Below are 55,696 nucleotides of genomic sequence, written 5' to 3'. Positions count from 1 at the left end.
CATGAGACGCGCGAGTTCAGCGATCAGATCATCAGGGGATGTGGACTGTGCACCCATTGGCTGCGGTTTCGCTGTCGTTATTGGAGCAGCGCCCTCTAGGTTCCTGCAATAGCCGAAGCCCGGCTATTGGCGGCGAGACAACATAGTATTACGCCCGAATTATGAAAGCTCCTCGGGCGCAGACACGCCCAGGATCGCCAAGCCGTTGCCAAGCACCTGACGAACGGCATCAACAAGCGCGAGCCGCGCCAATGACAGCATTGGATCGTCAGCGTTAACAAAGCGTAAGCGCTGGTCTTCATTGCCCTTGGCCCAAAAGCCGTGGAAGGCCGCTGCCAGCTCATGCAGATAGAAAGCAACGCGGTGCGGCTCGTGAGCGACTGCGGCTGCGGCAACAGAGCGCGGCCAGGCCGCAAGGGCGCGGATCAGTTCGAGATCGGCCGCAGAATCGAGGCGATCAAGCTGGGCAGTCGCGAGCGCTGCCGGTGACACATCCATTTCTGGCAGGTCGCGCGCAGCGGTGCGGAACACCGAGAAGGTGCGCGCATGGGCGTATTGGACATAGAACACCGGATTGTCGCGGGTCTGTTCCTTGACCAGAGCGAAGTCGAAATCCATGGCCGCATCGTTGCGGCGGAACAGGAGCATGAAGCGCACGGCATCGGCGCCCACTTCCTCGACCACATCGGCAAGGGTCACGAGATCGCCCGAGCGCTTGCTCATCTTGAACGGCTCGCCGTTCTTCATCAGCCGCACGAGCTGGCAGATCTTGACGTCCATATCGGCGGCGCCACCGGACACGGCCTTCACGGCTGCCTGGAGGCGCTTGACATAGCCGGAGTGATCGGCGCCCAGCACATTGACCATGTGCTTAAAGCCGCGGAGATATTTGTTGCGGTGATAAGCGATGTCGGCGGCGAAATAGGTGTAGCTGCCGTCCGATTTGACCAGCGCACGATCGACGTCGTCGCCCCAGTCGGTGGCGCGGAACAGGGTTTGCTCGCGGTCTTCCCAATCCTCGGGGGTCTTGCCCTTGGGCGCTTCGAGCCGGCCCTGATAGACCATGCCCTGCTCGCGCAGCCATTCGAGGGTGTTGTCGATGTCCCCGCCCTGCCCGTGCAGCGTTTTTTCGGAAAAGAATACGTCGTGGTGGATGTTGAGCTTGGCCAGATCGCCCTGGATCAGTTCGAGCATGGCGACAAGAACGCGATCCTTGACCAGTGCGAGGGCTTCGGCTTCAGGCATGTGGAGCAGCTTGGGGCCGAACTCGGCGGCCAAGGCCTGCCCTACGGGGACCAGATAATCGCCGGGGTAAAAGCCCGAGGGGATCTCGATGGTTTCGCCCAGGGCCTCTCGGTAGCGCAGGAGGGTGGAGCTGGCGAGCGTGTTGATCTGGCTGCCGGCGTCATTGATGTAATATTCGCGCGTCACCTCGAAGCCCGAATAGGCCATGAGCGAGGCCAAGGTGTCGCCAAAGACCGCGCCCCGGGTGTGGCCCACATGCATGGGGCCGGTGGGGTTGGCCGAGACATATTCGATGTTGACCTTTTCGCCCTTGCCCAGGGTCGAGCGGCCGAAATCGGGGCCGAGCTCGGCGACCGAGCGCAGCACCTGGAACCAGATGGCGGGGGCGAGGCGGAAATTGATGAAGCCGGGGCCGGCCACTTCAACCGAGTTGACGTCAGGATGGGCGCGGAAATGCTCGACGATGGCATTGGCCACTTCGCGCGGATTCTTGCCCAGGGGCTTGGCCACGATCATGGCGGCATTGGTGGAGAGATCGCCATGGGCGGGATCGCGCGGCGGCTCCACGACGATGCGCGCCAGCAGCTCGGGGGCAAGATCGGGATAGAGCGATGCCAAAGCATCGGCCACTCGTGCGGCAAAGAGCGCGAAAACGTCCATGATTCAACCTGACAGGGAATATAGGGCCGGGTTAACGGAATTCCGGGCGAGCGTCAAACAGCCGGGCATATTCATCGAGGGCATAGGGGTCGGTCATCCCGGCGATGAAGTCGGCCGTGACGCGGGCGAGATCGTCCTGAGTCGGCGCGGCGGCGGCGAGAGTGCCCCAGCGCTCGGGAAGATCCCGGGTCGCAAGATAATGATCAAAGAGGGCCGCGACCACGTCCTGGCTTTGGCGCACTGGCGCCATGACGCTAGGGTGACGATAAACCTGCTCGAAGAGGAACTGCTTGAGGCCCTGCACCTGCGTCGCCATGGCTCGGGAGAAGTGGACAAGGGTCGTGCCGGCATGGCGCACATCCTCGGCGGTCTCGATCCCCGCGGTGGCGATATTGGCGGAGGATGCGGCGATAACATCCTCGATGCTGGAGGTGATGAGGCGGCGCTGCACTTCATGGGCCTGGCGCTTGGGGCTTACCTCGGGATAGCGGGCGCGCACTTCGGCGACCATGGGGCCGACCAGGGGAACGGGCGCGAGGGCATCGAGGGTTAAGAGGCCGGCGCGCAGGGCATCGTCGATGTCGTGGGCGTTGTAGGCGATGTCGTCAGCGACGGCTGCCGCCTGGGCTTCGAGCGAGGCGAAGGTGGACAGGCGCAGATCGGCGCTGGCGGGCAGATCATCGAGGCCAGCGGGCAGGCCTTCAAGCGCATATTTGCCAAAGGGGGTGCCATCGGCATTGATGAGGGGGCCGTTGTGCTTGAGGATGCCCTCAAGGGTTTCCCAGGTGAGGTTGAGCCCGTCATGCTCCGCGTAGCGGTTTTCGAGCCGGGTGACGACGCGCAGGGCCTGGATGTTGTGGTCGAACCCGCCCCAAGGGGCCATTTTGCCCTGCAGCACCCGCTCGCCGGCATGGCCGAAGGGCGTATGGCCCAGATCATGGGACAGGGCGACAGCTTCGGCGAGGTCTTCGTCGAGCCTCAGGGCCCGGGCGATAGAGCGGGCCATCTGGCTGACCTCGAGCGTGTGGGTCAGCCGGTTGCGGAAGTGACGGCCTTCGTGGTGCAGGAAGACCTGCGTCTTGTGCTGCAGGCGGCGAAAGGCGGTGGAATGGATGATGCGGTCACGGTCGCGCTGAAATTCCGAACGGGTTGGACTGGGCCCGGTGCCGTAAAGACGGCCCAGGGATTGTTCGGGTTTGGAGGCATAGGGCGCGGTGTCGCTCATCGGTGATCGCAGGGCTCTTTCCAATTGGCCCAAAGGTTCCTATTTTAGCCTGACCGTTATGTCCCCCTAAAACGGCATGGAATCGCAAATGTCAGCTATCGCCCTCGCTCCGGAAGTTGTGCTCACCGATCGGGCCGCCAAGCGCGTGTCGCGCATCCTTAGCAAGGAGCCGGACGGCACGGTGCTGCGTATCTCGGTCGCCGGCGGGGGCTGCTCGGGCTTCCAGTACGAGTATAACCTCGTGCAAGAACAGCCCGCGGCCGACGACGTCGTGCTGCAAAAAGGCGATGCGGTGGTACTGATCGATGCCATGAGCCTTGAATTCATGGGCGGCGCCGAGATCGACTTTGTGGACGATTTGATCGGGCAAGCGTTCCAGATCCGCAATCCCAATGCCGTGGCGTCCTGCGGCTGTGGCACGAGCTTTGCCGTTTAAGCACTTGCGATTGAGCTGATTTCGCGGTGATCGTTTCTTCCTCAGGGGGAGAATCGATGTGCCAATAGCCGAACGCCTCGACGCCACGATCAAGCGCGCCATCAGCGACAATCGCATTGTCGGGGCTGTGGTGATCGCCAAGGAGCGTGGACAAACCATCTACGAGAACGCGCTGGGGCTGGCCGACCGGGAGGCCGAGCGCCCCATGGCGCTCGACACCGTGTTCCGGTTGTCCTCGCTGACCAAGCCTATCGTTGCCACAACGGCGCTGGCGCTGGTGGATGCCGGGCTGCTCGAGCTTGAGGCGCCGGTGAGCCGGTATCTCCCCTATTTCCGACCAAAGCTCGCGAGCGGCGAAGGCGCCGAGATCACGATCCGGCAGCTGTTGACCCACACATCGGGGCTCGGGCGCGAATATGTGCTGTCGGAGACTGATCTGGCGGAGTCGGCCGTGCAGGCGGTGGGAGGCAATCGCTGGCACTTGTCCCTGGACGAGAACATGGAATTGCTTGCCGGCGTGCCGCTGCCCTTTGCGCCGGGAACGGGCTGGGCTTATGGGCAATCCACCGATCTGTTAGGTGCGGCGGTGGCGCGGGTCACGGGCACGACGCTGGGCGAAGCGGTGGCGCGCTATGTGACCGGGCCGCTGGGCATGGCGGATACGGTGTTTCTGCTGCCGCAAGGAGAGCCGCGGCTGGCGGCGGCTTATGCCGATAATCCCGAGCATGGCGAGCCGCCGGTGTTGATGGGCGATCCCCATAGCGTCCCCAATCCCGCCGGTACACTCACGACCTATTCGCCCGGGCGCATCTTTGATGCCAACGCCTATCATTCCGGAGGCAGCGGGATGGCCGGCACGGCGCCCGACTTCATGGTGCTGCTGGAAGCCTTGCGCACCGGTGGCGGTGGCGTGATCAAAGGGGAAACCACGGCGGCGGGCCTGGGCAACCAGACGCCGCAACTGGAACAGGCGAGCGGGCCGGGCTGGCAGTTCGGCTATTTCGGGGCGTATCTGGTTGATCCGATCGCCGCGGATAGCCCTTGTGCGGTGGGCACGATGCGCTGGGGCGGAATTTATGGGCATAGCTGGTTCATCGACCCGGTGGCGGGGCTATCGGTCGTGGCCATGACCAATACGGGCCTGGAAGGCAGCGACGGGATTTTTCCACTCGATATCCGCGACGCCATCTATTGGCCGACCTGAGGGCGGTTGCGGCGCGCGGCGTTGCGGACTAGCTTTCGCGCGCCCGCAAGGAGTTGACCATCGCATGCGCATAGCCACCTGGAACATCAATGGCATCAAGGCTCGTTTGGGGCTGCTGCTGCAATGGCTGGAGCAGGAAAAGCCCGATATTGTCTGCCTGCAGGAGATCAAGAGCGTTGACGAGGCCTTCCCGCGCGCCGAAATCGAGGCGCTGGGCTACCATGTGGAAACGAACGGGCAGAAAAGCTGGAATGGCGTGGCGATCCTGTCGCTGATGCGCTTTGATGAGGTGACTCGCGGCCTGCCGGGCGATGACGAAGACGAGCAGGCGCGGCTGATCGAGGGCGTTTTCTCGGTGGCGTCAGGGGCCATTCGCGTGTGCAATATCTACCTGCCCAACGGCAACCCGGTGGACAGCGAGAAATTCCCCTACAAGCTGCGATGGATGGAGCGGCTGACGGCCTTTGCCGAGGAGCGGCTCAAGCTCGAAGAACCGTTTATTATCCTGGGGGACTACAACCTGATCCCCGCCCCCATCGATGCACATCACGCGGAAAATTGGTGGGGCGATGCGCTGTACCGGCCTGAAAGCCTCGAGCGGTTCCGCACGCTGGTCAACCTGGGGTTCACCGATGCCCTGCGCGCGGTCACGGCCGAGCCGTCCTATACGTTCTGGGATTTCCAGGCCGGCGCCTGGCGGCGCAACCATGGCATCCGCATCGATCACCTGCTGCTGTCGCCGCAGGCCGCCGACCGGCTTGATGATGTGGTGGTGCACAAGGATGTGCGCGGCTGGGACAAGCCGAGCGACCATGTGCCCGTGGAAGGCTGGTTTACCTTCTAGCGCCGCTCAGAACGAGGCGAATTGCGGCGCAACGCTGGCGGCCAGTGAACCGGCTTCGGCGCGCTGTTCGGGCGTTGCCACCGACATGGCATTGCTGACCAGTTTGTTGACCCAGACCTCGTCGGCCGTGCCGGCGACCCGGGCCTGAGCCAGGGACAGCCACATCAAGCCTTCGACCTGCTGGGGCACGAGCCCGGCAACGCCGTGGAACAACAGATCACCTAGATGGGCCTGAGCCGCGCCATGGCCCTTGCGGGCGGCCAGCGAAAACCAGCGGGCGCTTTGCAAAGGGTTCAGGCCCAGTTCATTTTCATCGAGATACAACAGGCCAACGCGATATTGCGCATCCGCATCGCCAAAATAGGTGGCGGCATGGAGGAGCAAAGCATGGGAGCGATCGGCGTCAGCCTTGATACCGGCATCGGGCAAGCCGTCCCGGAAATAATCGCCGATCTTGACGAAGGACTGCGCGACGATGTCGGATTCAACGCCCTTGGGCGCGGCATCGGCATGCTGGTTGGCAATCTGGGCGAAATAGCCAAAGGCCTTGACCGGGTCCCGGGCGACGCCTTCGCCATTTTCATACATGGTGCCAAGCTGCCACATGGCCATGGGCTGGCCAGCGGCAGCCGCATCCTCGAGCGCGGCGACGAGGTCGTCGCCCGACACACCGCCCCCTGCCCCGTCGAGCATCTTGGCCATATCCAGCGCTGCATCTGCCGCAGTCTGCGCCTGCGCGGGTACCAGCATCGCCAAAGCGAATACCGCGCCCATCGCGACGGAGATCAGGGAATGTTCCCCCATGATCCGCATCTCACTCCTTTCGCCCACTCCAAGGTGGACGTCGTCGAACCATGGCCCGAAACCGCGGACCAATCCCCGCATGCTGATCAACTGGGAACCGCGATCCCCTAGGTCAACGCCCATGCCTGTCATGACTTGCTTCATACCCAAACATTGTGGCGGGAAATGTCGCTAAATCGTTGCATGACGATGTTAATGCAGTGAATCAACTGCGCTGTTGCGCAATAAGCACAAAGCAGGAATGCGCCTAATGCTTGCTGAGCAAAATCGCATGCGTTTGGAAGCAGTAAGGTCGGGTGGCGCAGAGTTTGATTCAAGCCCTTGTGCCGCGGACAAGCAGGCTCTCGGAGCGAAATTGGGCTAGAGCCAGCGCCGTCTGCGCATCCACCCAACAATCACCAGCGCCAGCACCAGGAGCATGACACAAACGCCCCAGAAGGCGTGGGCACTTTCGGAGAACGGAATGCCCGCCACATTCATGCCGAGCACACCGGTGAGCAGCGTCAGCGGCATGAAGACCGCCGTGACGGCGGCCAGAATCAGCATGGTGTGATTCATCTGTTCGGCCCGCGCGTCGGCCAGTTGCTCATGGACCAGAACAGCACGCTCCGAAAGGGCGGCGAGTTCCTCGCCAATTCGCCCGGTTCGTCCCGAGGCTTCGCGCAGGCGCAGCCGGTCCTTGGCGGTGAAGAACGAGAGGTCCTCGATTTCGAGCGTGTTGAGCACGTCGCGTTGCGGCCAGATCAAACGGCGAAAGCTGATCAGGGTACGTCGCAGATGCGCCAGCCGGCTACGCGACTTTGCCCCGTTTTCGGAAAGCAGCTTTTCTTCAATCTCGTCCAGTCGCTCCGCAAGGCGCTCAACCAGCGGCTCCAGCCGATCCGCGGCCCGCAGACCCAGCCGCGCAATCAGGTCCGCCGGGCTGAGGGGAGCGTGGTGAGAGGCTTCCCATTTGGACACACCAAGAAAGTCGATGATGTTAAGTTCGGAGGCGATGATAACGCGGCCGCGCTCGATCCATAAGGTCAGCAACTGCCGGCCGATATCTTCCGGCTCGGCACCCGGCCGGGCGACACGCAGGACCACCAGCGCCTTGTCTTCCAGCACCGTGCAGCGGGTGCGGGTGCTGGGCGTCGTCAGCAGGCCGGCATTGAAGTCGCCAAGGTCGGATTTTAGCCAGGCGGCGAACTCGGGCGACTTGTGATTGCCCGAGATCAGCTTGAAACCCCGGCTTGGCACCATTGGCTGGTCGCCGCCGGGGCCTTGGCGGCCAACCCCTCCCTTGCCGTCAAAGACGAGCACCGTGCCCACGCCAACCAGACCGTTCTGGATGGCGCGGGCCGTCGGCTCGGGAGGCTGACCATCCATCGCGGTCAGCTGAGCCGCTGCAGGGCGTCGCCGATGCGGCTGCGGCGGTCGGCGGCCGCCTGGCGACGGGCCTTTTGTTCTTCGATTACCTCTTCGGGCGCCTTGGCGACGAACTGCTCATTACCCAGCTTCTTGTCGATCTGGGCGACTTCGGCGTCGAGCTTGCCGATTTCCTTTTGCAGGCGGGCCTTTTCGGCGGTGATGTCGATGAACTCGGCCAGGGGCAGCGCCCAGGTGGCTTCGCCCACGACGAACTGCGCCGATTCGCCGGGCACGTTGCCTTGCGGGCTGATGGCCTCGAGCCGCGCGAGGCGGGTGATGAGGCTGGTGCCGGCCACGAGGCGTCGCAGCGTGGTGTCGTCCGCGCCAATCACAGCCAGCTGCAGCTTGGCACTGGCGGGCACGTTCATCTCGCTGCGCACCGAGCGGATATTGGTGATCACCTCGATCAGCCAGCTGAGCTCGGCATCGGCCGCAGGATCTTCGAGACCATCGAGCTCAGGCCAGGTCGATAGGATCAGCAGGTTGTCGCGCGCGGGGCCGAAAGCGCCCGTCTCCGCCCAGAGCTCTTCGGTGACGAAGGGCATGAAGGGGTGCAGCATTTTGAGGATCTGGTCGAGCGCCCAGGCGGCAGTGGCGCGAGTTTCGGCCTTGGCGCCCTCATCGGTGCCCATAAAGACGGGCTTGGCAAATTCCACATACCAATCGCAGAAGGTGCCCCAGACAAAGTCATAGGCCGAGTTGGCGGCTTCGTTGAACTTGTAGTCCTCGATGCCGCGGCGCACCGCTGCCACGGCGCGGGCGGTCGCGCCCACGATCCAGCGATTGAGCGGGAGCGTAGTGGCCTTGGGATCATAACCCTCGATGCGGCGGCATTCGTTCATCTCGAGGAAGCGCGCGGCGTTCCAGAGCTTGGTGACGAAGTTGCGATAGCCCTCGACGCGGTTGATCGAGAGACGGATGTCGCGGCCCTGCGCGGCCATGGCCGCCAGGGTGAAGCGGGTGGCGTCGGCACCATATTGGTCGATGAGCTGCAGGGGGTCGATGACGTTGCCCTTGGTCTTGCTCATCTTCTGGCCCTTCTCGTCGCGGACCAGGGCGTGCATGTAGACGGTGTGGAAGGGTTCTTCCTCGAGGAATTCGAGGCCCATCATCATCATGCGGGCGACCCAGAAGAAGATGATGTCAAAGCCCGTCACCAGCACATCGGTGGGGTAGTAGCGCTTGAGCTCGGGGGTTTCGTCCGGCCATCCGAGGGTCGAGAACGGCCAAAGGGCCGAAGAGAACCAGGTATCGAGCACGTCTTCGTCGCGCTTGATCGGGCTGGGCGCGCCATAATGGGCGTCGGCCTGGGCTTGGGCTTCCGCCTCGCTCGAAGCGACAAAGGCGTGGTTGTCCGGGCCATACCAGGCGGGGATCTGGTGACCCCACCAGAGCTGGCGCGAAATGCACCAAGGCTTGATGTTCTCGAGCCAGGCGAAATAGGTGTTTTCGTATTGCTGGGGCACGAATTTGGTGCGGCCCTCGCGCACTGCGGCGAGCGCGGGCTGGGCGAGGATATCGGCCTTGACCCACCACTGGTCGGTCAGGAAGGGCTCGATGACGACGAGCTTGGATTTCTCGTCATGGGGCACCATGATCTTTTTGTCCTCGATGTGATCGAGGCCACGAGTGGGATTTTCCTCGGCGAGCGCGGCGAGATCAGCGACGATGCGCTTGCGGGCGTCGAAACGATCCAGGCCACGATAAGCGGCGGGGATGAAGGGCTCATCGACGATGGCGCCGCGCGTCGTAAAGACGTTGATCTGTTCGAGGTTGTTGCGAACGCCGACCTCGAAGTCGTTGAAATCGTGGGCGGGCGTGATCTTGACCGCGCCGGTGCCGAGAGCGGGGTCGGCATATTCATCAGCAACGATGGGGATGCGTCGCCCGACCAGCGGCAGATCGACGAACTTGCCGACGAGATCGGCATAGCGCGGATCTTCGGGATGCACGGCAACGCCGGCATCGCCGAGCATGGTTTCGGGGCGGGTGGTGGCGACGATGATGTAGTCGCGCGTTTCCCATTCGGTGGGCTTGCCCTCTTCGTCATGGGCAATGGGGAACTGATAGGTGACGCCATCGGCGAGCGGATAGCGCAGGTGCCACATATGGCCCTTGATCTCGATATTCTCGACTTCGAGGTCCGAGATCGCGGTTTCGAGGCCCGGATGCCAATTGACGAGGCGCTTGGCGCGATAGATGAGGCCGCGCTTGTGCAGCTCGACAAACACCTTGGTGACGGCGCGCACCATCTGGTCGTCAGCCGAGCCAATATCGCCCATGGTGAAGCGTTCGCGGCTGAAATCGGCTGACGCGCCCAGCCGCTTGAGCTGGTTCATGATGGTGCCGCCCGACTCGGCCTTCCATTCCCAGACGCGCTCGATGAACTTTTCGCGCCCCATATCGCGACGGTTCATCTGCTTGGCAGCCAGCTGGCGCTCGACGATCATCTGGGTGGCAATGCCGGCATGGTCGGTGCCGGGCTGCCAGAGAACATCCTTCTTGAGCATCCGGTTGAACCGGATCAGGATGTCCTGGATGGTGTTGTTGAGCGCGTGCCCGATATGGAGCGAGCCGGTGACATTGGGCGGGGGAATGACGATGGTGAAGGTTTCCGCGCCGGGCGCGGCCCCTGCCCCGGCGGCAAAAGCGCCAGCCTCGAGCCATTGCTCGTAGATGCGTCCTTCAACGGCGCCGGGCTCATAGCTCTTTTCAATCATAGCGTCACTCGCAACAACAATGACCCGCCAGTTCGCACTGTGCGGGCCGTCTCTAAATCTGTCGGTGTATCAACCAAATGCACGCCGGATGGTCAACAGCGGCGCGCGCAAGGGTGCATTAACTTATTCGCCGCGCGAAACGCGGGCAATCTCGCGCTCGACCATGCGCTCGACCACTGCGGGCAGGTTTTCGTCCAGCCACTCCTTCAACATGGGGCGGAGCATGTCACGCATCAAGGACTCGATGGTGAGCCCGGCATTGCCAAGGCCAATGGCGTTGAGCTTGGTGATGGAGCCGCGCACAGCGGCCTTGGTGGCGGGGCCGAGCAGTTCTTCGGCGAAATCGCTGCTGAGCGTGGGATCGGGCAAGGCTGCAGCCTGGGCACTTGGCGCCTCGGGGCGCGGCGGCTCGGGCACACGTACGGTTTCGGCACGAGCGGGCTCAGGCGTGGGACGTGCATCGGAGCCAGGCACACGTAGCGGCACAGCGGTCGCGACCGGGCGTTCCTCGGGTTCCTCGGGCTCAAAGCTTACGGGTTCGGGTGCGGCCAAGGGAGCCTCCTCTTCGTCTTGAGCATCGTCCTGGCGGGCGGACGGCGTTTCAGCGAGCATGTTCTCGAAGCTGAACGGGGATGGGGCCTCTTCGGTTCGCTGCTCGATGATCTGGGCGGGGGACAGGGCCAGGGGCTCGGCGTCCTCGAACTGGTCATCAAGGTCGATGGGCGCGGGGGCACTATAGGCTCGCGCGAAAGCGGAGGCGGGCTGCATTGGCGCCGGCGCGGCCTGAGCCGAGGAGCGTCGCGGAAGCCCCGCCGCATCATCATCGGCGATGATCTGGCGGATGGACGACAAGATCTCGTCCATGGAGGGTTCTTTGGGTGCAGGCTTGTTCATGATGGGCCTCTCGCTTGCGCTGGACGAGGGCTGCTCGCCGGCGCAGCCGCATGATTCGTCAACAACACATTAACCCCGGGCGCGGCGATGGGGAATCACCCGCGAGGCCGCCCGGAGAGATGTCCCCTAAAAGTTGTGGCCGGGCACTGCCCAGCCACCAGACCTTGTTGCGATGCGACTGGACCTACTCGTCCTTGACGACCCGCAGTTCCTGCCAGACGTCTTCCACTTCCTGGGTGTAGTTGACGGCAGTCTTGGTTTGCACCGGCAGGCCAAGATCGCCCGCGGTCAGGCGACCGATGGAAGCCAGGAGCGAGAAGGTGGCGATGACCTTGCTGCTCGAGGCATTGATCAGGCCTTCGCGGGCGCTGATCAGTTCCGCCTGAGCATTAAGGACGTCGAGCGTGGTGCGGGTGCCAAGATCGCGTTCCTGGATCACGCCATTGACCACTTCCTGGCCGGCCGAAACGGCGGACTGCGCCGCCTGGATCTGCGCATCGGCATTCTGGATGCCGGCCCAGGCCGAAATCACGGCTTCACGGATCTGGTCATAGATGGACATGGCGTCAACTTCAGAGCGGATCTGATCGAGATTGGCCTGGCGGACGCCCGAACCCAGGGCACCACCGGCATAGATCGGTACGCTGATGTTGAGGCGCATCTGACCGCTGACGGCTTGGGGAGTGCCTTGTCTGGAAGTGCCATCGCTGGCGCCAATGCTGCCGGTGACATCGATGGTGGGACCGAAGGCACCCTGGGCAGCGTCACTGCCGGCCTGGGCGGCGCGGATCGCAGCCTTGGCGGTCAAGATCGCGGGGTGACCGCTTTCGGCTTCGGCAATGGCCGACTGCAGCGAATTGGGGATCAGCCGGGCAAAGCTGTGCGAGCTTTGCAGGTCCCGGGGCGCCTGGCCGACATAGCGCTGGAAGGTGGCTTCGCTGACTTCAAGGCTGTTGACCGCGGCCTGATAGGCGGCCTGACCCTGCGCCAGACGCGCATTGGCCTGGGCAACGTCGATCCGGGTGCCCTCGCCCACTTCGAGCCGATCGCGAGCCGAAGACAGCTGGGTGTTGTAGAAGTTGACGTTTTCCTGGCGCAGGCCGACCAGCTGGCGGTCGCTCAGCACCGACATATAGGCCTGCACTACATTGAGCAGCACGTTCTGCTCGGTGTTGCGGATCTGGTATTCGGCCGCCTCCGCACCGGCACGCGCCGCTTCGATCTGCGCTTCGGTCTGGAAGTTGTCGAAAAGGGTCTGGCTGTAGGACAGCCCGGCATTAAGCGAGGTGCTGTCCTGGAACTGGCCGCCTGCAATGCTCCAGTTATAGGTGCCGTTGACCGATGCACCGATGGTGGGGAGCTTGCGGGACTTGGCCTGGACGATATTCTCGGCCCGGGACTTGGCGTCAAGCACCGCCGCCTGCAAATCGGGCGCATAGGAATATGCAGCGGTCAGCGCCTGGGTGATGGACTGCGCCTGCGCGGCGGTCCCACCCATTGCCAATGCAATAGCCAAGGCGCTCGCGGTTAATTTAACGCGTATGCTCATCGCGCGCCTCCAATACTCAAAAAACTGTACGCTGCACAGCCGCGGCAAACAACCGGCGGGCAAGAGCTAGCACGACAAGGTGCACGAATCGTTGAAACTCGTGCTTTGAACGCAACACTCCAGACACCTCAAAACACGAAGTTTTCTTCGGGTTTGGCGAGCCAGAGCGGCGGCAAATGGGCGTTGAACTCGGCCCGCGCGGCGACGTTGCTGCCGGTGCGAACAAAGAGGTGGGCTACCGCCACGCCTCGATCGCGAATCAAGGCGACCATGCGCCCGTGATCACGCAGCAGCGGATATAGGTTCTGGGGCGCGGCATCGAGCGTGCCCTCAACGATGATGACGTCGAAATCGCGCCCTGATAGCTGTTCGGGTCCGCCGGCCAGTATCTCAGCATTGGTAATGCCGAGCTCACCGAGGGTCGCGGCAGCCGATTGTGCCAGGCTCTCATCCTCCTCCAGACCTACCACCGAAGCGGCAAGGCCAGCCAGAACTGCAGCCGAGTAGCCGGTGGCACAGCCGATATCGAGCACAGCGTCCCCTGGCTGGACGTCGGCAAGCTGGGCCATGCGGGCAAAAGTGAGTGGCATGGAAAGGAAGCGCTGGCTGTTTTCGCCGAGCGGCTGGATGTCATCGATATAGGCGACCGGCTGGCGCTCGGGCGGAACAAACAGTTCGCGCGGCACGTGGCCCATCTGAGCCAAAAGGCGCCGGTCCACCACGCTGTTTGTGCGCAGCTGATTCTCCACCATCTGCTTGCGCGCGCGTTCGTAATCGGTCATCGGCTGGACGTCCTGGCAGGTGATATGCCGGACGTGAATATCCCTGCCCCGGACCGCTGGCAAGCCGCTGGTTTTAACCACGACCGAAAGAATAGTTAATTTTTAGTTAATGTGTCCGGATCGAGCCGTTGCGCCACAAGGGAACCGGCAGGGGAAGCGTTCCGGAGCTTTGGCGAGACGCTACTGTCCGCACCTAGGTGAACTCAGGGGCCAGGGAGAGTATACAGCCAGACACAGTGCAGATGAATTTGTTAAGGGTAGGAACAATCCAACCAATCAACTTAACCCTTTCTTGGTGACGGGGCAGCGACATGGTCCAAGCCCGCGTTCAGGAAGTGAGTTCGCAGTTGTGACCGGTGAGTTCATTTTCGCGCTGTTGAACCCAGCATTATCGGCTGTTTTGGGGCTAACCTTCCTGTTGCTGTGGCGCCTGAGACCCAACCACGATTACCTTTGCGTTCTGGCGCTGGCCTTTGTGTGCTGCGGAGCGGCCTTTGTCGCCAATGACTTCCTGCAACACTGGGAGGGACCGGGGCTTCGGGTCGTGGTCAATCTGTTGTTCACGGTGGCCGTGGGCGCGCTTTGTGTGAGCGCCATGGTGCGTGTTGGCGCCCCGGTTCCGGTTGCGGCCTTTGCCGCCACTAATATGCTCGGGGCGGTGTTGTTCCTGTGGTTCTTGCTGGTTGCCCCCTCAACGGAAGGGCGCATCTATACGGCAAACACCACCCTGGCGATCATGGGTGCCGTGACAGTATGGCAATTGTTGCGGGCGACACCCAAATCAGCGGTGGACTGGCTGTTTGTCGGGCTGGGTGGGCTCCTGGTTACCCTGGCATTGGCACGCCCGCTTGCCACCGTGGCGCATGCGCTCGACACCAATGCGGGCGGCTCGCTGCAGGCCTCCGATTATTGGGCGACGGTGCAGGCCATGACCCCGGTGCTCGCCACCACGACGGCCCTGGCATTCTTTGCCGCCTGGACGGTGCGGGCGCTGATCGAGTTGCGGATGGAGGCCGACCGCGACCACCTGACCGGATTGCTGAACCGGCGGGGATTTGATGCCGGCGTGCACGCCGCAATGGCGGCCCCCGGCGCGGGACGAGCCCAGCCGGCAATCATGCTGGTCGACATCGACAACTTCAAACAGGTCAATGACAGCTTTGGCCACATTGCCGGCGACAAGGTGATAGCGGCGGCGAGCAGGGTGCTGGCCAGCTTCGGGCAGACCCCATTGGTGGGCCGGACGGGGGGCGAAGAATTCGCTTTGTTCTTTCCCCAATGCCAGCGCAGCGAGTTGCTGGCGATTGCCGAATCCATCCGCGCCGCATTTCCGCGGGTTCAGATCGCGGGCATGCCCGACGACTATCCCCTCAGCATCAGCATCGGGATCCACACAAGGCACCAGTCCGAGCCACTCTCGGCCATGGTGGCAAGCGCGGACGAAGCGCTTTATCACGCCAAGACCAGCGGCAAGAACCGGGCCGTGATGGCTCCGATCGCGCTGAAAACCGTCGCCGCCGCTGGGTAGCGGAACTCACCTGTCATCAAACTGAAGCACAAGGCCGCGGCGAATGCCGTGGTCGCAGACCAGGCGAGACACCATCGCCCGCTCCTTGTCCGCCGCCTTCATCCGCTCCATGGCCAGGCTCACGGCCCGCGACACCGGCAGTACCGGGTGCCTGGAGTTGCGCTCCCGCACCGCCGCCGTGATTGAAGTCTCGACAATGTTGGAGATTTCTCTGCCGTTCATCGCTGCGCTCCGCTGTTGCAGGATACCGGACGAGGGAAACGCCGCTGCGCGCGGTTCCGAAGCGGCCACGAAGTTCAACATCTCTTGACCCCGCGGATGCGGCGGCGGCACCGGCCAGTTGACTGCTAATCGCGAATGGCGAGCGAAATTGCATCAGCGCTCTTGCGCAAGCCAAGGGCCTAACTTAGAAACCTCGCCGGTGAGGCCACGTGGCGGAGTGGTGACGCAGCGGATTGCAAATCCGTGAACCCCGGTTCAATTCCGGGCGTGGCCTCCAAATCATCATCCCAGGAGCCCGAGCAACCGGCGCCTTGTTGCGGCGCAGCTTGGGCGGTCGCCACTGGGAAGAGCAAGCGTGTCCACCAACACATCAACACAAGACACTGGCTGGCGAATCTATCTGCAGCCAATCATGGCTGGCGCGCTCGCGGCGGTGGTTGGCTATGCCAGCACCTTTACCGTGGTGCTGGCGGCGCTGACCGCAGCCGGCGCTTCGCCCCAGCAGGCCGGATCGGGGCTGTTCGCTGCGTGCCTGGTGATCGGGGTCCTCAACATTGTGGGCAGCGCAAGGCTGCGCGTGCCGGTGAGCTTTGCCTGGTCAACACCGGGCATGGCGTTCTTGCTGACGGCGGGCGCGACCGAGGGTGGGTTCCCGGCGGTGCTGGGCGGGTTCATGGTGGCAGCCGGGCTGATCGTGCTGACGGGACTGTTCAAGCCTCTGGCGCGGCTGATGGGCGCGATTCCGGCTCCGATCGCCAACGCCATGCTCGCGGGCATGTTGCTGCCGCTCTGCCTGGTGCCGCTGACCGCCGTGGCGGAACTGCCGGCGCTGGCACTGCCGATTCTGCTGGCCTGGGTGGTGGCGCTGCGTTTTGCCCGGCGCTATGCGGTGCCGATCGCCGTGGCGGTAACGGCGGCCATGCTGGCGGTATCGACGCATCTGGCGCCCGGCTCGCTGGACGGGACCTGGCCTGCCTTGCTGCCGTTGATGCCGCACTTTACGCTCGATGGCGCGCTACGGCTGGGCCTGCCACTCTTTATCGTCACCATGGCGTCGCAGAATCTGCCCGGGCTCGCAGTGCTGCAGGCCAATGGCTATCACCCGGCGCCCGCGCCATTGTTTACAGTGACGGGGCTGGCCAGCGCCGTTTCGGCGGTGTTCGGCGGGCATACTGTTAATCTGGCCGCGCTGACTGCGGCGATTTGTGCCGGCCCCGAATCCCACCCGGAACCTCAGCATCGCTGGCCCGCGCCAATCGCTGCGGGTGTCGTCTACCTGTTTCTGGGTTTGGCCGCGAGCCTGGCGGCCGCGTTCATTGCCGCTTCGCCGCCCTTGCTGATTCAGACGGTGGCAGGCCTCGCACTGCTGTCGAGCCTCGTGGCGGCGCTGACTGGGGCGCTGGCGGAGGAAGAGGTGCGGCTGCCGGCAATGATGTGCTTCATCACCACGGCTTCCGGCATCACCATCGCCGGACTAGGCGCCCCCTTCTGGGGTCTCGTCGGTGGCATCGGCATGCTGGTGCTGCTGGGCTGGAAGCTGAACCGCAACACAGCGACGCGCTCATGAGCCTCCCCTTCGGCGTCATCATCGCCGGGGGTGCGGGGCAGCGGCTGGGTGGGGTGCGCAAGGCGGAACTGCGCGTCGGCGGGGTGCGCCTGCTCGAGCGGGTGGCAGCCGCGTTCGGACCTGTCGCTGCGCCCTTGTTGATTGCGACAGGGCCTCATCGAGCACCGGCTCCGCTGCCGGACGGGGCGCTCGCCGTCCCAGACCTCCCTGCCGCGGTTGGCGGCCCGCTGGCTGGGCTGGCGGCTGCGGTGGCAGCACTGAAGCAAAGCGGCATCGAATCGGGTGTGCTGGTATCGGCACCGGTGGATACGCCGTTTTTGCCGGCCGGTTTTGCCCAGGTGATGGCCGATGCGCTGGGGCAGGCAGAGGCGATCTATGCAAGGCATGACCAAGACTTCTACCCGCCGGTTGCCGCGTGGCGGCTGGAGGCGCTGCAATCGCTGGCCGGTGATGTTGGCAGGAGCTCCGCGCCAGCCAGCCTCAAGGCGCTGCACCGGCAGCTGGGCTCGGCGGAACTGGACTGGCCGGCGGAGGAGAGTAATCCATTCATCAACATCAACACGCTAGCCGAGGTGCTGGCGGCCGAAAAACGTGAGCGCCAACATAATCCACCGCAAATTTCGTGAACTGGTGGCTTAGGGGGTTGGCAAACCAAATCACATTGGTTACACGGACCACGCCTTCGCAAGAAGGCCACCGAATGTCTTCCGCGATAGCTCAGTTGGTAGAGCAAGCGGCTGTTAACCGCTGGGTCGTAGGTTCGAGTCCTACTCGCGGAGCCATTCGTTTATCAAGGGTCGAGCCCAGCTCCCCATCTTACCCAGCACCGCATTGAACCAGTTCAGCGACCACGACATTGTGGCCGATGACGCTGGCTTGCACAGAAAGGCTCCCCTATGAGCGACGGCATGGACCTCGATGGCGAAAGCCAAATCACTTTGACCCGCACCATCGATGCCGAACTGGCCGATGTGTTTGCCGCTTGGACCGATCCGGCACTGATCGAGCAGTGGCAGGCCGACTATGCCGAGTTCGACGCCTTTGAAGGCGGGGACTACCGCTTTGTCACCTATGGGGATGATGAAGACCCCGATGAGCATGTGGTCAGCGGGGAAGTGCTGCAGTTCGTCGAAAACCAGCGGCTGGTGCTGTCCTGGGTGCACAAGGACGAGGAAGACGAAGAGAACGAGCTGCTGTTCGTACTCGATATCGTGTTCGAGGCTGCGGGCGAAGGGCGCACGCGGATTACCCTCACCGAACGGGGCCTGCCCCATGCCGATCCGCAGACGCGCATCTTTTCCATGGAAGCCTGGAGCGCGGCCATGGAGCAGTTGGCCGAAGTGATCGGCTGACGCGGGAACAGGGTTCTAGCGGGGAGCGGCTTGCCAGCATGAGGGCCCACCCGAGCCGGTGCGTGGAGAACAGCTTCCCCCAGTGCACCCTTCTGCCTTGTGACACGTTGGGTGCACACCTACACTAAGCTCTCCCCAACCCGAACGCACACGATCCATGGCCAAGCACAAAGACCTGATTTCCGCTATCGGCAACACGCCGCTGATCCGCCTCAACCGTGTTTCCGAGCTGACGGGCTGCGAAATCTGGGGCAAGGCCGAGTTTTTGAACCCCGGCCAGTCGGTCAAGGACCGGGCAGCGCTGTTTATCATCCATGACGCGGTGAAAAGCGGGGCCCTCAAGCCCGGCGGCACGATCGTCGAAGGCACGGCGGGCAATACCGGCATCGGGCTGACGCTGGTCGCCAATTCGCTCGGCTTCAAATCGGTGATCGTGATCCCCGAAACCCAGAGCCAGGAAAAAAAGGACGCCTTGCGCCTGTTTGGCGCCGAGCTGATCGAGGTTCCGGCCAAGCCCTATCGCCACCCCAATAATTACATCAAGGTTTCTGGGCGGCTGGCCGAAAAGCTGGCGCGGGAGTTGCCGGGCGGCGCGATCTGGGCCAACCAGTTCGACAATGTCTCGAACCGGCGCGCGCATGTGGAAACCACCGGTCCCGAAATCTGGCAGCAGACCAATGGCCGGATCGATGGCTTTATTTGCGCGGTGGGCTCGGGCGGCACGCTCGCCGGTGTCGCCGAAGCCCTGCGGGCGCGCAGCTCGGATGTGCGCATCGGGCTGGCTGATCCCGAAGGGGCGGCGCTTTATAGCTATTACACGACGGGCCAGCTGGCGTCCTCGGGCGATTCGATCACCGAGGGCATCGGCCAGGGCCGGATCACGGCCAATCTCGAAGGCCTGACGATCGACAACCCCTACCAGATCCCGGACGCAGAGGCCCTGCCCTATGTGTTCGACCTGCTCGAGCACGAGGGCATTTGCCTTGGCGGTTCGAGCGCGATCAATATCGCGGGCGCCGTGCGCATGGCGCGCGACCTCGGCCCCGGAAAGACGATCGTCACCACACTTTGCGATTACGGCAACCGGTACCAGAGCAAGCTCTATAATCCCGAGTTCCTGCGAGCAAAGGGACTGCCGGTCCCCCGCTGGCTCGAGGAGCGCCCCAGCATCGACATTTCCTCGGTGATGGAAGCAGACCCGGCCTGAGCCACTCAACCATTGTGCCCGGGCCGGCGCCTGCTAGATTGACGCCGCAACAGGTTCGGGCACAGCATTGTTTAGTTTAATAGATATTCTCGACATGGTGGCGGCCGATCTGCACCTGATCGCCATCGCGTCCGCACTGATCTACCTTTTGGCGCTGGTCTGCGCCGTGCGCGAAATCATGAATTCGCGCACCTCGCAGGGCTCCATCGCCTGGCTGCTGTCGCTGCTGCTGCTGCCCTTCCCCACCGCGTTTCTCTACCTGATCTTTGGCTGGAAGTTTTTTGACGACTACGCCACCGACCGCATTCGCAACGGGCGTTCGGCGCGGCCGTTGCGGGCCAAGGATTTGTCGCTGATCGACCGGGAGACCAGTGAGCGCTGGCCGGTGCAGAGCAAGGTTTCCGAGGTGCCTTTTCTCAACGGCAATGAGGTGGAACTGCTGATCGATGGGCAGGCCACCTTCGACTCGATCTTTGCCGGGATAGCGCGGGCCAAGTCTTATCTCCTCGTGCAGTTCTATATCGTGCGCGACGATGCACTGGGCCAGGAACTGGCAGAGCGGCTGATCGAGCGCGCCAAGGCGGGCGTCAAGATTCGACTGCTCTATGACGATGTGGGCAGCACCGGGATGCCCCGGAAGTATCGCAAGCGCCTGCGCGAAGCGGGTATCAGCGTTGCCGGCTTCAACCAGCGGCACAAATTCCTGCGCATGTATGGGCCCAGCCGCATCAACTATCGCAACCACCGCAAGATCGTGGTGGTGGATGGCGAGGAAGCCTGGGTGGGCGGGCACAATGTGGGGGTGGAGTATATCGGCCTCGACAAGCGGTTCGGCCATTGGCGCGATACCCATGTGAAGGTATCGGGCCCGGCCGCGCTTGGCTGCGCGTTGCTGTTCCGCGAAGATTGGGAATGGGCGACGGGGGAAGTGCTGCCCTCGACGCCCCCCGAAGTGGTCAAGACGCCGGGCGACGAATCGGTGCTGGTGATGGGGAGCGGGCCGGCCGACAAGCTCGAGGAATGCGCCATCGCCTTTACCGACATCATCGGGCGGGCGCGTGAGCGGCTCTGGATCGTCAGCCCCTATTTCGTGCCGGACACCGATATCCGCACGGCGCTGTTTGCCGCACGGCTACGGGGCGTTGATGTGCGGATCATGCTGCCCAATGTGCCCGACCACAAGATGGTGTGGCTCGCCAGCATTGCCCATGCCGATGCAATGGTGGAGCATGGCGTGTCGATCTACCGCTATGTGAACGGCTTCCTGCACCAGAAGGTGGTGCTGATGGATGACCAGATCGCCTCGGTGGGCAGTGTCAATTTCGACAACCGGTCCTTTGCGATCAATTTCGAGATCACCTTGTGGTTCGCCGATCCCAAATCGATCCAGGCGGTGGAATCCATGCTGATCCAGGATTTCGAGGGCTGCCGGCAGGTGGACATGGAAGAAGTCACCACCCGCAGCCTGCCCATGCGCTTCCTGACGCAGGCAGCGCGCCTGCTTTCCCCCCTGCTTTGAGTGCCGAGATGACCCAGTTCCTGTTTCGCGACGACAGCTATCTTCGCTCCACCCCTGCCACCGTGACGGCGATCACGCCCGAAGGCGGGATCGTGCTCGACCGGACGGTGTTTTATGCCACCTCGGGCGGGCAGCCGGGCGATAGCGGCACGCTGCAGCGGGCGGAAGGCTCGGCAATCAGTATTGCGACGGCAGTTCACCCTGATGGCGACAAGACGCAGATCGTGCATGTGCCCGAGGCTGGGGCGGCGCTGCCGGAGGTGGGGGAAGAAGTTATGCTCGAGGTCGACTGGGAGCGGCGCTACCGGCTGATGCGCATGCATAGCGCGCTGCATCTGTTGTCGGTCGCCCTGCCCTTCCCCGTGACTGGCGGCTCGATCGGGGCGGACAAGGGGCGGCTCGATTTCCAGATGCCAGAAGTGCCCGGGGACATGGCGGCAGTGGAAGCGGCGCTCAACGCCATGGTGGAAGCGGCGCACCCCATCAGCCAGGAATGGATCAGCGACGCGGAAATGGAAGCCAATCCCGAGCTGATCAAGACCATGAATGTCAAGCCGCCGATGGGCCAGGGGCGGGTGCGGCTGATCCGGATCGGCTCGATCGACCTGCAGCCCTGCGGGGGCACGCATGTGGCCAATACGAGCGAGATCGGGCCGCTGCGGATCGGCAAGATCGAGAATAAAGGCAAGCAGAACAGGCGCGTAAACCTGCTTTTTGCCGATTAGATTCCGCTACATAATGGGCGGCGCATAAAGCAGCCCACCATTGCTCCAGAGCGCATTTTGACCGCGCAGCAGCGCCGCCCCGGTTTGCGGGCCAAAATGGCGGTCATAGAGTTCGGCATAGTTGCCGACCGCGCGGACAACATCGCTCATGAAGGTGCGCCGGAGGCCCAGTGGCGTGCCGAAATCACCATCCACCCCCAGCAGGCGCCGCACGGCGGGAGTGCGGGCATTGGCCAGGGAGTTGGTGTTAAGGGCGGTGATGCCCACTTCCTCGGCGTTGATCAGGGCGAAGATGGTCCATTTAACGATGTTGAACCATTGATCGTCACCGGCGCGGACGGCCGGGCCCAACAGCTCCTTGGAAATGCGCTCGGGCAGGATGCGATGATTGGCCGGCTCGGGCAGATCGCGGCGCATTGCCTGCAGCTGGCGGCCTGATGCCGAGACGGCCTGGCAAAGCCCGGCGCGATAAGCGACCGCCAGATCGGCCACGTCCTCATAGGGCACTTCGGTATAGCTGGCCTGGTTGAGGAAAAAGAATTCCTGCACGCGCTCGAGCTCTTCGCCGCCATCGATCACGCAGATGCTGATTTCGTCGAGCTCAAAGGCGGAAACCACGCCAAGCGACTGCGGGACCATGAAGGCTTGCCCGTCGAAAAAGGCGGTGGCAACAAAGCTCGCCCCAAAGAGCGTATCGCGCCGCTGCGTCCAAGAGCCGTTGCGGGTGAGCACATCGACCTGCCCGGTCTGGAGGGGGGCAAAGCGGCTTTCGCCGCGCAGGGCACGAAACTCGATGAGGTTGGGGTCGCCGAACACCGCGGCAGCAATGCCGCGGCACAAATCGACGTCAAAACCAGACCAGCGCCCTTCGGCATCCTGCTGGGCAAAGCCGGGCAAGGGACTGGTGGCGCCGCAGATCAGAAAGCCGCGGTCGCGCACGGTTTGCAGCGTTTGCGCCTGCGCCGCGCCAGTGCTGGCGAGCGCCAACGCGCAAAGACCTGCCAGCGCTATGGCAATCCGCAGCAACAGCTTGGAAAAACGGCTCAATACGATGTCTTGCTCCATTGCGCGCCCATATTGGACCGGGCCGCCAGTGGGTCAATCCATCAGTGGCTGATCTTCACCAAAGAGCGTGCGGCATTAATGCAGGATCTGGCTCAAAAAGAGACGGGTCCGCTCATGCTGTGGCGCCGAGAAGAAGGCTTCGGGCTCGTTTTGCTCGATGATCTGGCCCTGGTCCATGAAGATGACCCGGTTAGCGACCTGCCGGGCGAACCCCATTTCGTGGGTGACGCAGATCATGGTCATGCCTTCTTCGGCGAGCGAGATCATCACATCCAGTACTTCCTTGACCATTTCAGGGTCTAGCGCGGAGGTCGGCTCGTCAAAGAGCATGATCCGCGGCTGCATGCAGAGCGAGCGGGCAATGGCGACACGCTGTTGCTGGCCGCCGGACAGCTGGCCGGGGAATTTGTTGGCCTGTTCGGGGATCTTGACGCGCTCGAGATAATGCATGGCCGTGGCTTCCGCCTCAGCCTTGGGGATGCCGCGCACCCAGATGGGTGCGAGGGTCAGGTTCTGCAGAATGGTCAGGTGCGGAAAGAGGTTGAAGTGCTGGAACACCATGCCGACTTCCCGGCGCACCTCATCGATGCGCTTGAGATCGGCCGTCAGTTCGGTGCCGTTGACGATGATCCGCCCTTCCTGGTGCTCTTCGAGGCGGTTGATGCAGCGGATCAGGGTGGATTTGCCCGAGCCCGAGGGCCCCGCAATAACGATGCGCTCGCCCTGCATGACACGGAGGTTGATGTCGCGCAGAACATGGAAATCGGCATACCATTTGTGCATGCCGATCACGTCAATGGCCACGTCCGTCTTGGACACCTGCATGCCCTCGGTGCGGATATCACGTTCCACCGTGGTTTCGGAAACTTGGCTCATAACTTACCTCTTGTGCCCGGTATCCAGCCGACGCTCCATCCAGAGCGAATAGCGGGACATGGCGAAACAGAAAATCCAGAACATGAAGGCGGCAAAGATGTAGCCGGTCACGGCCTGGGTTGGAGATGCCCAATCGATGTCGGCGCTGGCGGCCTGAACGGTGCCGAGCAGATCGAAGATGCCGACGATGGAGACCAGCGACGTATCCTTGAACAGGGCAATGAAGTTGTTCACCAGGCCCGGAATGACGTGCTTGAGCGCCTGGGGCAGGATGATGAAGTACATCCGCTTCCAGTAGCCCAGCCCCAAGGCCGCCGCCGCCTCGTACTGCCCGCGCGGTAGCGCCTGAAGGCCGCCACGCACCGTTTCGGCCACATAGGCCGAGGTGAAGAGCGTGACGCCCACCAAGGCGCGCAGCAGCTTGTCCACCGTCGTGCCGGCCGGCATGAACAGCGGCAGCATGATCGATGCCATGAAGAGCACCGAGATCAGCGGCACGGCGCGCCAGAGCTCGATGAACATGACGCAGAGCGTCTTGATGATGGGCAGCTTGGATTGCCGCCCGAGGGCAAGCAGGATGCCGATCGGGAAGGAGCAGATGATGCCCACCAGCGAAATGATGAGCGTGACCATGAGGCCACCCCAATCACCGGTCGGCACGGTGCGCAGGCCGAAAACGCCGCCATGCAGCAGGTAGAAGCTCACCACCGGGAACACCAGGAAGAACAGCAGGGCCGTGGTGCGCTTGAAGGGTGCCGCGGGCGTCAGCAGCGAAACGATGAGCACCGCCAGCAGGGCAAAGACGAGGTTGGGCCGCCAGTACTGGTCGATGGGGTAGAAGCCGTAGATGAAGAAGTTGAAGCGGGCATAAATATAGGCCCAGCAAGCGCCTGCCCCTTCGGCGCGGCATTCAAGAACGGTGCCCGTTGGCCCCACGGCGTGGCCGATGATGAAGTTGTAGATCGGCGGGACGGCCCAGAGGAGGAACAGCATCCCGACGATGGTGTAGAGCGCGTCGGTCGGGGTGGCGAAGAGGTTCCGCTGCAGCCAAAGGATCGGGCCGCCGGTGCGGCCGGGAGCCGGTTTGGAGGCGATGAAGTCCTTGCGGACAAAGCCGAGATCTGTGGTCATGGTTCTAGCGCTCCACCAGGGCCACGCGGCCATTGTACCAGTTCATGAATGCCGAGGTGAGCAGCGAGATGGTGAGATAGACCGCCATGGTCAGGGCAACCACCTCGATGGCCTTGCCGGTCTGGTTGAGCGTGGTGCCCATGAAGACGTTCACCAGTTCGGGATAGCCGATAGCCGCGCCAAGCGAGGAGTTCTTGGTGAGGTTGAGATATTGGCTGGTCAGCGGCGGCACGATCACGCGCATGGCCTGGGGAATGATAACCAGGCGCAGCCGATCACCTTCCTTGAGGCCGAGCGACTGGGCCGCCTCGGTCTGGCCTTTGCTGACGGCGCGAATGCCGCCACGAACGTTCTCGGCGATAAAGGCGGCCGTATAGATGGCCAGCCCGAAAACCAGGGCGACAAGTTCGGGCGGGAGCTGGACGCCGCCGCGGAAGTTGAAGCGCTGCAGCTCGGGCACTTCAAAGGCCAACTCGGCACCGATGAGATAGTAGAGCAGCAGGGGAATGCCGGCGACCACCAGAATGGGCAGCGCCGTGGGGAACTTGCTATCGTCGGCGGGCGTGTCGCTGATGCGGACCAGGGTGAGCCAGCCGACGGTCAGCCCGAGAAGCGCCGCACCGACATAGATGACCACAGCAGGCAGCCACGCGAACATGCCCTGCAGCAGGAAGACCAGGACGATCCAGCTAAGGGCGAAAGCGACGAATCCCCCGGCATAGGGGCGGAGCGCCGTGAAGGTCAGGCCCGCCAACACCGCGCCGCCGAGCGCGGCAACGGCCGGCTGGCCGAGGGCGGGCAGCAGCGTGCCGATCAGAGAAAAGGCAAGATAGCCGAGGGCAAACATGACGAGCGCATTGGCAATGCGGGCAGCCAGCACAATGGCGGCAGGATAGTGCCCTGTAAGCGTGCGCTGGCGCGTGGCCCAGACACCGATACCAATGGCGGCGAGGAGGCATAGGGCGAAGGCCACTGCAACCCAGATGAACTCGTGGTCCGGCAAGGGTTTGGGCACCATGATGCCGCGCTGGTTGACATAGACTCCCAGGGGCAGGAGGAAGCTGTCGCGCACGGCCGGCATGGCCTTGAGCACCGCGAAGTACCAGAAGAAGAGCTGCAGCAGCAGGGGGATGTTGCGGATGGTCTCGATATAGACCGTAGCCACACGGGCGATCAGCCAGTTGGAAGATAAGCGCGCGATGCCGAGGGCAAAGCCGATGATTGTAGCAAAGAAGATGCCGATCACGGCGACAAGCAGCGTATTGAGCAGGCCGGCGAGAAAGGCCTCCCAATAGAGCGACGTGCGGCTCCAGGGGATCAGCGTGAAGCTGATATCGAAACCAGCGGTGCGGAACAGGAAATCGAAGCCGGTGGTCTTGTTCTGGGCGGCGAGGTTCTGGGCGGTGTTGAGAATGATCCAGCCGAAAAAGGCGATCACCGCCGCCGCAACGAGAACTTGGTAGATAATGCCCCGGATTACCGGGTCATTCACCAAGGAGCTGCGCGGCGCTCTGGTGCCGAGGGTTTCTTGCATGGCCATGTGGCATGCGGTCCTTTCATGATGAACCCGAGTTGCAAAAGGATATGGCAGCACAAGGCAGTCGGCCCTGCATGGCAGAAAAACCAAATCTTCCGGCAACCCAATAGTCGGTTCGAATCAAAACCGGCGCTTTCGTGGGAAAGCGCCGGCTGGTTACTTCAAGGCTTAGCGGATCGGCGGGGCGTACTGCAGACCGCCATCGGTCCACAGCGCATTGAGGCCACGCTCCAGCCCGATAGCGGTGTCGGGACCGACATTGCGGTTGAAGGCTTCGCCGTAGTTACCCACGAGCTTGATGATCTGGTAGGCCCAGTCCTTGGTGAGGCCGATCGGGGTGCCGAAATCGCCTTCAACGCCGAGCAGGCGCTTGATGGCCGGATTGTCCGAGCCCAGCATTTCATCGACATTGGCGGAGGTTACGCCCAGTTCTTCAGCTTCCAGCAGGGCGAAATAGGCCCAGCGGTTGATGTTGAACCACAGATCGTCGCCCTGGCGCACCACAGGGCCAAGCGGCTCCTTGGAGATGATTTCGGGCAGGATGATATGCTCGTCGGGATTGGCGAACTTGGAGCGCTCGGCAGCAAGCGCCGAAGCATCGGTGGTGTAGACGTCGCAACGGCCATCTTCATAGGCCTTCACCACTTCGTCCTGATCAACAAAGACGACGGTGTTGAATTCGAGATTGTTGGCCGCGAAGTAGTCGGCGGCATTTAGCTCGGTCGTGGTGCCCGATTCGATGCAGATGGCTGCGCCCGAAAGGTCCGTGGCCGCAGCGATGCCATCGGCCTCGCGCACCATGAAGCCCTGGCCGTCATAATAAATCGTGCCGATGAACTTGATGCCCAGATCGGTATCGCGGCTCATGGTCCAGGTGGTGGTACGCGACAGAATATCGATTTCGCCGGCAGACAGAGCTGCAAAGCGCTCCTGGGAGGTCAGGGGCGTGTAGCGGACGGCTTCGGCGTCGTTGAAGATGGCGGCAGCCACGGCGCGGCAGAAGTCGACCTCGAGGCCGGCCCACTTGTTGTTGGCGTCCGGTGCCGAGAAGCCGGCAACACCGCCGGTAACGCCGCATTGAACATAGCCCTTGGCTTTAACGTCGCCGAGCGTATCGGCGTAGGCGGCAGTTGCTGTGAGGCCAAAAGCGGCAGTCACAGCGAACTTGACGAGCGTCTTGTGCATTCGGTTGCCTTTTGTTTCCTGACTAGTGTCCCACAGCTCGTTCGGCGCAGGCGCCCGGCTCTGGTTGCACCGCCGCTTGGTTGGGCGGCTTTGATGCTGATATGCATCGAACCGACTAAAGCCATTTGCGTCAAGAGCCCAAGCTAGCTCTCCCGCGATGATTTGGCGTATATTTAGTCAGAACAGCGATTTGACGTGGAAGTGAGCATAGATGCATCGCCAAAATTCATCCGACGAGACCCTCAAACTGTCCGTCGAAACCTTGCTCACCCATGCTGGCCGCTCGCCCGAGGATCAGTTCGGGTTTGTGAATACCCCGGTTTATCGCGGTTCAACCGTACTGTTCAACAGCCTGGCAGATCTGGAAGCCCAGGAGCAGCGCTACTTGTATGGTCGAGCGGGAAATCCCACCACTGCCAGCGTTGAAGCGGTTGTCACGGCGCTGGAAGGCGCGCATCGCACCCTCCTGCTCCCCTCTGGCCTTGCTGCCATTACTGTGGCCCTGTTGGCCTGCGTCAAGGCGGGTGATGATGTGCTAATCTCGGACAGTGCCTATGATCCGGTGCGCAAGTTTGCCGATGGCTTTCTCGCGCGAATGGGGGTGACAGCGCGCTATTATGATCCGCGGATCGGCGCGGGATTGGCCGCCATGATGCAGCCTAACACCAAGGCGGTGCTGGCGGAAAGCCCGGGCTCGCTGACCTTTGAAGTGCAAGACCTGCCCGCACTGGCGAAGGTTGCCCATGATGGGGGAGCGCGGCTGCTGGTGGACAATAGTTGGGCGAGCCCGCTCTATCACCAGCCGCTAGCGCTGGGCGCTGATATCGTCATGCATGCCGGCACCAAGATGTTTGTGGGCCATTCCGATGCGTTTGCCGGCACGATTTCCACCACAGAAGCCGTTTGGGCCGATGTGTTGAAGACACGCACACTGCTGGGCTTTTTCACCTCCGGGGACGAAGCCTTCCTTGTGGCACGGGGTTTGCGCACGCTGGCGATTCGAATGGCGGAGCACCAGAAGCGGGCCCTAGAGATGGCGCGCTGGCTTGAGGAGCAGCCTGAGGTGGCGGCGGTATTGCATCCGGGCCTGCCCAGCCACCCCGACCATGCGCTGTTCCAGCGTGATTTCACCGGCTCGGGGAGCCTGTTCAGCATTGTGCTCGCCCCTGCCCCGCGCGCGGCCCTCGCCGCGTTCGTTGATGGGTTGTCGCTGTTTTCGATGGGCTATTCCTGGGGCGGCTATGAAAGCCTTTGCCTGCCGATCAAGCCAGCTGGGAGCCGCACGGCGGTGCCGTGGACGCAGGAGGGCAATATGTTGCGGCTCCATATCGGGTTCGAGGCGATCGATGATCTGAAGGCCGATCTCGCGCGGGCACTGGAGCGCTATAGCGCCGCGCGGTGAACCAAATCGCGTGATACACGATTAGTGTGAAATGAGGGGCACGGGTGCCTTGCCCTTTGCGCCGGAACAGGCTAACCACTGCCCGGCGATCTCGGAGTGTAGCTCAGCCTGGTAGAGCACCGGTTTTGGGAACCGGGGGTCCAAAGTTCGAATCTTTGTACTCCGACCATCGCACCGCATAGTCTTGAGGTTGTTCCATGACCGCTCGCATTTACCGTCCTGCCCGTAGCGCGACGCAATCGGGCAAGGGCAAGTCCAAGCAGTGGGTCCTGGTGCATGAGCAGGCAACTCCCCGCTCGATCGAAGGGCTGATGGGCTATACCAGCTCGGCCGATACGCGCCAGCAGATCCGCCTCTCGTTCGAGACGCTGGAAGCAGCCGAAGCTTATGCGCAAAAGAATGGCATCGCTTATTCGGTGCAGCCGGCCCATGAGCCCACCGTCAAGCGCGTGAGCTATCCCGACAATTTCCGCCACGACCGCAAGGCACCCTGGACGCACTAGGCGTTCCATTGCCGACGGGGTGTTGGCTGCCCCTGCTGGTGATGGCGGGGGTTTTTGCACGCCCGTCTGGTTTGGTTTTTTGATGCGCGGCCTAGGCGGGTAGTTGTTGGGAAGCTTTCCCGAGGCATCTCGGGATGGGCCCCGGCTCAAGGCCGGGGTGACAGGTGTGGGTGGGGTTAGCGCGGTGCGCCACCCCCGGCTGGTAGGCCTAGCGGGGCGTACGGCCCTGGCTCAGGCGTCGCGTGCCAGCTCCAGGCCTTCTCATACTTCGCTGAGCCTGGTCCATTTGCCGTCATTGCGGCTTGATTGCACCGAAGCGGTGATGAACTGCATGCCTTCGACGCCATCGGCTAGGCTCGGGAGCAGACCTTCGTAGGCTTCCCCGTTGCCGCGGATCACTTCGGCGAACTGGCTATAGAGCGTCGCAAAGGCTTCCAGATAGCCCTCGGGATGCCCCGAAGGGATGCGCACATTCATGGTGGAGGCAGCGACCTGGGAGATGGCGCCGCCGCGGGTCAGCAGCTGGCGCGGCTTACCGAACTCGGAAAACCACATGTAGTTGGGGTTGTCCTGCCGCCATTCGAGGCCGCCCTTGTCGCCATAGACGCGCAGCTGCAGGCCGTTTTCATTGCCGACGGCGACCTGGCTAGCCCAGAGCATGCCGCGGGCGCCGCCGGCGAAACGCAGCATGATATGGACGTTATCGTCGAGCTTGCGGCCGGGAACGAAGCTGGTCAGGTCGGCCGACACGGCTTCGGTCTCCAGCCCGGTGACGAAGCGCAGGAGATTATAGGCGTGGGTGCCGATATCCCCGATGGCGCCGCCAGCGCCTGAGCGCTCGGGGTCGGTGCGCCATTCGGCGCCCGGTGCGGTGCCGGATTGCTCGACAGGCTCGGTTAGCCAATCCTGCGGATACTCGGCCTGGATGACGCGGATCGTGCCCAGAGCGCCTGATTCCACCAGTTCGCGAGCCTGCCGGATCAGGGGATAGCCGGTGTAGTTGTGGGTGAGCAGAAACTTGGCTGATTTGGCCGGCTTGATTTCGGCAAGCTTGCGCGCATCCTCGAGGGTCGAGGTGATCGGCTTGTCGCAGATGACGTGGATGCCGGCCTCGAGAAAGGCCTTGGCCGGGGCGAAATGGAGATGGTTGGGGGTGACGATCGAGACCGCTTCGATGCCGTCGGGACGAGCCGCTTCGGCGCGGGCCATGTCCTCAAAGCTGGTGTAAATGCGGTCGGGTGCGAGCCCCAAATTGCGCCCGGATTCCTGGGCGACATCGGGGCGCGACGAGAGCGCGCCGGCCACCAGCTCGTAGTCACCGTCGATGCGCGAGGCGACGCGGTGCACATAACCGATAAAGGCTCCCTTGCCGCCGCCAACCATGCCCAGGCGAATGCGCCTTGCGCCGTTTTCAGCCATGAAATGCCTCCCCTTGTTCTTTGATTGCTGTGTTCGGGGGCGATACCCCCCACCCGGACTCCCCCACAAGGGGGGAGGTGAAGGGCCTCAATGAGCCCATGTAAGGTCTTGGACTTTACTCGAGCCCGAGCATGCGCCGATTGGCGGCCTGGTCGGTGCCAGCGGCGGCGAAATCGTCAAAGGCGCGCTCGGTGACGTGGATGATGTGGTGCTTGATGAACTCGGCGCCTTCGCGCGCCCCGTCCTCGGGGTGCTTGAGGGCGCATTCCCATTCGAGCACTGCCCAGCCGGCAAAGTCATATTGCGCCATCTTGGAGAAGATGGAGGCGAAATCGACCTGCCCGTCGCCAAGCGAGCGGAAGCGCCCTGCCCGGTTGATCCAGCTCTGGTACCCGCCGTAAACGCCCTGGCGGCCGGTCGGGTTGAACTCGGCATCCTTGACGTGGAACATGCGGATGCGCTCGTGGTAGATATCGAGGTATTCGAGATAATCGAGCTGCTGCAGCACGAAGTGGCTGGGATCGTAGAGCAGATTGGCACGCGGGTGGTTGTTCACCCGCTCAAGGAACATCTCGTAGGTCACCCCGTCATGCAGATCCTCGCCCGGGTGGATCTCGTAGCAGACATCGACGCCCGCCTCGTCGAACGCGTTGAGGATGGGCGTCCAGCGGCGCGCGAGCTCGTCAAAAGCTTCCTCGACAAGGCCCGCCGGGCGCTGCGGGAAGGGGTAAAGGAACGGCCAGGCGAGCGCGCCCGAGAAGGTCGCGTGTTCGGTCAGGCCCAGGTTCTGCGAGGCCTTGGCGGCCCACAGCATCTGCTGCACGGCCCATTCCTGGCGCGCCTTGGGATTGTTGTGCACCGAAGCGGGGGCAAAGCCATCCAGCATGGTGTCGTAGACGGGATGGGCGGCGACGAGGTGACCCTGAAGATGGGTCGAGAGTTCGGTGATCTCGACGCCGTTTTCGCTCGCCACGCCGGCGATTTCATCGGCATAGGTCTTGGAGGTCGCGGCCTTTTCGAGGTCGATCATGGCGCCAACGCCGGTCGGGACCTGTACGCCCTTGTAGCCCAACCCCGCCGCCCAGGCGCAGATGCTGCCGAACTCATTAAAGGGGGCGGTGTCGCCGGCGAACTGAGCCAGGAAAATGGCTGGGCCCTTAATGGTGCGCATGAAGTTTCTCCTCGATTATTCCCTTCCCAAGCCGGGCGAGTCATGCCGCCGGCTCGGGCTCCCCAGATGCAATCGGCGGCACGCGGCCGCCGATCCTCGTTGGTGTTACGCTATCGCCCGCGGCGACAGTGTCAAGCCGACGCCTTGAGCAGCGCCTGGGCCTGTTCGGGCTTGAGCGCTTCTGGGCGCTCGCAAGTGGTAGCGAGGGTCAGCACCTGCCCGCTTTCGCCGGCCTTGAGCAGCGAAGTCATGACGTCGACGGCATGGAGGGCGACATCCAGGCCACAACGCGCGCGGTAGCCGCCCTCGATGGAGGCCATCATGTCAGCAAGGCCGGCTGTCCGGTAATTGGCGCGCGGATTGGGCTTATCCTGATCCTGGTTGACCTTGCCGAAGGGATGATCCCAGGGCGTGACCGTGGTCTTGGTGCCTTCGATGTCGGTGGTGACGAGTTCGCCGCCAAAGAAGTTTGGATCGGGCACATAGATGGTGCCTTCAGTGCCGTAGAGCTCAATATTGTGGTGGCCGTGGCTGGCCACGTCCCAGCTGGCGCCCATGGTGACGATGGCGCCGTTGTGGAACTCGAGCACGCCATGAACCGTGGTCGGGGTGCCGACCTTGATCTTGGTGCCCTGGTAGGGACCGGGTGCCGTCACTTCACGCTCGGTGCGCGCCATGTTGGTGAAGGCGGAGACGCGCTTGACCGGGCCGATCAGGTGGATGAGGTCGGTCACGTAATAGGGGCCGACATCAAGCACCGGGCCGGCGCCAACCTGGAAGAAGAAATCTGGATTGGGATGCCAGTGCTCCATGCCGCGGCTCATCACATGGGTGGTGCCGCTCATGATGCGCCCGAGGGCACCGGAATCAATGATGTCGCGCGCCTGCTGATGGGCCCCGCCCAGGAAGGTGTCGGGCGCGCTGCCAACCAGGAGATTACGCTCGTCCGCGGCCTTTTTGAGCGCGAGGCCTTCTTCGAGCGAGAGCACGAAAGGCTTTTCGGAATAGGCGTGCTTGCCGGCCGAAACGATGTCCATGGACACCGAATAATGGGTCGAAGGGATGGTCAGATTGACGATCACGTCGAGTTCGCTGTTCTTGAGCAGCTCGTCGGGCGTCTGGGCGGCGACACCGAACTCCTCGGCGCGCTTGCGGGCGGCTTCGGGGATGATGTCGGCGACCGCGCGCACTTCGAGCCCCTTGAACAGGGGCGCGAGACGCAGATAGGCGCTCGAAATATTGCCGGCACCCATGATGCCGACGCCAAAGGTCTTGGCCATAGCAGTTACTTCCAGTTCTTGGCGGTGGCGATGGAGCGGCGCGCAAAGCGCTCGGCATCGGAGGGCTTGTCGTGCTCGGCGACGAAATACTGCGCCTTGGTGCGGCTGGTGACCTCGTTGATCAGCTGGTCCCAGTTGAGGACCCCAAAGCCGACATCGGCCCAGCCGTCTTCGTCAGTGGCTTCGCCGGCCGGGGCAATGTCCTTGACGTGGACGGCGGTGATGCGGTCGCCATAGCGGTCGAACCACTGCACGGGATCGGCCTTGCCGCGGGCAATCCAGGCCACGTCGGCTTCCCACTCGAGCGCAGGGGCGGTTTCGAGAATGATTTCCATCGGGGTGCGGCCGCTGGTGGTGGGCACGAATTCGAAATCGTGGTTGTGCCAGCCAAAGCCATAGCCTGCACGGGTGAAGGTTTCCCCCAGGCCCGCAAGGGTTTCCGCCAGCTCTACCCACTTGCTTTCGTCTGCGCTGCGCCCTTCGGGGCCGATATGGGGGCAGTAGAGGCGCTTCACGCCGAGGGTTTCGGCGGTCTTGAGCGCGGTATCGGTGTCCTGCAGCTGGGCGAGACCGAAGTGGCCGGTGGGCATGGACAGGCCATTGCGCTTGAACTTTTCCGCCAGTGCGGGCGCATCGGCGTAAAGACCGCCATAGCCTTCCACCTGGGTGTAGCCGAGAGCCGCCAGCTTGGCGAGGAAGTCATCGAGATCGGGGTAGTTGCGGGCGCTATAAAGCTGGAATGACAACTCGGTCATTGGGGCCTCTTGTTCGGAAAATCTGGCGTGAATAGGCGGCCCCGCCGGACGGCGGAGCCGAAGCGGTTGTCAGAGCCGGTTGGTGCTCTGGGTGTCGAAGATGGAGCCGCGGGCGGGATCAAAGCCAATCAGCAGCTTCTGGCCGACATGAAGCTGCACATCGCTATCGGCGCGGAAGGTGACGGGGTGGCTGGCAATCCGCGTCCAGGCGAGCGTGTCCGAGCCCATAGGCTCGACAATCTCGATCTCGACTTCGGTGGAGAAGGGCATGCCGGCCGCGGCATCGCCCAAGACGATATGCTCGGGCCGCACGCCGAGCACAGCTTTGGTGGCGCCCTGGGGAGCGGTGGCGAAATCATAGGTGCCCATGGAAACATGGGTGCCATCTTCGGCCACGAAGTGAGGCTGAGCGCCGCCGTTGAGGGTGCCGTTGATGAAGTTCATCGAGGGCGAACCGATGAAGCCGGCGACGTAAAGGTTCACAGGCTTGTTGTAGATGGTGTGCGGATCGGCCAGCTGCTGGATTTCACCGCTCCGCATGATGGCGATGCGGTCGGCCAGGGTGAGCGCCTCGATCTGGTCGTGGGTGACATAGATCATGGTGTTCTTGAGCCGCTGGTGCAGCCGCTTGATCTCGACGCGCAAATCGCTGCGCAGCTTGGCATCGAGATTGGACAGCGGCTCGTCGAAGAGGAAAACGTCGACGTCGCGAACCAGCGCCCGGCCAATGGCGACGCGCTGGCGCTGGCCGCCCGACAGATTGGCGGGCTTGCGCTGCAGGAGCGGCTCGATCTGGAGGATCTCGGCGGCCCGGGCGACGCGGCGCTGGATCTCGTCCTTGGGCATGCCGGTGACGCGCAAGCCAAAGGAGAGGTTCTTTTCCACGCTCATCTGCGGATAAAGCGCATAGGATTGGAACACCATGCCGATGCCGCGGTCCTTGGGTTCGGACCAGGTGACGTTCTTGCCGCCGATGAAGATCTGGCCACCCGAAACATCGAGCAAACCGGCAATGCAGTTGAGCAAGGTGGACTTGCCGCAGCCGGAGGGGCCGAGCAGGACGATGAATTCGCCCTGCCCGACTTCGAGATCGAGGCTTTTGAGCACCTGCACGGCGCCGAAGTTAAGCGACAGGTCCTTGATGGAAACGCTGCTTTGCATTGCTTTATCCCTTCACCGCGCCAGCGGCGATGCCGCGCACGAACCATTTGCCTGAGACGAAATAAACAGTCAGCGGTACCGCTGCTGTCAGGATCGTTGCGGCCATGTTGACATTGTATTCCCGCACACCCTGAGCCGAGTTGACGATGTTGTTGAGCTGCACGGTCATTGGATTGTTCTGCGTGCCGGCAAAGACCACGCCGAACAGGAAGTCGTTCCAGATACCGGTAACCTGGAGGATAATCGCCACGGCAAAGATGGGCAGCGACATGGGTGCCATGATCTGGAAGAAAATGCGCCAGAAGCCCGCACCATCCACGCGCGCCGCCTTGAACAATTCCTGGGGCAGCGAGGCGAAGTAGTTACGGAACAGGAGCGTTAGGATGGGCATGCCGAAGACGGTGTGGACCAGGATGACGGCCCAGAGGGTGCCGAAGATCTTGAGCTCGCGGGTGATCATCACCATCGGGTAGAGCATCACCTGATAGGGGATGAACGAGCCCAGCAGCAGGCAGGTGAAGAAGAACTCGGAGCCCTTGAAGCGCCAGTTGACGAGCGCATAGCCACTGACAGCGGCCACGAAGACCGAAACGACGGTGGAGGGTAGCGTGATCTTGACCGAATTCCAGAAGCCGGGCGCCAGACCGTTACAGGTGAGGCCGGTGCAGGCGCTAGTCCAGGCCTTGACCCAGGGCTCGAAGGTAACTTCGAGCGGCGGGGCGAAGATGTTGCCGAGACGGATCTCGGGCAGGCCCTTCACCGAGGTCATGATCATTACGTAAAGCGGCAGCAGGTAATAGAGGGCCGCGACGATGATGATGCCGTAGATGATGATGCGGGTTGGTGTGAAAAACGGACGGGGGCGAGGACCAAAGGGCTCGGCGGTAGCGGCAATAGTGGCCATGGTGTTCTCCTAGCGCGCCTTCTTTGGTCCGAATTCGATGACGATCCAGGGGATCAGGATCACGAACACGGCCGCAAGCATCACTGTCGAGGCCGCCAGGGCCTGGCCCAGATTGCCAGCGTTGAACATGTAGTTGATGACGTATTTGGCGGGCACTTCGGAGGACAGGCCCGGGCCGCCATTAGTGAGCGCCACCACAAGGTCATAGGTGCGCACAAGGCCCGAGCCGACGATCACCAGCGTGGTAACGATGACGCCGCGCATCATGGGCAGCACGATCTGCAGGTAAGTGCGCCAGGTGGGAATGCCGTCGACGCGCGCGGCCTTCCAGATTTCCTCGTCGACGCCGCGCAGGCCGGCCAGCATCAGCACCATGACAAAGCCCGTGCCGTGCCAGGTCCCGGCGATCATGAGTGCATACAGCACCATGTCGGTATTGGTGATCCAGTCGAAGGTGAAATTGGTCCAGCCGAGGCCCCGCATCGTGGATTGCAACCCCAGCGTGGGGTTCATGATCCACTGCCAGACGAGGCCGGTGACGATGCCCGAGAGGGCGAAGGGATACAAAAAGATGGTGCGGAAGCCGCTTTCGAAGCGGATCTTCTGGTCCATCAACACGGCGAGCAGGAAGCCCACCACCATGGTGAAGACCAGCGAGAAGATGCCATAGGTCAACAGGTTGGTGGCCGAGATGCGCCAGCGCCGGGCGGCAAAGAGGCGCTCATATTGTTCCCAGCCGATAAAGGCGCCATTGGGCAGCGCACGTGAATCGGTGAACGAAAACCAGACGCTCCAGAGCGTGCAGCCGATAAACACCACCAGCACGATCACCACCATGGGTGTCGCCGCGATCTTGGCGCTCAAATTGCGCACAAACAGATTGTGCAGGAGTCCTGGTGGCTTGTCGGCCGCAACCGGCCGACCCAGAGCACCAGCGTGCCGGATGTCGGTCATAGCGCTTCCCCTTTAGCGAAAACTCGGGCGAAGCGGCCAAGGGGCCGCCCGCCGCGCCGGTGGGGACCGCCACACAAGCGGCCCCCCGTTCGGCAGGACCAGCTTAGTTGGCGGACTCGATGATCGAAGCGTATTCTTCGATGTAGTCGTCAACCGAGAAGCTCTTGTCGGCGAAGAATTCCTGGTTGAGGTCGTCCAGCTGCTGCTGGGTGTCGCTCGAGTTCAGGGTTTCGCCGGAAGGCAGCAGGCCTTCGGGGCTCTGGAGGATCGCGATGGCCTTCTGCATGCAGGGATTGGCCGTCGACAGGTCGATATCGGTGCGGATGGGCATGGAGCCCTTCTTGAGGTTGAACGCCACCTGGGCTTCCTTGCTGACGAGCAGCTTGGCGAGCTCCACCTGAGCATCCAAGACGTCCTGCGAGGTGCCCTCTGGCAGCTGCGGGAAGTAGAAGGCGTCGCCGCCACCCTCGATGCGCTGGGTCAGGCCCAGGCCCGGCAGGCATTCATAGTCCTCGCCGGGAACGGCGCCGGCGACCTGCAGGTCACCCTGGATCCAGTCACCATGGATGTTGGCGGCAGCTTCGCCGGCAATCAGCTGATTGGCGACGTCACCGAACTGCGGCACGACTTCAGCCGGGTCAACAGCATCGCGGATGGTGGCCCAAGCTTCGGCAACCTTGCGGAACTCGGGACTACGAACAGCTTCTGCGTCATGCTCGCCCCAAACCTTTTCGTAAAGTTCGGGACCGCCAACGTCAGCCAGCAGCACACCGGGAATGCCGTTCAGCGGCCAGCCAGCGGCAAGGCCGAAGGGGATGACGCCAGCTTCACGCAGCTGGGGAATGGCAGTGGCATATTCATTCCAGTCCTTGGGAACCGGAATGCCGGCGGTCTCGAAAGCCTTGGTGCTGAGCCACAGCCAGTGCCAGGAGTGGATATTGACGGGCACGCAGTAGATCTTGCCCTCGTAGGTGCAGGCGTCAAAGAGACCTGGATCGGCGTAGAATTCCTTCCAGCCCTCTTCTTCGGCAATTGGGGTGAGGTCGCGGATCAGGCCGGCCTGGATGAGGCCCTCGGCGTCGCGGCCGGTATTCATCTGGGTGGCGCCCATCGGATTGCCGCCGAGGATGCGGCTGATGATGACGGGGTTGGCACCGGTGCCCGAACCAGCCAGGGCGCTATCGACCCATTTATTGCCGGTCGCATCGAACAAGCGGGCAAACTCTGCCACGGCGGCGGATTCACCGCCCGAAGTCCACCAATGGGTGACTTCCAGCTCTGCAGCCATCGCGGCAGTCGAGCTCATCAAGGCAGCCGCCATCGCGGCAGCCACGGTAAACTTTGTCATAGATGCATCCTCCCAAGGATCCTGGAGCGAACCGCTCCGCAAATCTGCCAGCCGCAAGGTTATCTTCTTGTGAGATATCCCGAGCTGGCCGCGTTTAAATCGATTTCATTGGCGTCCAAGAGACCTCTGCAATCGATTGCATTAGTTTCATACACGTACCTCATTGCTGTCAAGGTGCATTTGAACTTGCATGGCAAACCCTCGGAAAACCGGGTTCTTGCGAGCAGGAGCTTAGGAGCATCGCCTGCCGGGATCGACAAAATCGCGCGTGGTGGCTGCTGTTGCGACGCCCCGTACAAAGATGGATGCGCCAGAGACCAAGAGGCGGGTTTTTTTCTGGCCGAAATCGGGTAAAGGAGGGCTTGGCCGAGGTCCCGTAGCTCAGCTGGATAGAGCAGCAGCCTTCTAAGCTGTTGGTCGCAGGTTCGAGTCCTGCCGGGATCGCCAATTTCACCAGATTTTGCGAGCACACTACCCTGCAGGATTTATTGCACCGCATGTTGACCCTTTTCAACAGCAAGTGAGCACGGGGAACTACGCTAGGTCATTGGCATTGGTCTCAAACAGAGGAGATCCTGGAATGGCCATTTCGACAATCGACCGCATCCCTGACCCGCTCACCGACCGGTTTGATTTGGATGAACTGCCCCGCGTGGCGCCTTGGGTTTATGACGAGATTACGTCGATTGGCGTGAACGAGGTCAGGGACACGATTGCAGATATGGGGGAGGATCCAACCGAGTCTCTGCTCATGCGCACTTGGGTGGAAGCACTGACGCAGCACCGATCAAAGATTTGGCGAGCACTGGCTCAGGCTTGACCGCTGCTGGCCTTGCCAAATCGGACCGAACCAGCGTTCAATTTTGGATCGCAATTCGGCTGCTCCAGCGGAAAAATCCCACCATCCTGGAACGTTAGGGGCGCGTTTAGGTTAACAGGCCATGCTGAGTTACGGCTGCAAGGCCTGCGTGAGGAGTATCCCCGGAATGTCCGAATTGTATGTGTGCGCCACTCTGGCGATTGCCGCTTACTCGACCTGGCTGTTTTTCGAGCTTACCGGCGACCGACCCGACCAGCAGTAACACGGAACTGCCGGTACCGCCGACAGGCGGGGCGTGCGGACGAATTCATCAAGCCGTTCACGCGGTGCATGTCTCGGCCGGTGCTGATCTCATCTTCGGGCATGGGGTCGGCTTCAGCGGGCTTGACCAGTTCAACTGCTGCTCAGTCCAGTGCAGGGTTCGGTTGAATCCCCTCGGATCAGCATTCTCGCTTTAGCGCACGGCCCTGCCGGGATCGCCACGCGCCGCAACTTCGGTGCTCATGGTAAGGGCTAGGAGGGGGTGGTGTCCCCTCCCCGCACAATCGCAAAACATCGCCGCCGCTACTTCTCGATAACAAGGCCCGCAAGGGCATCGAGGTTGTCGGGCAGCGGGGTGGTGCCGGGCTGGACGCCATTCTTAGACAGAATATAGGCCGTCAGTTCGGCATAGGTCTTGTCGCTCAGGCGACCCGGGCGGTCGGGCGGCATGGCCGTCTTGATGAAGCCAAACAGACCATCGGCGGTGAAACCGAAATAGGTGCCTTCAAAATTGCTGCCGCGCAGGGGCGGACCACCAAACTCGCCATCGTCGAGATTGGCACCATGACAATCCAGACAGCTCTTTTGATATTCCGCGCGTCCAGCATCGGCCTGGGCGGCAGTGAAGCTTGCCTTGGGCAGGTCTTCCTGGGCATTGGCCAGTGTTCCAGACAAGGCGAGTCCGGCCATTGCCGCCGAGATGGCGAAAGTACGAAGCAGCATCGAAATTCTCCTCAGAGCGTCACAGGCTAGTTGCCGGGCTTGGTTACCCGGTCTGGGCAAACTCAAGCGTGAAGCAATCGGCTGCGCAGGACAACAAGTTTATTTGTGATGCGGCGCGGGTTTACTGCCGGGCCTAGGAGTCGCAGGTGAGCTTCATACTTTAGTTGAATGCGACGCCGGGTGGACTTGCTGCGGCAGGCCGCCGCAGCCGCCGACGAGCACGGCCTATGGCCCGGCACAGAGGGGTTTGCGCCCGAATCACCCCCGTCGATATTGCCGTCCGCGCCTACACGGAATGGCGATCACGCTTAGCCTGACCAAGGTTGACGGCTCCAAGTAACGGGGCGCATGATCGGTGTAACGCTGCCAAACCATTGCGTCGCGAGGGCACAAAGCCCGTGACGAAAATCGGGCTTTCAGCGTCTACGGAGGAAATACTCAAATGCAAAAGCGGTTACTGCTCGCCTCATCAGCGCTCGCGAGCTCATTGCTTGTTCTTGCCTCGGGCATTGTTCATGCCCAGGAAACGCCGTCCCGGCTCGATAGCTACACCCCGGTGACCGACGAAACGTTGTTGAACCCCGCCGATGGCGACTGGCTGCACTGGCGCCGCACCTATGACGGTTGGGGCTATAGTCCACTCGAGCAGATCAACAAGGACAATGTCAGCAACCTGACCGTGGCCTGGACCTGGTCGCTGACCCCGGGCGCGACCGAAACCACGCCGATCGTTCACGACGGCATTCTTTACGTGCACAACAACCTCGACAAGGTCCAGGCGCTCGACGGCGCTACCGGTGACCTGCTCTGGGAATATGTGCGCGATCTGCCTGAGGACGTTGTCGCGGCTGGCACCGGCAACACGGCCACCAAGCGCAACATGTCGATCTACGAGGACAAGATCATCCTCGCGACATCGGACACTCATATCATCGCGCTCGACGCCAAGACCGGCCAGGTCGTGTGGGACGTGCAGCCTGCGGACTGGAACAAGGGCTGGCGCTATTCAGCTGGTCCGCTGATTGCCGACGGCGTGGTGATCCAGGGCATGACCGGTTGCGGCAATGCCCAGCCTGGCGGCTGCTTCATCACCGGACACGACCCCTCAACGGGCGAAGAAAAGTGGCGCTTCTACACCATCGCTCGCGATGGCGAGGCCGACAAAACCTGGAACGGCATACCGCTCGAAAGCCGCTTTGGCGCATCGGTGTGGCTGGCCGGGACCTATGATCCGGAAACCAAGACCGTATTCAGCGGTGTGGGCCAGCCCTATCCGTGGATTGCCGAGATGAGCGGCCTGCTGCCGGCATCCGAGGAAGAAGGCGTTACCAATGACGCACTTTACAGCGACTCGACGCTGGCGCTCGATCCGCAGACGGGCGCGCTCAAGTGGCACCACCAGTATCTCAAGAACGACACCTGGGATCTGGACTATATCTATGAGCGCATCCTGATCGATCTTCCCCATGATGGTACCGATCGCAAGCAGGTCGTGACAGCCGGCAAGCTCGGCATCATCGAATCGCTGGACCGCGAGTCGGGTGAATGGCTCTGGGCCAAGGAAACCGTGCCGCAGAACGTGGTCGCTTCCATCGACCAGGAAACCGGCGAAAAGACCATCAACCCTGATTCCATCCCGAAGATCGGCGAAACCACGCTCAACTGCCCGGCTGACCCCGGTGGCCGCGCTTGGCCAGCAACGGCTTACAGCCCGCGCACGCAGATGCTTTATCTGCCGCTCAACGAGTACTGCTCGAACACCACGCCCCAGCCGCTTGACGCCGGCCAGATCTATACCGGTGGTGGTCGTGCGACCTTCTCGCGTATTCCGGTCGACGGCAGCGACGGCAATATCGGCCGCGTGGATGCCGTAAGCATGGTTGACCAGGAAACCGCTTGGTCGCATCGCCAGCGCGCACCGATCGTCTCGGCCGTGCTGCCCACAGCAGGCGGCGTCGTGTTCGCCGGTGACTGGAACCGCTGGTTCTATGCGTTCGACGACGAGTCGGGCGACGTGCTCTGGAAGATGCGCACCAACAACGCGATCAACTCCTTCCCCGTCAGCTACGAAGCCGATGGCAAGCAGTATGTCGCCGTTGCCGTGGGTAACGGCTCGAGCATGGCGCGCTCGGTAGCGACGCTGACGCCCGAACTGGTCGTGCCGACCGCTGGCTCGGTGCTCTGGGTGTTCGCCCTGCCTGACGACGCAGCAGGTGCTGCCGACACGCAAGCTGCCGCAAACTAGGCAGTTGGACGCGGGCGCTTCGGCGCCCGCGGTTTTTCTTGAGGAACCAACCTGATGGTTTTGCTATCCCGCCTTCGCCGCCACGGGCGGGTTCTTGCTTCGTGCCTGCTCTGTGCGGCTGCCCTTTGTGCGCCGGGACTGGCGCAGGATCGCCCCAGCCTGCCCGACCAAGAGAAGTTCGGCCGGGCCAGCGACGAGTATTCCTTCCGCTTTTGTGTTGATCCGCGTGATCCCGGATGGGAGTTCGACAAGGCGGTTGGCCTTGCCATTGCCGATAGCCTCTTGCTCGAGCCGCGCATGCATGTGGTGACCGACACCAATGAGCGCGCCGAATTCGAGGATGTGTACCGCCACCTGCTGGCCGATTGCGCGGTGTATTTCGGGTTCAAACTGTTTGCCGGCGGTTATCCCGAATGGGTGACAGTCACCCGGGCTTATTACGAAACCGGCTATGTGTTTGTGGCCAAGTCCCCTGCCCCCGCGACCCTCGGCGCCATCGCCCCGGGCCAGGCGCTTGGGGCCACGATCGGCTCTGCGGCAGATTTCCGCCTCGTGCAGTTCAACAATTCCCGCCCGGCCGGGGAGCGCTGGCGGCGTTTTCCGATGGCGACCGACACCCAGGCGCTCGACGCCGTGCTGAGCGACACTGTCGCCGCCGCCCTGGTTTGGGCACCCTCGTTTTATGCCTTGGGCAAGAGCCGCCCTGATATCGCCGCGCTCGACATCATCGCCTCTCCCAGCCCGCTCAACCTGCCGCCGGTGCCCATTGGTGGCGTCATGCTTAGCCGGGACACCTTCTTGCGCAACAATATCGACCAGGCGATTGCGGCGCTGGTGGCGGATGGCGTCGTCGATGAGTTGCTGACGCAAATCGACATGCCCGGTGCGGCACCCTCCAATCCATGACTCCTGCCGTCGAACTGCACGACCTCAGCAAGCGCTATGGCCGTCATCTGGCGCTCGATGGGGTAGGCCTGACGATCAACCGCGGCGAGGTCTTTGCCCTGCTCGGCCCCAACGGCGCCGGCAAGACCACCTTGTTGCATATCCTCTGCACCCTGCTGGCGCCCGACAGTGGCACGGCCAAGGTCGGCGGGGCCGATGTGATGCGCGACCCATTACGGGTGCGGCGCAATCTCGGCGTAGTGTTCCAGACCTCCAGCCTGGATGGACGCCTGACCGTTCGTGAAAACCTCGAGTTCCACGGCATGGTCTATGGCGTGCCCAAGGCTTTGAGGCGGGACAGAATTCAGGAAATGCTGGCGGCGGTCGAGCTTGCGGATCGCGCCAACGCATTGGTGCAGACGCTTTCGGCCGGCATGAAGCGGCGGCTCGAAATTGCCCGCGCCCTTGTGCATGACGCGCGGATCCTCGTGATGGATGAACCGACGGTGGGGCTCGACGCCCGTTCGCGCGACGCCATGTGGGACTATGTCGCCAAGCTGCGCGCTGAACGTGACCTGACCCTCATCATCACCACCCATTATGTCGAAGAGGTTGAGAACTGCGACCGGGTTTGCATTATCGACCAGGGCAAGGTGGTGGCGCTGGACACCCCACATGCGCTGAAATCGCGCTACGGGCAGGAATATATGCGGCTGCGCCCGGTGGATGCGGCGGCGGCACAGGCTATTCAGTCGCGCTATCCTGAACTGGTGACGCCTATGCGAGAAGGGCTGTTGGTCCGCATCCCACAATCGCAGTTCACGCGTGAATTCCTGGGCGAATTCGGCGATCGGCTCACCGACCTCTCCTTTGATCGCTCGAGCCTTGCTTCCGTGTTTCTCGCCATTACCGGTCGGCAACTGGAGCGCCCGGAACCCGTCACGCCCAAGCGGGAGGGACGCCGATGAGCCTGGTAGACGACTTTCCCCAAACCACACCGCTGGGGCCACGGGCTTTGGCTAGCGGGGTGTTTGCCATTTGGCTGCGCGAGATCAAGCGGGCCGCGCGGGACAAGGGGCAGTTGATCGGTGGCGTCAGCCGGCCGCTGCTCTGGGTTCTGGTACTAGGGATCGGGCTTAACCCTTATTTCCGCGGCGAGGTTTATGGCGCGGTCCGCTTTGTGATCCCATTCACCTATCTGCAGTTTATCTTCCCGGCCGTTATCGCCCTCAACATCATGTACACTTCGGTGCAATCGGCGGTGTCGCTGATCTGGGACCGCGAGTTCGGCTTCTTGCGCGAAGTGCTGGTATCGCCCATGCCACGCTCGCTGGTGCTGCTCGGCAAGGTGCTGGGCGGCGCGACGGTGGCGATGTTTCATGGCTGCCTCGTGCTGATCCTGGCGTTTTTCGTCGATGTGCCCATCGCGCCAGCCGATATCGCCATGGGCCTGCTGTTGATGTTCCTCCTGTCCTTTGGCCTGACGTCGCTGGGGATCGTAATTGCGCATCGGGTGCGCAGTTTTGAGGGCTTCGGGGTGTTTTCGAACGCCGTGATCCTGCCGCTGTATTTTCTCTCGAGCTCGGTGTTTCCGCTCGATCCAGCGCTGTCGCGGGCGCAGGCGGCGATCATCTATCCGGAATGGCTGGTGTTCCTTATCCACGCGAATCCGATGACCTATGCCGTTGATGCGCTAAGAAAAAACTTCATCGGCTTCGCCCAGTTCGATCCATCCTTGGGGCCGCTAGTGCTGGTGGGCATGTGCGTGGTCTTTTTCGGCTGGGCGCTGTTCGACTTCCGCAAGAACTGAGCCATGTTGCGCCGCCTCCTCGATACTGTGTCGCAATATGCCTGGTTAATCGGGGGTATGGCTCTGTTGTTGGCGGTGTATTTGCTCCCGCCCGATACCTCGCTTTCGGAGGTGCGGCGCCAGGGCCTGTTGAGCGCCTGTCTGCCCGTGACGCGGCCGCCGCTCGTGACCGCTGACGAGGCCGAACCGGGGCTCGAAGTTGAACTGCTGCAGATGATTGCCGAGGAAATCGGCGTCCGGTTCCGGCCGGTCACAGTGCCCGCCATGGGTGAGGATTTTGATCTGAGCCTGTGGCGGATCAGCCGGGCGCAATGCTCGGTGGTGGGTGGTGGCACGCTCGACACAGCAGCCACCCGCGCCTTTCTGGACGTAACGCCACCATTTGGCGAGACGGGTTGGGTGGTTCTGTCCCGGGCAGCGGGGGCACTGCAGTCGGGGGCGACAGTGGCGGTTCTGGCCAATGTGCCGGGTGCCGACCGATTGGGGCTGTCGCGGTTCTTGCGAGGGCAAGGCGTTACCCCCCAGCTGGTGCGCTCGCCCGATGATCTCGCGACCGCAATTGCAGACGGTTCGGCCGATGCCGGCATTGCCGACGCGCTTTATGCCCACGCGCTGGCTCGCGAGGCTGGCTTGGTCATGACCGATCTGCCGCCGCCGCTCGGGCATGACGCTTTGGTGTTTGGCCTCTGGAAAGGGGACCTAACCCTCAAGCGCGCCATCGTTGCTGCCTTGGCGCGCATCCGTGACGACGGGCGGCTCAATGACTTGACCGTCAAGTACCTCGATTAGCCCGAACTCAGTCGATCAGCGCCAAAACCGCGGCGACGACTGGGGCCAGCCAGAGCTGGATTTTGCCGGTCGCGAACACCACAAGAAGGGCAAGGCTGACCAGCAGTCGCCGCCGCTCCAGCCAGCCGGCAATTTCCGATGTCCGCCCGAGCAATGCGCCAGCCGCCAGCGGCGGCACGGGCACGAGGTTGATCAGCGCAAACAGCACGGCGCTGCCCGAAAGCGCTTGCAGACCACTGGTGACGATGGCGCCCCAGGCCAGCGAATCCATGTTGATCGCGAGGGGGATCAGCCGCTGGGCGAGCCAAGCCAAGGCCAGCATGGCTAAGCTTGGGGTGAGCATGGCCGCAACTGCGCCGAGAACGGGCGGTCGCAGACGTGCCGGCGTCAGGTGCAGCGGCGTCATCCACCCCAGGCCCGACACCAAGAAGGCCACAGCGCCGATTAGATCCAGATGAGCAGCAGGGTTGAGGGTGAGGCGGCCGTCTTGGGCGGGGCCTTGGTCACCCAGCAAACGGGCGGCACCCGTAAGGGCAAATCCGTAGATGGCGAGTATTGGGACCAGCACCGCAATGCGGGTCAACAATGTCGGCAGCGTCAGGTCGAACATGCTATTCCTCCCCGGCTGGTCGAACATGGAACGGTCGGTCGGGTCAAGCGATTGCGGGCCGGTGGGACGGAGCGCCAAGGCCGCTCGTGGCCTTCTGGCCTGCGGCACAGGCGCACGCGCTGCAACTCTGTGGCTTATCAGTGCGTTGGCAACCTGGCAGCAACAGGCTCGCCGCAGGAGCCCGTAGTGCAGCACCCCGTTCAGCCGTCCCCGTCCTATTCCTGGTGGAGCCGCGAGCAGCGTCCCTATACCCCGGCCGAACTGGTGGCCGATGGTCTGGTGCATGTGTTCGGGCTGGTGGGGGCGCTTGTTGCCGGATCGTTCCTTCTGGTATTTGCCCTGACGCACACTGCGCCGGAGGCGTTTCCGGCGCTTGTGCTGTATGTGGCAACGCTGATCTGCGTGCTTGGCGTGTCGCTGGCCTATAATCTATGGCCGGTTTCGCCGATCAAGATGCACCTGGCGCGGCTCGACCAGGCCGCCATTTTCCTGTTCATCGCCGGCACCTATACGCCTTTCCTCGCGGTGCTGGGCGGCACGACCACGGGCATGGTGATGACCACCTTCGTATGGGCCGCCTCGCTGATTGGCGTGGCCCTCAAGCTGCTGGTGCCGCACCGCTTCGGGCGCCTTGCCATTCTGCTGTACCTGGCAATCGGCTGGAGCGGCATCCTGGTGTTCCAGGCGCTGGCCACCGCCCTGCCCGCCTCAACACTGTGGCTGATCCTGGCGGGCGGCGTCGTATATTCGCTCGGGATTATCTTCCACTTGTGGGAAACGCTGAGATTTCAGAACGCCTTGTGGCACGTCTTCGTGGTCGCGGGCGCCAGCCTGCACCTGTGGGCCGTGCTTGATTGCATGGTGTTCAAGCGGCTCTAGGATCAGGGCTGTGGCGCCGCCTCGATGAGGTCATGCTCGACGGTGTCACCCGGCTTGAGGCCAATCTCCTGGGAGCGCCCGCCGGGGATCTCCAGCACATAGCGCACCGGAACCTGCGAGGGGATCGAAGTAGGGTCGTGCGGGCGGGCATTCACATGCACGGTTTTGACGACACCCTTGCCATCGATGAAGATCATGTCGAGCGGAATAAAGGTGTTCCGCATCCAGAATGACACCTCCCGCTCATCCACGAAGTCAAAGAGCATGCCTTCGTCATCAGCCAGTTCCTGGCGGTACATCAGGCCCTTGGCGCGGCTTTCGGGCGTATCGACGACCTCGACCTTGAAGGCGTGATCGCCGGTCGAGGTGTGGAGAACCAGTTGGCCCTCATCGCTGCAGGCCGCCAGCGGCGCGACCGCGAAGAGAGCAGCCACGAGCAGACCGGAACGGCGCACCACTTGGGCGGCAGCGGGAGGCGCGGTGAAGGCGGTAAGCATGGATGGTGATCCTAGTGCGAAGACGGTGCGTCGCCCCATCCATCGGGCCGAATCTCGGCAACCATAAGGCCCTTGGGGCCATCGCCATAGCGAACCAGCACGAACTGGCCTGGCCGCAGCTCGGTGATGCCGAAGCGGCGCAAGGTTTCCATATGGACGAACACGTCAGGCGTGCCCTCGCCCGCGGACAGAAAGCCAAAGCCGCGAATGCGGTTGAACCATTTCACCTCGAGCCGGACCATGCCCGAAGTTGGCTCCACCACCACATGGGTGCGCGGCGCCGCCATCTGCGAAGGATGCCGCGCGGTGGATTCGTCCATGGAAATAATGCGAAAAGCCTGTAGCCCGCCGGGGCGGTTAAGGGCCTCTACCACGATGCGGGCGCCTTCATAGGCGGTTTGGTAGCCGTCGCGCCGCAGACAGGTAACATGCAGCAGCACGTCGGCCATGCCATTATCGGGCACGATAAAGCCAAAACCCTTGCCAGCGTCAAACCACTTGATGGCACCGGAAACCTCGATGGTATCCATGCTGCCGTCAGTCGCTTGCGGGCGATCGGTCACCGCCCCGGTAGACAGGGTCGTAGGCTCGTCGCCCTCGCCGCTCAGTTTGGCCCCCATAGATGCCGCCTTTTCGTACTCGCCTCGCGCCGCGAGGTACTCCACTAGCCTTAGCACTGTGTCCGATTCAGTGGCAAAAGTTAAGAAGGTGTTTCGAAATAGTTTAGGTGTGGCAGTTGCGGCTCACGTCTTCACTTGTTAGGCGAGTTGCCCGAACTGCAGAGGAATTACCCCGATGAAATATCTGCACACCATGGTCCGCGTGACCGATGTGGAAGCGAGCCTGCGATTTTATTGCGAGGGGCTAGGCCTAGAAGAGGTCAAGCGCAGCGAAAACGAGAAGGGCCGCTATACCCTGATCTTCCTGCGCGCTCCGGGCGACCAAGGTGGGGAAGTTGAACTCACCTATAACTGGGATCCCGAAGAATATACCGGGGGGCGCAATTTCGGGCACCTCGCCTATCTCGTCGATGACATCTATGGCCTATGCCAGCACCTGTCGGACATGGGTGTCGTGATCAATCGGCCGCCGCGCGACGGGCATATGGCCTTTGTGCGTTCGCCCGATGGGATCTCGGTTGAGCTGATCCAGAACGGCACCCTGCCCCCGCAGGAGCCTTGGGCTTCCATGCCAAATACCGGCAAGTGGTAAGCTAGCGAAACCCGATTTTTGTCTGCCGGCCGCAGGCCGGTAGACAGCTTCGTTAACCCTGACGCTTAGGCGCCGGTTAGCAATCTCGATCGTATTTTAGTGGCTTCGTAAACCATCAGTCGCCTTGTTGCCGTTGCGCAACAGGCACAACTGAGCGGATGCCATGAAAACGATCGTCACCTTCCTCATTTGTGTTCTGGTTCTAGCTGGCTGCGCGCCGATGGCGATGTTCGCCAGTGGCAGCGGGCAAGCCTATTCCGGCAAGCGCTCGGACTGGGGCACTTATGTTGCCAGCCGGGAGGTGAATGCCTTTTGCATCAGCCCGCAACTGCGCTTCCTGATCTGGGAGTTCGAGGGGCATTTCGGGCGCAAGGTGATCATGAGCTCGGGCTATCGCGATGGCCGGCACAACAAGGCGGCGGGCGGCGCGGACAATTCATTTCATACCAAATGCATGGCTGCGGACTTCTATATCCCCGGGGTAGACAAGCGCGAGCTGATCGCCTTTGCCATGCGCACGCCGGCGGTTGGCGGGCTCGGGTGCTATCCCGGTAAACCCTTTATTCATGTGGATGTGCGTGAGCGGCCCAAGGGCTATCGGCGGCCGGTGACTTTCTCAGGCTGTTGAAAAAGTTGATGGAAAACGCGCAAAGGTGTTGCACATCCAAAAGGGTCCGACTATACGACCACCAGCGCTTAGGCGCCCTTCGTCTATCGGTCAGGACGCCACCCTTTCACGGTGGAGAGAGGGGTTCGATTCCCCTAGGGCGTACCATTTTCCTTGCTGCTGTTGCGGGGATAAGCTAGCACTAAGACCTCCTCCGCGCCCATCGTCTAGCGGTCAGGACACCGCCCTCTCACGGCGGGAACAGGGGTTCGATTCCCCTTGGGCGTACCAGGGTCTTGCTTCCAATTTATTGCCGCTTGTGCTGATCGCGTCAGGGAACTGACGGATCGGATTTTTGCGTGTTTGCACCCCCTTTGCCATTTTTGCGCCGGGTTGATGAACGGCGGCTGTCAGTTTGTTCATCGGGGTTTTTGGTGCCGAAGTTATGCCCGGGTGGTTCGGGTTGGGTGATGATGGGGGCGGTGATTCTGATTGGGGCGTCCGGAGAGATTCGGGGTGACTGAACGACCCCCTCCCCCGGCCCCTCCCCTCAAGGGGGCGGGGAGGATTTGCGGCGGCAGTGGGGATAGTCTCGGCCTTGGAGCTGAGGCGCGGTTGGGAGCGACGGCATGAGCGAAAAAGTTGCCTGGATCATTGGGGGCGGTTCGGGGATCGGGGCGGCGGTGGCGCGGATGCTGGCGGACCGGGGCTGGACGGTTGCGGTTTCGGGGCGGCGGGTCGAAAAGCTGGCCGAGGTCGCGGATGGCAAGCGCATTCATGCCTTTCCCCTGGATGTGACCGACACCGAGGCGGTGGATGCGGCAGTGGCGGAGGTAATCGCGCGGCTGGGGCGAATCGATCTGTTTGTGTTCGGGGCGGCGGCCTGGCAGGAGCGCAAGGTCAGCGATTATGCCATTGAACCCTTCAGCGCGGTGGTGGACGCCAATTTCCTGGGATTCGTGCGGTTCCTCGATCCGATTATCGCGCAGATGCGCCGGCAAGGCGGCGGGCAGATTGCCGGGATCGCTTCGGTAGCGGGTTATTTCGGCTTGCCGCGTTCGGCGGCTTATTCCTCGACCAAGGCGGCGATGATCGCGTTGCTGCAGACGATGCGCACGGAACTGGCTGGCAGCGGGATCAAGGTGCGGATGATCGCTCCGGGATTCGTGAAATCCGAGCTGACGGCGCGCAATGATTTCCCGATGCCGTTCCTGATGGAAACCGAGGATGGGGCGCGGCGGATCGTTGATGGCCTGTTGGGCTCGGATCGGTTCGAGATCGCGTTTCCCCGGCGCCTGGTGTGGCCGATGAAACTGCTGCGGATGATGCCCTACCCGGTGTTCTTCTGGGTGATGGGCCGGCTGCCCAAGCCCAAGGATTAGAGCTCAGGCCGGACGGCGGTACTGGTAGATTCCAACATCGATGCAGCCCTCGGTGAAGCCCGCCTCGCAGTAGCTGAGGTAATAGATCCATTTGCGGCGGAAATGCTCGTCATAGCCGAGCGGGGCGATCATGGGCCAACGCTCAAGGAACCGCTCGCGCCAAAGCCGCAGGGTGCGAGCATAAGAAAGGCGGAAGGTTTCCACCTGTTCGAGCACAAGGCCGTGCTGCTCGCCGCATTCGCGCATCGCCGTCTTGGTCAGCAGCATGCCGCCGGGGAAGATATAGCGCTGGATGAAATCGGGCCCGCTGCTATAGCCGGCAAAATCGGCCTCATCGATGGTGATGGCCTGAATGGCGGCGGTGCCGCCGGGCTTGAGCCGGTCATGGACCGTCTGGAAGTAGCTCGGCCAGTGTTCCTGCCCGACCGCTTCGATCATTTCGATCGAGCCGATATGGTCGAACTGGCCGGTGGTGTTGCGATAATCCTCGAAATGAAGCTTGGCGCGGTTGTCGAGCCCCTGGCGGCGCAGGCGCTCCTGGCCGAAGCGCAGCTGTTCGGCGGAAAGAGTGATGCCGCGCAGATTGGCGCTATAGTCTCGCGCGACGGTTTCGGCAAAGCCGCCCCAGCCACAGCCGATTTCCAGAACGCTCGAGCCGGGGGTGATGCCGGCCATGTCGGCGACGCGGTGATATTTGGCGAGCTGGGCTTCCTCGAGACTTTGGTCCCCGGAGGTAAAGACCGCCGAGGAATAGGTCATGGAGGGATCGAGCCACTGGCCGTAGAAGTCATTGCCGAGGTCATAGTGCTCGGCGATGTTCTGCTTGGAGCCATCGAGCGTGTTGCGGCGCGAGAGATGATAATGCAGATCGCCGGCCGCCTTGCGGAAGATGCCGGGATTGGCGCGCTGAATGATATCGCGGTTCTGCAGAAAGAAGCGGAACAAGGCGGTAAGGTCATCGACCTCGATGTCGCCATTCATATAGGCGGCGGCAAACCCAACCGTGCCGCGCTGCATCGATTCGCTCAGAACCCGGAAATTGTTGAGGCGCAGCACGGCATGAAGCCCGGTGGCCGGATTGCCCAGGGTTCGTGTGCGGCCATTGGGGAAGATGATCGTGACGCCGCCATGCCGGGGCGCGTTGACGACGCGGGAGCCGATTTGCTCGACGGCCCAGGACAGTATCGCCGTCAGAGGTTTGCTGCCGGCGGCGGTATTCGTGACTGCAGTTTTACGCATAAACGCTTGCCCAGCTACCTGGCAGCGCTGCAGAGCGACTGCCCCGAGATAGAACCCCCTCCCTGGCGCGCTGTCGGCAGTGCGACAAAGAGGCCCATGCGCTTAATTTACGCAGCCCACAAGCAGATGCAAGCCTCAGTTCACCTCACGGGGCAGGCACGGCTAGATCGGTGAGGCGAAACTGCACCTGTTCGCGGCCCTGATAATGGTCGATCGAAAGCCCGCCGGCAAAATGCAGCGGGCGATCGGTATTGCCAAGCAGGGCATCGCCGATCGGGGTGCCCGCAGCACGAAAGGCAATGGCCTTGAGCCGGGCGCCATCGCCCGAGGTCAGTGAAAAGCTGACATGGCCGCCCTTGCCGACAACCTGGGCGAACTTGGCGCGATGGGCTGGAAAGGCAAAGAGGGGCGAAGGATTGCCGGCGCCAAATGGCCCTGCCCGCTCGACTTCATGCACAAGTTCAAGCGTGGCGCCGCGGCTGGTGAGCGCGGCATCCACCGGCAGGCTCGTGGCGCGGCGGGCGGTGCCCACAGCGGACCCCAGCGCTTCAAAAAGGAAGGAGCGGAAGGGGCCGAGCTGGCCGGGGCGGATGGTGACGCCGGCTGCCATGGCATGGCCGCCACCCTTGGGGATGAGGCCGGTTTCCACCGCTTCGATCACGGCACGCCCCAGATCGACGCCGGGCATGGAGCGACCCGAGCCGGTGCCAGAGCCATCGGGCTGGAGCGCAATGGCAAAGGCGGGGCGCTCGAAACGCTCGCGCAGGCGGGCGGCAACGAGGCCGACAATACCGGGGTGCCAGGCGGCGGAAGCCAGCACTAGCACCGGCGGGCCCTCGCCAGTGCCGATCTCAAGCTCGGCGACGCGCGTGGCTTCTTCCACTGCTTCGATCTCGATGCGCTGGCGTTCATTGTTGAGCTCATCGAGCCGGGCAGCGATGGCAAGGGCGTGATGCTCGTCGGTGAGGGTCAAGAGCTCGGTGCCGAGCGCGGCATTGCCGATGCGCCCGCCCGCATTGATGCGGGGGCCGATCAGAAAGCCGAGGTGGTAGGGATTGAGCGGACCGTTCACTCGGGCGGCGAGCGCGAGGGCGGCAATGCCCAGATTGTCGCCGCGACGCGCGATCTGGAGCCCGCGCACCACAAAGGCGCGGTTGAGGCCCACCAAGGGGACCACGTCGCAAACAGTGGCGAGAGCGACGAGATCAAGGAGGCGCATCAGGTCAGGCAGACCGGTATGGCCGCGCGAGCGCAAGAGGCGATTGACGCCAACCAGCACCATGAAGGTGACGCCGGCGGCGCAGAGATAGCCAAGGCCCGAAATGTCGTCGGGACGGTTGGGGTTCACGAGGGCGGTAGCGGGCGGCAAATCGTGGTCGGAGAGATGGTGGTCGATCACCAGGACATCGACGCCGCGATTGCGGGCATGGGCGATGGGGGCGTCGCTGGTGGTGCCGCAATCGAGGGTGATGATGAGGCACGCGCCGCCATCGATCAGCTTGTCCATGGCCGCGATATTGGGACCATAGCCTTCAAAGATGCGATCGGGAATGTGCACCTCGGGAGCGGCGCCGAAATGGTGGAGGAACCGGGCCATGAGGGCGCAGGAGCAGGCGCCATCCACGTCGTAATCGCCGAACAGGGCGACGGGCTCGCCCGCCTCGATTGCCGCGACGATGCGCTCGGCCAAGGCGTCCATATCGGTGAGGGTCGACGGGTCAGGCAGCAGCTCGCGCACGGTGGGCTCGAGATGCTTTTCGGCGCCATCGAGACCCACGCCGCGCGCGGCGATGATGCGCGCGAGGATTTCGGAAATGCCGGTGCGCTGGCCGATGGCAGTGGCAATGCGCGTGGTGTTGGGATCGAGGCGATCAACCCAGGCGCGGCCGGACAGGGAACGGGAAACGTCGAGAAAGTGGCGGGGAAGCTCCAGCATGGCGCAGAGTTAAGCTATATTAGCGGCAATTTCGAGGGGCGAGCGGCCGGCGCGGCAAAGCGGCCCGTACGCCCGCCCGAGGCGGGAGCAAAGAGCAGACTTTCCGGGTAGCCCGGAAAGTTTGGTTCAACGGGCGTGGCGGGCGCGGATCCAGCGGACGGTCTGGGACCAGGAGCGCATGACGATGGTGGAGGTTTCCACCGCATTGCGGCTGAGGCGGATGCCATCGAGCAAGGTGCCGTCGGTGACGCCGGTGGCGGCAAACAGCACATCGCCCGAGGCAAGTTCGCCCGCATCGTAGATCCGGGCCGGATTGGTGATGCCCATGCGGTGGGCGCGCTCGCGCTTGGCGGGGGTATCGAGAATGAGCTTGCCCTGCATCTGCCCGCCAATGCACCGCAGGGCCGCAGCGGCCAGCACGCCTTCGGGCGCGCCACCGGAGCCGAGATAAATATCGACGCCGGTCTGGTCGGCATTGACGGCGTGGATGACCCCGGCGATATCGCCATCGCTGATGAGCTTGACGGCAACCCCGGCGGTGCGCAGTTCCTCGATCAGCGCGGAGTGGCGAGGCCGGTCGAGCACGATGGCGGTGATTTCGCTCAGCGGTACGCCCTTGGCCTTGGCCAGCGCGGTGACGTTTTCGGTGGCGGTCCAATCGATGTGGACGGTATCGGCGGGATAATCCGAGCCGATGGCGATCTTGTGCATGTAGACATCGCGCGCGACGTTGAGCAGGCCGCCGCGCTCGGCCATGGCGAGGACCACAATCGAATCAGGCTGGTTCTTGGCGCAAAGGGTGACGCCTTCGAGGGGATCGACGGCGATATCGACCTGGGGCCCCGCGCCGGTGCCGACGCGTTCGCCGATGAACAGGCGTTCGCATTCATGCTCTTCGCCTTCGCCGATGACGATACGGCCATCGATGGCAACGGTGGCAAGCTCGTCGCACATGCCCCCGACAGCGGCCTCATCGGCCGCTTGTTCATTGCCCTTGCCGCGCCACTGGGCCGCAGCGATGGCGCCCCGTTCGGTGACGCGAACGAGCTCCAGCGTCAGGCTGCGGTGAAGATTGGCCGGGCTCTCGGCCTCGACCTTGCTTAGTTTCATGCTGGCTCCCCCCGGGCCCTGTTCTTATCCCGGTGGGAGTGTCAGAGCATTTCGATCCGGATCAACTGCGGTTCACCCACTATGAACCCGTCAGCGGCGATCTGCGC

General features: G+C 62.7%; 53 protein-coding genes and 6 tRNA genes (2 of these 59 only partly in view). 28 read left to right on the top strand and 31 right to left on the bottom strand.

From position 1 onward, the window contains the following. The 3 genes from HRU92_RS03085 to HRU92_RS03075 form a co-directional block, all read right to left on the bottom strand. Nucleotides 1-57, bottom strand: partial view of an SPOR domain-containing protein gene (locus HRU92_RS03085; RefSeq protein ID WP_172122957.1) — the 5' end (the start) only. 2,250 nt of this gene lie to the left of the window's left edge; 57 of the gene's 2,307 nt are visible here — the first part of the coding sequence; the start codon lies at nt 55-57; its stop codon lies off the left edge, out of view. Between the two features lie 102 nt (nt 58-159). After that, complete coding sequence (argS, locus tag HRU92_RS03080; RefSeq protein ID WP_172122956.1) at nt 160-1,905, bottom strand: arginine--tRNA ligase; 1,746 nt, start codon at nt 1,903-1,905, stop codon at nt 160-162. Nucleotides 1,906-1,936: 31 nt separating this feature from the next. Continuing rightward, nucleotides 1,937-3,130, bottom strand: coding sequence for a deoxyguanosinetriphosphate triphosphohydrolase (locus tag HRU92_RS03075; protein ID WP_173087554.1), 1,194 nt, complete (start codon nt 3,128-3,130; stop codon nt 1,937-1,939). 88 nt (nt 3,131-3,218) lie between these two features. On the opposite strand from HRU92_RS03075, the gene HRU92_RS03070 reads away from it, so the two are divergent. The 3 genes from HRU92_RS03070 to xth all read left to right on the top strand — a co-directional run bounded on the left by HRU92_RS03070 (nt 3,219) and on the right by xth (nt 5,614). After that, a complete protein-coding gene (locus tag HRU92_RS03070; RefSeq protein ID WP_172122954.1) occupies nt 3,219-3,566 on the top strand; it encodes an iron-sulfur cluster assembly accessory protein in 348 nt (115 codons plus the stop codon). A gap of 58 nt (nt 3,567-3,624) precedes the next feature. After that, nucleotides 3,625-4,770, top strand: a complete 1,146-nt coding sequence (locus tag HRU92_RS03065) for a serine hydrolase domain-containing protein (RefSeq protein WP_210258527.1) — start codon at nt 3,625-3,627, stop codon at nt 4,768-4,770. Between the two features lie 64 nt (nt 4,771-4,834). Continuing rightward, the gene (gene xth, locus HRU92_RS03060; RefSeq protein ID WP_173087552.1) at nt 4,835-5,614 is read left to right on the top strand and encodes an exodeoxyribonuclease III; all 780 of its coding nucleotides are present in this window, start codon (nt 4,835-4,837) and stop codon (nt 5,612-5,614) included. 6 nt (nt 5,615-5,620) lie between these two features. Here xth and HRU92_RS03055 read toward each other — a convergent pair whose 3' ends face one another. From HRU92_RS03055 to HRU92_RS03030, 6 genes are all read right to left on the bottom strand, one after another. Next, complete coding sequence (locus HRU92_RS03055; protein ID WP_164854771.1) at nt 5,621-6,418, bottom strand: tetratricopeptide repeat protein; 798 nt, start codon at nt 6,416-6,418, stop codon at nt 5,621-5,623. Between the two features lie 360 nt (nt 6,419-6,778). After that, nucleotides 6,779-7,786: a CorA family divalent cation transporter gene (locus tag HRU92_RS03050; RefSeq protein WP_172122952.1), complete on the bottom strand. Its 1,008-nt coding sequence runs from the start codon at nt 7,784-7,786 to the stop codon at nt 6,779-6,781. Between the two features lie 5 nt (nt 7,787-7,791). Beyond that, nucleotides 7,792-10,548 carry a valine--tRNA ligase gene (locus tag HRU92_RS03045; protein WP_173087550.1) on the bottom strand — a complete coding sequence of 919 codons (2,757 nt, stop codon included), beginning with the start codon at nt 10,546-10,548 and terminating at the stop codon, nt 7,792-7,794. A gap of 123 nt (nt 10,549-10,671) precedes the next feature. Further along, nucleotides 10,672-11,442 carry a DUF2497 domain-containing protein gene (locus HRU92_RS03040; RefSeq protein ID WP_248306944.1) on the bottom strand — a complete coding sequence of 257 codons (771 nt, stop codon included), beginning with the start codon at nt 11,440-11,442 and terminating at the stop codon, nt 10,672-10,674. 184 nt (nt 11,443-11,626) lie between these two features. Further along, nucleotides 11,627-12,991, bottom strand: coding sequence for a TolC family outer membrane protein (locus HRU92_RS03035; RefSeq protein ID WP_127752596.1), 1,365 nt, complete (start codon nt 12,989-12,991; stop codon nt 11,627-11,629). A gap of 128 nt (nt 12,992-13,119) precedes the next feature. Continuing rightward, nucleotides 13,120-13,773 carry a protein-L-isoaspartate O-methyltransferase gene (locus tag HRU92_RS03030; RefSeq protein ID WP_172122949.1) on the bottom strand — a complete coding sequence of 218 codons (654 nt, stop codon included), beginning with the start codon at nt 13,771-13,773 and terminating at the stop codon, nt 13,120-13,122. Nucleotides 13,774-14,122: 349 nt separating this feature from the next. On the opposite strand from HRU92_RS03030, the gene HRU92_RS20830 reads away from it, so the two are divergent. Continuing rightward, complete coding sequence (locus HRU92_RS20830; RefSeq protein WP_173087548.1) at nt 14,123-15,301, top strand: GGDEF domain-containing protein; 1,179 nt, start codon at nt 14,123-14,125, stop codon at nt 15,299-15,301. A 6-nt stretch (nt 15,302-15,307) separates the two neighbouring features. Here HRU92_RS20830 and HRU92_RS03020 read toward each other — a convergent pair whose 3' ends face one another. Further along, on the bottom strand, nt 15,308-15,604 hold the full coding sequence (locus HRU92_RS03020; protein ID WP_172122947.1) for a hypothetical protein: 297 nt from the start codon (nt 15,602-15,604) through the stop codon (nt 15,308-15,310). A 122-nt stretch (nt 15,605-15,726) separates the two neighbouring features. On the opposite strand from HRU92_RS03020, the gene HRU92_RS03015 reads away from it, so the two are divergent. From HRU92_RS03015 to HRU92_RS02980, 8 genes are all read left to right on the top strand, one after another. Then, nucleotides 15,727-15,800, top strand: a tRNA-Cys gene (locus HRU92_RS03015). Between the two features lie 135 nt (nt 15,801-15,935). Then, nucleotides 15,936-17,090 (top strand): benzoate/H(+) symporter BenE family transporter, encoded by a 1,155-nt coding sequence (locus HRU92_RS03010; protein ID WP_172122946.1) that lies wholly within the window; start codon nt 15,936-15,938, stop codon nt 17,088-17,090. Then, a complete protein-coding gene (locus HRU92_RS03005) occupies nt 17,087-17,716 on the top strand; it encodes an NTP transferase domain-containing protein (protein ID WP_172122945.1) in 630 nt (209 codons plus the stop codon). The genes HRU92_RS03010 and HRU92_RS03005 overlap by 4 nt, the downstream gene beginning before the upstream one ends. An 80-nt stretch (nt 17,717-17,796) precedes the next feature. Then, a tRNA-Asn gene (locus tag HRU92_RS03000) sits at nt 17,797-17,872 on the top strand. A gap of 114 nt (nt 17,873-17,986) precedes the next feature. Beyond that, complete coding sequence (locus HRU92_RS02995; protein ID WP_172122944.1) at nt 17,987-18,442, top strand: SRPBCC domain-containing protein; 456 nt, start codon at nt 17,987-17,989, stop codon at nt 18,440-18,442. Between the two features lie 157 nt (nt 18,443-18,599). Next, the gene (locus tag HRU92_RS02990; RefSeq protein WP_173087546.1) at nt 18,600-19,649 is read left to right on the top strand and encodes a cysteine synthase A; all 1,050 of its coding nucleotides are present in this window, start codon (nt 18,600-18,602) and stop codon (nt 19,647-19,649) included. A gap of 67 nt (nt 19,650-19,716) precedes the next feature. After that, entirely contained in the window at nt 19,717-21,168 is a 1,452-nt protein-coding gene (cls, locus tag HRU92_RS02985) for a cardiolipin synthase (RefSeq protein ID WP_248305255.1), read from the top strand. Between the two features lie 8 nt (nt 21,169-21,176). Further along, nucleotides 21,177-21,893, top strand: a complete 717-nt coding sequence (locus HRU92_RS02980) for an alanyl-tRNA editing protein (RefSeq protein ID WP_172122943.1) — start codon at nt 21,177-21,179, stop codon at nt 21,891-21,893. 6 nt (nt 21,894-21,899) lie between these two features. Here the strand turns inward: HRU92_RS02980 and HRU92_RS02975 are convergent, their stop codons facing one another. The 5 genes from HRU92_RS02975 to HRU92_RS02955 all read right to left on the bottom strand — a co-directional run bounded on the left by HRU92_RS02975 (nt 21,900) and on the right by HRU92_RS02955 (nt 27,687). Continuing rightward, the gene (locus HRU92_RS02975; protein ID WP_173087544.1) at nt 21,900-22,940 is read right to left on the bottom strand and encodes an amino acid ABC transporter substrate-binding protein; all 1,041 of its coding nucleotides are present in this window, start codon (nt 22,938-22,940) and stop codon (nt 21,900-21,902) included. A 93-nt stretch (nt 22,941-23,033) separates the two neighbouring features. Then, nucleotides 23,034-23,834 (bottom strand): amino acid ABC transporter ATP-binding protein, encoded by an 801-nt coding sequence (locus HRU92_RS02970; protein WP_127752584.1) that lies wholly within the window; start codon nt 23,832-23,834, stop codon nt 23,034-23,036. A gap of 3 nt (nt 23,835-23,837) precedes the next feature. Beyond that, entirely contained in the window at nt 23,838-24,965 is a 1,128-nt protein-coding gene (locus tag HRU92_RS02965) for an amino acid ABC transporter permease (protein WP_172122941.1), read from the bottom strand. 4 nt (nt 24,966-24,969) lie between these two features. Next, nucleotides 24,970-26,505 (bottom strand): ABC transporter permease subunit, encoded by a 1,536-nt coding sequence (locus HRU92_RS02960; RefSeq protein WP_172122940.1) that lies wholly within the window; start codon nt 26,503-26,505, stop codon nt 24,970-24,972. 165 nt (nt 26,506-26,670) lie between these two features. Then, nucleotides 26,671-27,687 (bottom strand): amino acid ABC transporter substrate-binding protein, encoded by a 1,017-nt coding sequence (locus HRU92_RS02955; protein ID WP_127752581.1) that lies wholly within the window; start codon nt 27,685-27,687, stop codon nt 26,671-26,673. A gap of 211 nt (nt 27,688-27,898) precedes the next feature. Between HRU92_RS02955 and metC the strand changes: the two genes are divergently transcribed. The 3 genes from metC to HRU92_RS02940 all read left to right on the top strand — a co-directional run bounded on the left by metC (nt 27,899) and on the right by HRU92_RS02940 (nt 29,592). After that, nucleotides 27,899-29,089 carry a cystathionine beta-lyase gene (gene metC, locus HRU92_RS02950; RefSeq protein WP_173087542.1) on the top strand — a complete coding sequence of 397 codons (1,191 nt, stop codon included), beginning with the start codon at nt 27,899-27,901 and terminating at the stop codon, nt 29,087-29,089. A 92-nt stretch (nt 29,090-29,181) separates the two neighbouring features. Continuing rightward, a tRNA-Pro gene (locus tag HRU92_RS02945) sits at nt 29,182-29,258 on the top strand. A gap of 28 nt (nt 29,259-29,286) precedes the next feature. Next, the gene (locus HRU92_RS02940; RefSeq protein WP_173087540.1) at nt 29,287-29,592 is read left to right on the top strand and encodes an ETC complex I subunit; all 306 of its coding nucleotides are present in this window, start codon (nt 29,287-29,289) and stop codon (nt 29,590-29,592) included. 261 nt (nt 29,593-29,853) lie between these two features. Here HRU92_RS02940 and HRU92_RS02935 read toward each other — a convergent pair whose 3' ends face one another. The 8 genes from HRU92_RS02935 to HRU92_RS02900 form a co-directional block, all read right to left on the bottom strand. Next, on the bottom strand, nt 29,854-31,011 hold the full coding sequence (locus HRU92_RS02935) for a Gfo/Idh/MocA family oxidoreductase (RefSeq protein WP_172122937.1): 1,158 nt from the start codon (nt 31,009-31,011) through the stop codon (nt 29,854-29,856). Between the two features lie 115 nt (nt 31,012-31,126). Beyond that, nucleotides 31,127-32,182 carry a sugar phosphate isomerase/epimerase gene (locus HRU92_RS02930; protein ID WP_172122936.1) on the bottom strand — a complete coding sequence of 352 codons (1,056 nt, stop codon included), beginning with the start codon at nt 32,180-32,182 and terminating at the stop codon, nt 31,127-31,129. A gap of 131 nt (nt 32,183-32,313) precedes the next feature. Continuing rightward, nucleotides 32,314-33,462 (bottom strand): Gfo/Idh/MocA family oxidoreductase, encoded by a 1,149-nt coding sequence (locus tag HRU92_RS02925; RefSeq protein ID WP_173087538.1) that lies wholly within the window; start codon nt 33,460-33,462, stop codon nt 32,314-32,316. A 5-nt stretch (nt 33,463-33,467) separates the two neighbouring features. Further along, on the bottom strand, nt 33,468-34,217 hold the full coding sequence (locus HRU92_RS02920) for a sugar phosphate isomerase/epimerase (RefSeq protein ID WP_172122934.1): 750 nt from the start codon (nt 34,215-34,217) through the stop codon (nt 33,468-33,470). A 69-nt stretch (nt 34,218-34,286) separates the two neighbouring features. Further along, complete coding sequence (locus HRU92_RS02915; RefSeq protein ID WP_172122933.1) at nt 34,287-35,378, bottom strand: ABC transporter ATP-binding protein; 1,092 nt, start codon at nt 35,376-35,378, stop codon at nt 34,287-34,289. 4 nt (nt 35,379-35,382) lie between these two features. Then, nucleotides 35,383-36,282, bottom strand: a complete 900-nt coding sequence (locus HRU92_RS02910; protein WP_172122932.1) for a carbohydrate ABC transporter permease — start codon at nt 36,280-36,282, stop codon at nt 35,383-35,385. Nucleotides 36,283-36,291: 9 nt separating this feature from the next. Next, complete coding sequence (locus HRU92_RS02905) at nt 36,292-37,236, bottom strand: sugar ABC transporter permease (RefSeq protein WP_172122931.1); 945 nt, start codon at nt 37,234-37,236, stop codon at nt 36,292-36,294. A gap of 103 nt (nt 37,237-37,339) precedes the next feature. Further along, on the bottom strand, nt 37,340-38,584 hold the full coding sequence (locus HRU92_RS02900; protein WP_248305254.1) for an ABC transporter substrate-binding protein: 1,245 nt from the start codon (nt 38,582-38,584) through the stop codon (nt 37,340-37,342). 370 nt (nt 38,585-38,954) lie between these two features. Between HRU92_RS02900 and HRU92_RS02895 the strand changes: the two genes are divergently transcribed. Further along, nucleotides 38,955-39,031: transfer RNA gene (locus tag HRU92_RS02895), tRNA-Arg, on the top strand. A 133-nt stretch (nt 39,032-39,164) separates the two neighbouring features. Next, on the top strand, nt 39,165-39,404 hold the full coding sequence (locus HRU92_RS02890) for a hypothetical protein (RefSeq protein ID WP_172122930.1): 240 nt from the start codon (nt 39,165-39,167) through the stop codon (nt 39,402-39,404). A gap of 564 nt (nt 39,405-39,968) precedes the next feature. On the opposite strand, the gene HRU92_RS02885 is transcribed toward HRU92_RS02890, so the two are convergent. Further along, on the bottom strand, nt 39,969-40,388 hold the full coding sequence (locus HRU92_RS02885; protein ID WP_127752570.1) for a cytochrome c: 420 nt from the start codon (nt 40,386-40,388) through the stop codon (nt 39,969-39,971). Between the two features lie 442 nt (nt 40,389-40,830). On the opposite strand from HRU92_RS02885, the gene HRU92_RS02880 reads away from it, so the two are divergent. From HRU92_RS02880 to HRU92_RS02860, 5 genes are read left to right on the top strand one after another with little or no spacing between them, the layout of a single operon-like run. Further along, nucleotides 40,831-42,633: a PQQ-binding-like beta-propeller repeat protein gene (locus HRU92_RS02880; protein ID WP_172122929.1), complete on the top strand. Its 1,803-nt coding sequence runs from the start codon at nt 40,831-40,833 to the stop codon at nt 42,631-42,633. Nucleotides 42,634-42,687: 54 nt separating this feature from the next. After that, nucleotides 42,688-43,539: a transporter substrate-binding domain-containing protein gene (locus HRU92_RS02875; RefSeq protein ID WP_172122928.1), complete on the top strand. Its 852-nt coding sequence runs from the start codon at nt 42,688-42,690 to the stop codon at nt 43,537-43,539. Continuing rightward, entirely contained in the window at nt 43,536-44,486 is a 951-nt protein-coding gene (locus HRU92_RS02870; protein ID WP_172122927.1) for an ABC transporter ATP-binding protein, read from the top strand. The genes HRU92_RS02875 and HRU92_RS02870 overlap by 4 nt, the downstream gene beginning before the upstream one ends. After that, nucleotides 44,483-45,328, top strand: coding sequence for an ABC transporter permease (locus tag HRU92_RS02865; RefSeq protein ID WP_172122926.1), 846 nt, complete (start codon nt 44,483-44,485; stop codon nt 45,326-45,328). Before HRU92_RS02870 ends, HRU92_RS02865 begins: the two co-directional genes overlap by 4 nt. Nucleotides 45,329-45,331: 3 nt before the next feature. Further along, entirely contained in the window at nt 45,332-46,117 is a 786-nt protein-coding gene (locus HRU92_RS02860; protein ID WP_172122925.1) for a transporter substrate-binding domain-containing protein, read from the top strand. A gap of 7 nt (nt 46,118-46,124) precedes the next feature. Here HRU92_RS02860 and HRU92_RS02855 read toward each other — a convergent pair whose 3' ends face one another. Next, nucleotides 46,125-46,727, bottom strand: coding sequence for a hypothetical protein (locus tag HRU92_RS02855; RefSeq protein ID WP_248306943.1), 603 nt, complete (start codon nt 46,725-46,727; stop codon nt 46,125-46,127). 186 nt (nt 46,728-46,913) lie between these two features. Between HRU92_RS02855 and HRU92_RS20460 the strand changes: the two genes are divergently transcribed. Then, nucleotides 46,914-47,606 carry a hemolysin III family protein gene (locus HRU92_RS20460; protein WP_349236684.1) on the top strand — a complete coding sequence of 231 codons (693 nt, stop codon included), beginning with the start codon at nt 46,914-46,916 and terminating at the stop codon, nt 47,604-47,606. A gap of 2 nt (nt 47,607-47,608) precedes the next feature. Here HRU92_RS20460 and HRU92_RS02845 read toward each other — a convergent pair whose 3' ends face one another. Both HRU92_RS02845 and HRU92_RS02840 read right to left on the bottom strand, forming a co-directional pair. Next, complete coding sequence (locus HRU92_RS02845; RefSeq protein ID WP_210258526.1) at nt 47,609-48,103, bottom strand: DUF192 domain-containing protein; 495 nt, start codon at nt 48,101-48,103, stop codon at nt 47,609-47,611. 11 nt (nt 48,104-48,114) lie between these two features. After that, nucleotides 48,115-48,633, bottom strand: a complete 519-nt coding sequence (locus HRU92_RS02840; protein ID WP_248305320.1) for a cold-shock protein — start codon at nt 48,631-48,633, stop codon at nt 48,115-48,117. Between the two features lie 265 nt (nt 48,634-48,898). On the opposite strand from HRU92_RS02840, the gene HRU92_RS02835 reads away from it, so the two are divergent. The 5 genes from HRU92_RS02835 (at nt 48,899) to HRU92_RS02815 (ending at nt 51,304) form a co-directional block, all read left to right on the top strand. Further along, complete coding sequence (locus HRU92_RS02835) at nt 48,899-49,315, top strand: VOC family protein (RefSeq protein ID WP_127752561.1); 417 nt, start codon at nt 48,899-48,901, stop codon at nt 49,313-49,315. 163 nt (nt 49,316-49,478) lie between these two features. Further along, nucleotides 49,479-49,943 carry a D-Ala-D-Ala carboxypeptidase family metallohydrolase gene (locus HRU92_RS02830; RefSeq protein ID WP_172122922.1) on the top strand — a complete coding sequence of 155 codons (465 nt, stop codon included), beginning with the start codon at nt 49,479-49,481 and terminating at the stop codon, nt 49,941-49,943. A 72-nt stretch (nt 49,944-50,015) separates the two neighbouring features. Further along, nucleotides 50,016-50,090: transfer RNA gene (locus HRU92_RS02825), tRNA-Glu, on the top strand. 48 nt (nt 50,091-50,138) lie between these two features. Next, nucleotides 50,139-50,213 (top strand) — tRNA-Glu (locus tag HRU92_RS02820). A 338-nt stretch (nt 50,214-50,551) separates the two neighbouring features. Beyond that, nucleotides 50,552-51,304: an SDR family NAD(P)-dependent oxidoreductase gene (locus tag HRU92_RS02815; protein ID WP_172122921.1), complete on the top strand. Its 753-nt coding sequence runs from the start codon at nt 50,552-50,554 to the stop codon at nt 51,302-51,304. Nucleotides 51,305-51,307: 3 nt separating this feature from the next. Here the strand turns inward: HRU92_RS02815 and HRU92_RS02810 are convergent, their stop codons facing one another. The 4 genes from HRU92_RS02810 to HRU92_RS02795 form a co-directional block, all read right to left on the bottom strand. After that, nucleotides 51,308-52,543, bottom strand: a complete 1,236-nt coding sequence (locus tag HRU92_RS02810; protein ID WP_173087534.1) for a cyclopropane-fatty-acyl-phospholipid synthase family protein — start codon at nt 52,541-52,543, stop codon at nt 51,308-51,310. A gap of 145 nt (nt 52,544-52,688) precedes the next feature. Further along, complete coding sequence (recJ, locus tag HRU92_RS02805; protein ID WP_172122919.1) at nt 52,689-54,479, bottom strand: single-stranded-DNA-specific exonuclease RecJ; 1,791 nt, start codon at nt 54,477-54,479, stop codon at nt 52,689-52,691. A gap of 126 nt (nt 54,480-54,605) precedes the next feature. Beyond that, nucleotides 54,606-55,589, bottom strand: coding sequence for a class II fructose-bisphosphatase (gene glpX / locus HRU92_RS02800; protein WP_172122918.1), 984 nt, complete (start codon nt 55,587-55,589; stop codon nt 54,606-54,608). A gap of 41 nt (nt 55,590-55,630) precedes the next feature. Then, nucleotides 55,631-55,696 carry the 3' portion of a homoserine dehydrogenase gene (locus HRU92_RS02795; RefSeq protein WP_248305319.1) on the bottom strand. 1,275 nt of this gene lie beyond the right edge of the window, so only the last 66 of its 1,341 coding nucleotides appear in the window; its start codon lies off the right edge, out of view; the stop codon is at nt 55,631-55,633.

Origin of the sequence: Devosia sp. 1635 (assembly GCF_013185955.1) — a bacterium.
Lineage (GTDB): Bacteria > Pseudomonadota > Alphaproteobacteria > Rhizobiales > Devosiaceae > Devosia.
This window is presented reverse-complemented; position numbering and strand designations above follow the sequence as displayed.

What these genes read in the sequence shown, in the direction of transcription:
- argS (WP_172122956.1), bottom strand. Translation starts at nt 1,905, where the DNA reads ATGGACGTTTTCGCGCTCTTTGCCGCACGAGTGGCCGATGCTTTGGCA.
- HRU92_RS03075 (WP_173087554.1), bottom strand. Translation starts at nt 3,130, where the DNA reads ATGAGCGACACCGCGCCCTATGCCTCCAAACCCGAACAATCCCTGGGC.
- HRU92_RS03070 (WP_172122954.1), top strand. Translation starts at nt 3,219, where the DNA reads ATGTCAGCTATCGCCCTCGCTCCGGAAGTTGTGCTCACCGATCGGGCC.
- xth (WP_173087552.1), top strand. Translation starts at nt 4,835, where the DNA reads ATGCGCATAGCCACCTGGAACATCAATGGCATCAAGGCTCGTTTGGGG.
- HRU92_RS03055 (WP_164854771.1), bottom strand. Translation starts at nt 6,418, where the DNA reads ATGGGGGAACATTCCCTGATCTCCGTCGCGATGGGCGCGGTATTCGCT.
- HRU92_RS03050 (WP_172122952.1), bottom strand. Translation starts at nt 7,786, where the DNA reads ATGGATGGTCAGCCTCCCGAGCCGACGGCCCGCGCCATCCAGAACGGT.
- HRU92_RS03045 (WP_173087550.1), bottom strand. Translation starts at nt 10,548, where the DNA reads ATGATTGAAAAGAGCTATGAGCCCGGCGCCGTTGAAGGACGCATCTAC.
- HRU92_RS03040 (WP_248306944.1), bottom strand. Translation starts at nt 11,442, where the DNA reads ATGAACAAGCCTGCACCCAAAGAACCCTCCATGGACGAGATCTTGTCG.
- HRU92_RS03035 (WP_127752596.1), bottom strand. Translation starts at nt 12,991, where the DNA reads ATGAGCATACGCGTTAAATTAACCGCGAGCGCCTTGGCTATTGCATTG.
- HRU92_RS03030 (WP_172122949.1), bottom strand. Translation starts at nt 13,773, where the DNA reads ATGACCGATTACGAACGCGCGCGCAAGCAGATGGTGGAGAATCAGCTG.
- HRU92_RS03020 (WP_172122947.1), bottom strand. Translation starts at nt 15,604, where the DNA reads ATGTTGAACTTCGTGGCCGCTTCGGAACCGCGCGCAGCGGCGTTTCCC.
- HRU92_RS03010 (WP_172122946.1), top strand. Translation starts at nt 15,936, where the DNA reads ATGGCTGGCGCGCTCGCGGCGGTGGTTGGCTATGCCAGCACCTTTACC.
- HRU92_RS03005 (WP_172122945.1), top strand. Translation starts at nt 17,087, where the DNA reads ATGAGCCTCCCCTTCGGCGTCATCATCGCCGGGGGTGCGGGGCAGCGG.
- HRU92_RS02995 (WP_172122944.1), top strand. Translation starts at nt 17,987, where the DNA reads ATGAGCGACGGCATGGACCTCGATGGCGAAAGCCAAATCACTTTGACC.
- HRU92_RS02990 (WP_173087546.1), top strand. Translation starts at nt 18,600, where the DNA reads ATGGCCAAGCACAAAGACCTGATTTCCGCTATCGGCAACACGCCGCTG.
- HRU92_RS02980 (WP_172122943.1), top strand. Translation starts at nt 21,177, where the DNA reads ATGACCCAGTTCCTGTTTCGCGACGACAGCTATCTTCGCTCCACCCCT.
- HRU92_RS02970 (WP_127752584.1), bottom strand. Translation starts at nt 23,834, where the DNA reads ATGAGCCAAGTTTCCGAAACCACGGTGGAACGTGATATCCGCACCGAG.
- HRU92_RS02965 (WP_172122941.1), bottom strand. Translation starts at nt 24,965, where the DNA reads ATGACCACAGATCTCGGCTTTGTCCGCAAGGACTTCATCGCCTCCAAA.
- HRU92_RS02960 (WP_172122940.1), bottom strand. Translation starts at nt 26,505, where the DNA reads ATGGCCATGCAAGAAACCCTCGGCACCAGAGCGCCGCGCAGCTCCTTG.
- HRU92_RS02955 (WP_127752581.1), bottom strand. Translation starts at nt 27,687, where the DNA reads ATGCACAAGACGCTCGTCAAGTTCGCTGTGACTGCCGCTTTTGGCCTC.
- metC (WP_173087542.1), top strand. Translation starts at nt 27,899, where the DNA reads ATGCATCGCCAAAATTCATCCGACGAGACCCTCAAACTGTCCGTCGAA.
- HRU92_RS02940 (WP_173087540.1), top strand. Translation starts at nt 29,287, where the DNA reads ATGACCGCTCGCATTTACCGTCCTGCCCGTAGCGCGACGCAATCGGGC.
- HRU92_RS02935 (WP_172122937.1), bottom strand. Translation starts at nt 31,011, where the DNA reads ATGGCTGAAAACGGCGCAAGGCGCATTCGCCTGGGCATGGTTGGCGGC.
- HRU92_RS02930 (WP_172122936.1), bottom strand. Translation starts at nt 32,182, where the DNA reads ATGCGCACCATTAAGGGCCCAGCCATTTTCCTGGCTCAGTTCGCCGGC.
- HRU92_RS02925 (WP_173087538.1), bottom strand. Translation starts at nt 33,462, where the DNA reads ATGGCCAAGACCTTTGGCGTCGGCATCATGGGTGCCGGCAATATTTCG.
- HRU92_RS02920 (WP_172122934.1), bottom strand. Translation starts at nt 34,217, where the DNA reads ATGACCGAGTTGTCATTCCAGCTTTATAGCGCCCGCAACTACCCCGAT.
- HRU92_RS02915 (WP_172122933.1), bottom strand. Translation starts at nt 35,378, where the DNA reads ATGCAAAGCAGCGTTTCCATCAAGGACCTGTCGCTTAACTTCGGCGCC.
- HRU92_RS02910 (WP_172122932.1), bottom strand. Translation starts at nt 36,282, where the DNA reads ATGGCCACTATTGCCGCTACCGCCGAGCCCTTTGGTCCTCGCCCCCGT.
- HRU92_RS02905 (WP_172122931.1), bottom strand. Translation starts at nt 37,236, where the DNA reads ATGACCGACATCCGGCACGCTGGTGCTCTGGGTCGGCCGGTTGCGGCC.
- HRU92_RS02900 (WP_248305254.1), bottom strand. Translation starts at nt 38,584, where the DNA reads ATGACAAAGTTTACCGTGGCTGCCGCGATGGCGGCTGCCTTGATGAGC.
- HRU92_RS02890 (WP_172122930.1), top strand. Translation starts at nt 39,165, where the DNA reads ATGGCCATTTCGACAATCGACCGCATCCCTGACCCGCTCACCGACCGG.
- HRU92_RS02885 (WP_127752570.1), bottom strand. Translation starts at nt 40,388, where the DNA reads ATGCTGCTTCGTACTTTCGCCATCTCGGCGGCAATGGCCGGACTCGCC.
- HRU92_RS02880 (WP_172122929.1), top strand. Translation starts at nt 40,831, where the DNA reads ATGCAAAAGCGGTTACTGCTCGCCTCATCAGCGCTCGCGAGCTCATTG.
- HRU92_RS02875 (WP_172122928.1), top strand. Translation starts at nt 42,688, where the DNA reads ATGGTTTTGCTATCCCGCCTTCGCCGCCACGGGCGGGTTCTTGCTTCG.
- HRU92_RS02870 (WP_172122927.1), top strand. Translation starts at nt 43,536, where the DNA reads ATGACTCCTGCCGTCGAACTGCACGACCTCAGCAAGCGCTATGGCCGT.
- HRU92_RS02865 (WP_172122926.1), top strand. Translation starts at nt 44,483, where the DNA reads ATGAGCCTGGTAGACGACTTTCCCCAAACCACACCGCTGGGGCCACGG.
- HRU92_RS02860 (WP_172122925.1), top strand. Translation starts at nt 45,332, where the DNA reads ATGTTGCGCCGCCTCCTCGATACTGTGTCGCAATATGCCTGGTTAATC.
- HRU92_RS02855 (WP_248306943.1), bottom strand. Translation starts at nt 46,727, where the DNA reads ATGTTCGACCTGACGCTGCCGACATTGTTGACCCGCATTGCGGTGCTG.
- HRU92_RS02845 (WP_210258526.1), bottom strand. Translation starts at nt 48,103, where the DNA reads ATGCTTACCGCCTTCACCGCGCCTCCCGCTGCCGCCCAAGTGGTGCGC.
- HRU92_RS02840 (WP_248305320.1), bottom strand. Translation starts at nt 48,633, where the DNA reads ATGGATACCATCGAGGTTTCCGGTGCCATCAAGTGGTTTGACGCTGGC.
- HRU92_RS02835 (WP_127752561.1), top strand. Translation starts at nt 48,899, where the DNA reads ATGAAATATCTGCACACCATGGTCCGCGTGACCGATGTGGAAGCGAGC.
- HRU92_RS02830 (WP_172122922.1), top strand. Translation starts at nt 49,479, where the DNA reads ATGAAAACGATCGTCACCTTCCTCATTTGTGTTCTGGTTCTAGCTGGC.
- HRU92_RS02815 (WP_172122921.1), top strand. Translation starts at nt 50,552, where the DNA reads ATGAGCGAAAAAGTTGCCTGGATCATTGGGGGCGGTTCGGGGATCGGG.
- HRU92_RS02810 (WP_173087534.1), bottom strand. Translation starts at nt 52,543, where the DNA reads ATGCGTAAAACTGCAGTCACGAATACCGCCGCCGGCAGCAAACCTCTG.
- recJ (WP_172122919.1), bottom strand. Translation starts at nt 54,479, where the DNA reads ATGCTGGAGCTTCCCCGCCACTTTCTCGACGTTTCCCGTTCCCTGTCC.
- glpX (WP_172122918.1), bottom strand. Translation starts at nt 55,589, where the DNA reads ATGAAACTAAGCAAGGTCGAGGCCGAGAGCCCGGCCAATCTTCACCGC.